This window comes from Kitasatospora sp. NPDC008050 (assembly GCF_042957465.1).
Lineage (GTDB): Bacteria > Actinomycetota > Actinomycetes > Streptomycetales > Streptomycetaceae > Kitasatospora.
Window position 1 is genome coordinate 55863 of record NZ_JBIBIJ010000016.1, and the last position, 57671, is coordinate 113533.

Sequence of the window (57671 nt, forward strand, 5' to 3'; positions counted from 1 at the left end):
TCAGAGCTGTCCCGCGGGCGGCCGGCCTGCTCGGTGCGGCCCTGCTCGCCCTGCTGGGCGCGGCCGCCCCCGCCGGTGCGGCCGCGGGTGACACGCTGACCGTGGACCCCGTGGGCACGGTCGCCCCGGACGGCACGGTCACCCTCTCGGGGACCTACCAGTGCTCGGCCAGCGGGTCGGTCTTCGTCACCAGCAACCTGCGGATCGGGCAGCAGGAGAGCAACGTCGGCGACGGGGTGCGGGCCCTGTGCGACGGCCGCGAGCACGCCTGGGCCAGCCAGGGCAAGCCCGCCCAGCTGCACGCCGCACCCGGCGCCGCCCGGGTGGAGGCGACGCTGACGCACCTGACCCAGGGCCCGGCCTGGTGGCTGCCGGTGCTGCCGGAGTTCCTCGCCCGGCAGGGGCAGGACATCTCCCTGGTGGCCAGCGGGGCCTGAGCGCGACCGGCGGGGCCTGAGCGCGACCGGCGGGGCCTGAGCGCGACCGGCGGGGCCTGAGCGCGACCGGCGGGGCGGGCGCCCGGAGCGGGCGCCCGAAGCCGCAGGTGGGTGGGGGCCGCAGGACCAGACGTGCCCGAAGCACCGGTCGGGCAGGGGCGTCCGCGCCCGTCCTGACTCCTGGCCGATAGCGACCAGGGCCCGCGGGGCCGGTTCGGCAATTCCTCGGACACGGAAAGCAACGGCCGCCGAAACCTCCACAGACCGTTGCGCAATACACCGGAAATGAAGGTGTCGATCGGGCGGGCCGACGATAATGCAGGAGCGTGGCAGAAAGCTCAAATGAAGCTCAAATGTTGGTACGGACTCTCCCAGGTGTAAGCGGTCAACTGCCCCTACGGCGCTGACCTGCAGCGATCCTCATGCCCCGGCGGGGGCGGCCGGAAGCCGAATATCGGCGCTAATCCGGCGCTAAGAGGGGAGCGCGAGGTCGAGTGAACGTAACTATTCGGCTCAGGGGTCTTTGCAGATCCTTAATGGCCAGCTAGCGTTCACCGCACTCTCGCCCGCCATCTTTGAAGAGGGTCCCTACGCATGGCTGTTGTAGACAGAATTAAGACGTCCGGCACCGGTACCGATGCCAAGCTCCGACGCGAGGTGGGCCTGGTAGGCCTGCTCTGGGCCTCCGTCGGCTCGATCATCGGCTCCGGCTGGCTCTTCGGGGCCAAGAACGCCGTCATGGTCGCCGGACCAGCGGCGGTCATCTCGTGGGGGATCGGGGCCGTCGCGATCGTGCTGCTCGCGCTGGTCCACGCGGAGCTGGGCGGCCTCTTCCCGGTCGCGGGCGGTACCGCCCGGTACCCGCACTACACCTTCGGCGGCCTGGCCGGCATGTCCTTCGGCTGGTTCTCCTGGCTGCAGGCGGCCACCGTGGCACCGATCGAGGTCGAGGCCATGATCGGCTACGCCAAGGAGTGGTCCTGGGCCGACGGCTTCCAGCACGCGAACGGCACCCTGACGACCTCCGGGATCGCCGTGTCGATCCTGCTGATGGGGATCTTCGTGGCCGTGAACTTCCTCGGCGTGCGCCTGCTCTCGCACACCAACAGCGCCGCCACCTGGTGGAAGGTCTTCATCCCGCTGGCGACGATCTTCATCCTCGCCCTGACCCACTTCCACCCGAGCAACTTCACCTCGCACGGCTTCATGCCGATGGGCGTCAAGGGCGTCCTGGGCGCGATCAGCACCAGCGGCATCATCTTCGCGCTGCTCGGCTTCGAGCAGGCGATCCAGCTCTCCGGTGAGAGCAAGAACCCCAAGCGGGACATCCCGCGCGCGGTCATCGGCTCCGTGGTGATCGGCACCCTGATCTACACCCTGCTGCAGGTCGTCTACATCGGTGCGCTGCCCGGCGCCAGCTTCGTGCACGGCTGGGCGAACCTCGCCTACAAGGGCATCGACGGCCCGTTCGCCGGTCTGGCCACCGTGATCGGCCTGGGCTGGCTGGCCTTCGTGCTGCGGCTGGACGCGGTGATCTCCCCGGCCGGCACCGGCCTGATCTACACCACCTCCACCTCGCGCATCTCCTACGGCCTGAGCAAGAACGGCTACGCCCCGCGCCTGTTCGAGAAGACCGACAAGCGCGGCGTGCCGTGGTTCGGCCTGATCATGTCCTTCGTCACCGGCATCGTCTGCTTCCTGCCCTTCCCGAGCTGGCAGCAGCTGGTCAGCTTCATCACCTCGGCCAGCGTGCTGATGTACGCCGGCGCCCCGCTGGCGCTGGGCGTGCTGCGTGACCGGATGCCCGAGCGCGAGCGTCCGTACCGGCTGCCGGCCGGCCAGGTGATCGCCCCGCTCTCCTTCGTGATCGCCAGCCTGATCATCTACTGGTCCGGCTGGGACACCCTGTGGCGTCTGGGCGTCGCGATCATCCTCGGCTACGTGCTGCTCGGCTCCTACGCGGCCTACGCGATCCGCAAGGGCCTGCCGAACGCGCCGAAGCTGAACTGGAAGGCGGCCCAGTGGCTGCCGGTCTACCTGATCGGCCTGGGCATCATCTCCTACCTGGGCGGCTTCGGGCCCAGCGCCCGCGGCGTGCTCCCGCTGTGGTGGGACATGGCGGTCATCGGCGTCTTCTCGCTGGGGATCTACTACTGGGCCCGCGCCGTGGCGCTCCCGGTCGAGGAGATCCAGCGCAACATCGACGACGTCGAGGTCGTCGACGAGGGCGGTCACTGACGATCCGTCGGATCCCGACCCCGAGGGCCCGCCCCCGCGAATTTCGCGGGGGCGGGCCCTCGGGCCTTTCGTCATACCATGCCGGGTATGACAAGTGACCGGATACCCGAGGGCGTTGGCCGCACCGCGATCGGCGTGGCCCGGGCCCGCGCGCGGGAGAGCGCCAGGCCCGACCGCCTCTTCGAAGACCCCTACGCCGCCGCCTTCGTGGCCGCCGCCCCGGACGGGCCGCCGACGGTGCCCCGCACCGAGGTCTCTCCGGCGAGGGTCGCGCTCGCCCGCCACCTGGTGATCCGCACCCGCTTCTTCGACGACTACCTGACGGCCGCCACCCGGGCCGGCTGCACGCAGGTGGTGGTACCGGCCGCCGGCCTGGACACCCGGGCGTTCCGGCTCGACTGGCCCGCCGGCACCCGGGTCTTCGAACTCGACACGCCCGCCGTGCTCGGCTTCAAGGAGCGGGTGCTGGCCGAACAGGGCGCCCAGGCACCGGTACCGCGCACCACGCTCGCCGTCGACCTGCGCGAGGACTGGGCCGGGTCGCTGGTCGAGGCCGGCTTCGACCCGGCGGCGCGCACCGTGTGGCTGGTCGAGGGCCTGCTGGTGTACCTCGGCCCGGACGAGGCCGCGGCGGTGCTCGGCACCATCGACTCGCTCAGCGCCCCGGGCAGCCGCCTCGCCCTCACCCACGGCTTCAACAGCAAGGAGCAGCGCCGGGCCGGTACTTCGCAGGTGGTGGAGGGTATTGAGTGGGGCCCCGACCTGGCCCCGGTGGTCGCGCTGTGGCGCGGCGGCCTGGACGAGGACCCGGTGGGCTGGCTGAACCGGCGCGGCTGGCGCGCCGAGTGGCACGACCGGGCTGAGCTGGCCGTCGGCTACGGCCGCCCCGCCGACTACGTGACCTCGCAGCGCATCCTGGTCACGGCCGAGCGCTGAGCTCTCCCGCACGGCTCACTTCGGGACGCTCGTTCAGCTGCCGCGCAGTGGCCGCTCCTCCTCCACCAGGCGCTTGAACTGGGCGAGATCGCCCCGCACGGTCTCCTCGATCGCGTGCGACTGGGCGAAGCCGTGCGGCCCGCCGTAGACCTCGTGCACGGCCTCCGGGTCGTACTCGACCCGCACCTGCACCCGGGTGGAGCCGTTGTCCAGCGAGCGCAGCGCGAAGGTGCCGCGCAGGTGGGCGGCGTCCAGGGTCTGCCAGTTCATCACCTGGTTCTCGCCGTGGTCGCTGATCGCGGTCTCGAAGACCCGCTCGGTGCCACCGACCTCGATGTCGCAGTGGGCACGGTTGCTGCCGTGCGGGTGCGCGTGCCGCAGCCCGGCCACGAACGCGGGGTACTGGTGCACGCGGTGCAACTGCTCCCAGGCCACCTGGACCGGTACTTCGACGTCGATCTGTTCTTCCAGTGTGCTCATCCGACTACTCCGCGTCCTCGTAGGGGTCGCCCTCGGCGCGGGACTCGTCCTGGGCGTGCTGGACCTGTTCGGAGGTGACGCCCTCCAGCCGTTCCTGCGCCTCGATCTGGGCAGCGCGCTGCTCCGCGTCCTCGTTGGACTGCGGACTGGCCATGGACATCGGTGCCTCCCTGCTGAAGCGGGGCCGGGCCGGCGCGGCCCGCCGACATGTCCAGCGTGCGCCCCGGGCCGGAACCGGGCAACCGGCTCAGGCCAGCCCGAGGCCCGGGTCGTCCTCCGGCGCGGCGGCGGGGCTCAGGTCGGCCAGGGTGTTCCAGAACATCAGCTCATACGCCTGCAGGAGCCGCCCGTAACGGTGGCCCTCGGCCAGCCGCCGCTGGTCCAGGCCGCCGGCTTCGACCACCGCGACCGCCTCGTCCTCCAGTTCCGGGGCCGGGGTGGCGAAGAAGTCGAAGAAGGCGCAGGCGGCGTCGGAGAAGCCGTAGTGCCGGCGCAGCGCCCGCGCCGTGATGGCACAGTAGTTGCCCCAGGCAGCGAAGTTCGCGGCCAGCGCGAGCACGATGGCGGTGGGCTCGCCGTTCAGGGCCAGCCAGGCCAGCTGGCCGGGGTAGGCCTGGCAGCCGGCCAGCGGTTCGCGCTCGCCCAGCGCCCGCTCCGACAGGCCGCAGCCGGCCGCGAACGCGTTCAGCGCGCCCAGCGCCTGCGACTCGCCCTCGGCCAGGCGTCCGAAGTAGCCGCCCGCCGGGGTGTCGGCGCAGCGCGCGGCCAGCACCAGGAAGCTGCGCCGGTCGCTGCGGATGATCCGGTGTTGCTGGGCGGCCAGTTCGGCGAGCACCGCGACCGGGGTCAGGCCCGCTTCGATCCGTGGGATCAGCCGGTTCTCCCGTTCGGCCGGGGCGAGCTCCCGGCGGATGGTCAGCAGGGCCTCGCGGGGCGTGGGGGTCATCGGCGGCCGTCTCCCTGGGGCACGGAACAGCTGGACTGTTCGGCGGACCGGGTCGGGCCGGATCGAGCCACCACGCCGCGCCGCCTTTCGTCAGGTTAGCCGGGGCCGTTCCCCGGGCGGCTCGGCGCGCTGAGGGATCGTCAGAAGACCGACCAGCCAGTGGCGGTGGTGAAGGCGTCCAGTGCGGCGACCGCGCCGACCGAGTTGCCGGCCCGGTCCAGCGCCGGGCCCCAGGCGCAGAGCGTGCCGCGCCCCGGGACTATCGCCAGGATCCCGCCACCCACCCCGCTCTTGCCCGGCAGTCCGACCCGGAACGCGAAGTCGCCGGCCGCGTCGTAGGTGCCGCAGGTGAGCAGGACGGCGTTGATCCGCTTGGCGTCGCTGCGCGAGAACAGCCGGCTGCCGTCCATCCGCAGGCCGTGCCGGGCCAGGAAGAGGCCGGCCAGCGCCAGGTCCCGGCAGCTGGCGGCGATCGCGCAGTGCGCGTAGTAGTGCGTGAGCACCGCCTCGACCGGGTTCTCCAGGTTGCCGTAGCTGGCGATGAAGTGGGCCAGGGCGGCGTTGCGGTGGCCGTGGGCGGCCTCCGAGGCGGCCACCACCGGATCGGTGTCCAGCCGCGGATTGCCCGACTCGGCGCGCAGGAACTCGCGGACGGCGCCGCCGGCGTCCCCGGTCAGGGTCAGCAGGTGGTCGGTGACCACCACCGCACCGGCGTTGATGAACGGGTTGCGCGGAATGCCCTGCTCGGACTCCAGCTGGATCAGCGAGTTGAACGGGGTGCCGGAGGGCTCGCGGCCCACCCGGTGCCAGATCCCCTCGCTGCCGGCCGCCAGGGTGAGGGCGAGGGTGAAGAGCTTGGAGATGGACTGCACCGAGAACGGCACCTCCCAGTCCCCGGCGCCGTACACCTCGCCGTCGATGGTGGCCAGCGCCAGCCCGAAGGACTGGCGGTCCGCCTCGGCGAGCGCGGGAATGTAGTCGGCCACCCGGCCGGTGGTCAGCAGCGGGCGGGCAGCGTCGACCGCGCGCTGAAGTTCGAGCTGGTAGTCCATGGATTCACCCTGCATATGATCACTTTTTCATAGCGCAAGGCCATCAACCAATGCCCCGGCCGAAGTCCGGTGGACGAGCAGACCGCCAGGCGGGCGAGCAGACTGGGGGATGTGCCCGAGCTGCCCGAAGTCGAAGCGCTCAGCGCCTTCCTGACCGAACACCTGGTCGGCCAGGTGATCGGCCGGGTGTACCCGGTGGCCGTGAACGCGCTCAAGACCTACCAGCCGCCGGTCACCGCCCTGGAGGGCCGCACGGTGACCGCCGTCGGCCGGCGCGGCAAGTTCCTGGTGATCACCGCCGGCGGCCCGCAGGCGGCGGACCTGCATCTGGTGATCCACCTGGCCAGGGCCGGCTGGCTGCGCTGGCAGCCGAACATGTCGGACGCGGCGCCGCACCCCGGCAAGGGGCCGCTGGCGCTGCGGGTGCGGCTGGCGGACTCCACCGGCGGCTTCGACCTGACCGAGGCCGGCACCAAGAAGGGCCTGGCCGTCTCCTGCGTGGCGGACCCGGACGAGGTGCCGGGCGTCGCGCGGCTGGGCCCCGACCCGCTCGACCCGGCCTTCACCGCCGAGGCGCTGCGCGCCATGCTGGCCGGCGAGCGACGGCAGCTCAAGGGGATGCTGCGGGACCAGAGCGTGCTGGCCGGGATCGGCAACGCCTACTCGGACGAGATCCTGCACGTGGCGCGGATGTCGCCGTTCAAGCAGGCCGCACGGCTGACCGAGGCGGAGAGCGAGACGCTCTACCGGGCGATCGGCGACACCCTGCGGGACGCCGTGGCGCGCTCGCACGGGCTGGCCGCGGGCGAGCTGAAGGCGGAGAAGAAGACCGGCCTGCGGGTGCACGGACGGGCCGGCCAGCCCTGCCCGGTCTGCGGCGACACGATCCGCGAGGTCTCCTTCGCCGACTCGGCGCTGCAGTACTGCCCTACCTGCCAGACCGGCGGCAAGCCGCTGGCCGACCGGCGGCTCTCCCGCCTGCTCAAGTAGGGCAGGCGAGCGGTGCAGGGCCGGTTCGGCCCTGGCACGCGTCAAGAGGTGCATGGTCGGGGCCGCGGTGGGGTAGGGCAGCCTCGTTTCCTGCATTCCACCCTCAGCTGGAGCTGCCCATGCCCGCCGACGCCCACCTCAGCCATGCCCGTGGTGAGACCGAACCGCCCCTGCTGGCCGAGACCATCGGCGCCAACCTGGCCCGCACGGTGGCCGCCTTCGGCGAGCGCGAGGCGCTGGTCGACGTCCCGGCCGGGCGCCGCTGGACCTACCGCGAGCTGGCCGACGACGTGGCCGTGGTGGCGCTCGGCCTGCTCGCCCAGGGCGTGCGGCCCGGTGACCGGGTCGGCATCTGGTCGCCCAACCGCGCGGAGTGGGTGCTGCTGCAGTACGCGACGGCACGGATCGGCGCGATCATGGTGAGCATCAACCCGGGCTACCGCACCCACGAACTGGAGTACGTGCTGCGCCAGTCCGGGGCCCGCATGGTGGCGGCGACGGCGCGCTACAAGACCTCGCACTACGCGGCGATGCTGGCCGAGGCCCGGCCGAACTGCCCGCGGCTGCGCGAGGTGCTGCTGTTCGGCGAGGACTCCTGGGAGCAACTGCTCGCCGCGGGTCGGCAGGGCGACCCGGCGGTGCTCGCGGCCGTGGAGGCCGGGCTGCGGCCGGATGACCCGATCAACATCCAGTACACCTCGGGCACCACCGGGTTCCCCAAGGGCGCCACCCTCTCGCACCGCAACATCCTCAACAACGGGTACTTCGTGGCCGAGTTGTGCGAGTACACCGAGCGGGACCGGATCTGCGTGCCGGTGCCGTTCTACCACTGCTTCGGTATGGTGATGGGCAATCTGGCGGCTACCTCGCACGGCGCCTGCGTGGTCATCCCGGCGCCCACCTTCGACCCCGCCGCCACGCTGGCCGCCGTCGCCGCCGAGCGGTGCACCTCGCTCTACGGCGTGCCGACCATGTTCATCGCCGAGCTCAACGACCCCGGTTTCGCCGACCACGAGCTCGGCTCGCTGCGCACCGGCATCATGGCCGGCTCACCCTGCCCGGCCGAGGTGATGAAGCAGGTGATCGAGAAGATGCACATGGGCGCGGTGTCCATCTGCTACGGCATGACCGAGACCTCGCCGGTCTCCACCCAGACCCGGTCGCAGGACGGTTTCGAGCAGCGGATCGCAACCGTCGGGCGGGTCGGCCCGCACCTGGAGGTGAAGGTGGTCGACCCCGGCACCGGCGCCACCGTGCCGCGCGGCACGGTGGGGGAGCTGTGCACCCGCGGCTACTCGGTGATGCTCGGCTACTGGGAGGAGCCCGAGCGCACCGCCGAGGTCCTCGACCCGCAGGGCTGGATGCACACCGGCGACCTCGCGGTGATGGACCAGGACGGCTACCTCGCCGTCACCGGGCGGATCAAGGACATGGTGATCCGCGGCGGCGAGAACATCTACCCGCGCGAGATCGAGGAGTTCCTGCTCACCCACCCCGATGTGCTGGACGCCCAGGTGGTCGGAGTGCCCGACGAGAAGTACGGCGAGGAGCTGATGGCGTGGATCCGGCTGCGGGCCGACGCGCCCGAGCTGACGGCCGAGGCGCTGCGGGAGTACTGCACGGGCCGGCTCGCGCACTACAAGATCCCCCGGTACGTGCACCTGGCGGCGGCGTTCCCGATGACCGTGACCGGCAAGGTGCGCAAGGTCGAGATGCGCGAGGAGGCGGTTCGGCTGCTCGCGGGGCACGGGTGACGGCAGAGCGGGGGTGACGGCAGAACGGGGGTGACGGCAGAGCGTGGGTGACGGCAGAACAGGGGTGACGGAAGGCCGGGGTGAGGTGGTCAGTCCGAGGGCTTGGCGACCTTGTCGGCCAGGGCGCTCGGCATCGGCTCGTAGCGCAGCGGTGTGCGGGTGAACGAGCCGGTCCCGTGCGTGAGCGAGCGGAGGTCCACGGCGTAGCGGGTGAGTTCGAGCTCGGGCACCTCGGCACGCAGCAGGCTCCGCCCGGCCCCGGCCGCCTCGGTGCCGAGCACCCGCGCGCGGCGCACCGACAGGTCGCTGAAGACCCCGCCCAGGTACTCGTCCGGGACCAGCACGCTCACCTCGGCCACCGGCTCCAGCAGGCGCACGGTGGTCCGGGCGGCGGCGTCGCGCAGGGCCAGCGCGGCCGCCGACTGGAACGCGGAGTCCGAGGAGTCGACCGAGTGGGCCTTGCCGTCCACCAGGGTGACCCGCACGTCCACCAGCGGGTAGCCGTCACCCACGCCGTGCTCCAGCTGCGCCCGCACGCCCTTCTCCACCGAGGGGATGAAGTGCCGGGGCACCGCGCCACCGACCACCCGGTCGACGAACTCGAAGCCCGTGCCGCCGGGCAGCGGCTCCACCAGCAACTCGCAGATCGCGTACTGGCCGTGGCCGCCGGACTGCTTGACCAGCCGGCCGTGCCCGGTGGCCGCCGCGCCGAAGGTCTCGCGCAGCGCGACCTGGTAGGGCACCCGCTCGACCTGGACGCCGAACTGTTCGCCCAACTGGTGCAGCAGCACACCGATGTGCGCCTCGCCGGTGGACCAGAGCACCAGTTGTCCGGTGGCGGGGTTCTGCTCGACCCGGACCGTTGGGTCCTGGGCGGCCAGCCGGGCCAGGCCCTGGGAGAGCTTGTCCTCGTCGCTGCGGCTGTGCGCCTCGACGGCGATCGGCAGCAGCGGCTCCGGCAGCTCCCACGGGGCGAGGACCACCGGGGCGGCCGGGTCCGAGAGGGTGTCACCGACCCGGGCCGTGGTGAGCTTGCTGACGCAGACCAGATCGCCGGCCACCGCGTGCGGGACCGGGCGCTGCTGCTTGCCGAACGGGCTGGTCAGGCCGGCGATCCGCTCGTCGGCGGCGCCCTCGCCACCCGCTGCCTCGGCGGCGGGCCCCGCGGAGCGGCCGGCCAGGTGGACCAGCAGGTCGGGGTGGAGCGTGCCGGAGAAGACCCGGACCAGGCTGAGCCGCCCGACGTACGGGTCGCCGGTGTTCTGGATCACCTGGGCCACCAGCGGGCCGCCAGGGTCGACCTGCACGGCTTCGGTGCCCAGCGGCTCGGGCAACGGGCGGTCACTCGGGGCGGGGAAGGCGGAGACGATCAGGTCGAGCAGGTCGACCGCCCCGGTGCCGTCCTCGCCGAGCGGCAGCAGCGGGTGGATGGCGTCGTGCAGCACCGCACCGCGCAGCCCGCGGGCGAGTGCGCCCGGAGCCAGCGGCTCGCCGCCGACGTAGCGCTCCAGCAGCTCGTCGTCCTCGCCCGCGATGGCCTCCACCAGCTGCTCGCGGGCCGGTCCGGTCGGGGGCGCGGGCTGCGCCTGGCCGTGCGTCTCGCCGGAGAGCAGCTCCACGGTGCCGCGCAGCCGGCCCTCGCTGCGCACGGGGAGGTCCACCGGCTGCACGGACTCCGGGCGGCCGTCACCGAGCGCCTCCCGGCAGGCCGCCAGCACCGCGTCGAAGTCGGCCCTGGCTGCATCCATATGGGTGACGGCGATGGCGCGCGGCAGGCCGAGCAGCGCGCACTCCTGCCAGAGCGCGCGCACCGGACCGGTCACCGGATCGGTCGCCGAGACGACGAAGACGGCGGCGTCGGCGGCGCGCAGCGCGGCCCGCAGCTCACCCGCGAAGTCGGCGTGGCCGGGCGGGTCGAGCAGGTTGATCTTGACCCCCTGCCACTCGACGGGGACCAGGGACAGGCGCACCGAACGCTGCTGCTGGTGCTCGATCTCCTCGTGGTCGGAGACCGTGCTGCCCTCGTCGACCCGGCCCGCCCGGGTCAGCGCCCCGGCGGCCAGCGCCAGGGACTCGGTGAGTGTCGTCTTGCCGGAGCCGCTGACGCCGACCAGGACGACATTGCGCAGTTGCTCGGGGCGATCGGCGACGGGCGCCCGCCCGGCCGCCCCCGCCCGCGATGGTGCTCGCTCGGACATGCCGGTGCTCCTCGATTGCGCGCAGGAGAGGTGGGGTTCGGTGGAGAGACTCGGTGGAGATCTGGCCCTTCGAGCTTTCCACCGAGGTCGGCCGGGGTCCACCGGGACACCGGGGTTTCCCGTTGCCCATCGGGCGGGAAACGGGAAACCCTTCGGCTGCTTCAGCGGGAGCCGGCCGGCGCCGGGGCACCGGACGCGTCGGCGGCCGCTCCGGTGCCCGCGCCTGCGCCCGAGCCCGCCCGGCGCTGCACGGCGGCCAGCACGAGGGCGGTGACCACCGCCAGGACGGTCGCGACGATCACCGCGATCCAGGCGTGCCGGAAGGCGTCCAGCGCCTGCCGCGCGCTGTGCGGGGTGCCCAGCACGCTCACCACCACCGCGACCCCGACCACCGCGCCGATCTGCCGGCCCATCGTGGTCACCGCCGAGCCGGTGGCGAACCGGGTGGGCGGCAGCGCGGCGGCGGCCGCGCCGATCAGCGTGGGCAGCGTGAGGGCGACCCCGACGCCGGTGAGCAGCATGCCGGGCAGCAGGTCGGCCGCGTACCCGGGCGTGGTGCGCACCGTCGCGACCCACCAGGCGATCCCGGCCGTGAAGCAGAGCAGGCCGAGCGTCGCGAGGCGGCCGTGCCCCAGGCGGCGCAGCAGCGGCCCGGTGGCCAGCGTGATCGGCGGCACCAGCAGCGGCCCGGGCGCCACCGCGAGCCCGGTGCGCAGCGCGGAGTAGCCCCAGACCTGCTGGCACCAGAGCACCGAGGTCAGCAGCATGCCGGAGAACGCGACGGTGAAGAGCAGCGCCGTCGCGTTGGCGGCGGCGAAGACCGGCACCCGCAGCAGCGGCAGCTCGACCACCGGGGCCGGGTGCCGGGCGGAGCGCAGCAGGAAGCCGCCGGCCAGCACGAGGGCCGCGGCCAGGCTGCCGGTCACCCGGGCCGATCCCCAGCCCCAGCTGTCCGACTTCACCAGGCCGATCGCGAGCAGCGCGATGGCGGCGGTCAACAGCAGCACGCCGACCAGGTCGGGCCACGGGCCCTGGCCACGGCCGCGCGGTCGGGGCAGCACCCGCAGGCCGGCCACCAGCGCGGCCGCCCCGATCGGCAGGTTGACCAGGAAGACCCAGCGCCAGTCGGCCTCCACCAGTACCCCGCCGAGCACCGGGCCCAGCCCCGCCGCGATCCCGCCGATCGACGCCCAGGCCCGGACCGCGCCGGGCCGCCGCTGCGGCTCGGTGGCGTCCAGCAGCAGCGCGAGCGAGGTGGGCATCAGCAGCGCACCGCCCAGCGCCTGCAGCAGGCGGGCGCCGACCAGCCAGTCGACGCCGGGCGCCAGCGCGCAGAGCGCGGAGGAGAGGGTGAACAGCGCCAGCCCGGCCAGGAAGGCCCCGCGGTGGCCGACCCGGTCGGCCAGCCGCCCGGCGGGCACCAGCAGGGCGGCGAAGACGATGGCGTAGCCGTTGAGCACCCAGGAGAGCGAGGTCAGCGTGCTGCCGTGGAAGTGCTGGTTCATCGCGGGCAGCGCGACGTTGACGATGAAGAGGTCGAGGTTGGAGACGAAGACGGCGGCGGTGACGACGAGGAAGACGGCACGGGAGCCACTCGGTCGCGAGTTTGGATTTCCAACTATACGCATGCCGCGGCACGCTACTGTGTGTAGGTTTGGAAACGCAACTCACTCTCGGCCGCCGGGCCGATGCCGGGTCAGTCCGTGGCGGGTCCGGCCATCAGCGCGTTGGCCTCCCCGAACGGCAACGCCTCGGCGAGCGCGGCGAAGCTGCCGGTGCGCAGGACGGCGTCGGCCGCGCGCCTGGCCGCGCCGAGCGCGACCCGGGAGAACCCGGAGCCGACGCTGATCCGCCGGGCGCCCAACTCGCCGAGCTGCTGCACCGTCAACTCGGCGAGCGGGCCCGCCGCCAGCACGTTGACGGGCCGCGAGACCGCCGCGCAGACGGTGCGCACGGCTTCGGCGTCCGGCAGTCCGGGGGCGAAGAGCACATCGGCGCCCGCGGCTTCGAACGCCTGCAGCCGCCGCACCGTGTCGGCCAGGTCGGGGCGCCCGTGCAGGAAGTTCTCCGCGCGGGCGGTGACGGTGAACGGGAGGTCCAGCCGTCGGGCCGCCGCCACGGCCGCGCCCACCCGCTCGACGGCCACCTCGAACGAGTGGATCGGCGCCTGCGGGTCCCCGGTGGCGTCCTCGATCGACCCGCCCACCAGGCCCGCCTCGGCGGCCAGTTCGATCGTGGCGGCGATCGCCTCGGCGTCGGCGCCGAAGCCGCTCTCCAGGTCGGCGGCGACCGGCAGGTGGGTGGCGCTGACGATGGCCCGGGCGTTGGCCAGCGCCTCGGCGCGGTCGACCAGGTCCGCGCCGTCGGCCCGGCCGAGCGAGAAGGCCAGGCCCGCGCTGGTGGTGGCGAGCGCGGCGAAACCGAGGTCGGTGAGCAGGCGCGCGGTGCCCGCGTCCCAGGCGTTGGCGACGACGAACGCGCCGGGGCCGGTGTGGAGTTCACGGAAGGCGAGCGCGCGGCGGTGCTGGTCCTCAAGGGAGAGCTGCACGGGAAGTCCTCTGGTGAAGGTGACGACGGGGGGGTGAATGCGCGGGTGGCGCGGGCAGAGCGGGCGGGTCGGGTGCGGACGCGGACGGTGGGTCAGGGCCGCCGGGAGAGCGCGACGCCGCCCAGGCAGAGGCAGCCGCCGAGCAGGGTCAGCACCGCCGGCACCTCGCCCAGCACCGCCCAGGACATCAGTACCACCAACGCGGGCACCGCATAGGTGGTCGCGCCCATCCGGCCCGCCGTGGTGCGGGAGAGCGCGTAGGCCCAGGTGCTGAACGCCAGGGCGGTGGGGAACAGGCCCAGGTAGACCAGGTCGAGCGTGGCCCAGGCCGGGGCGTGGGCGAGTTGGCCGGTCAACTGGCCGCCGAACGGCAGGCAGACCACCGTGCCGATCAGGCAGCTGAAGGCGGTGACCTGCAGCGGAGTCGCATGCCGCAGCGCCGGCTTCTGGGCCACCACGCCGGCCGCGTAGAGCAGCGCGGCGAGCAGGCAGAGCAGCACGCCGAGATACGAGGCACCGCTGCCACCGGACTTGGACAGGCCCACCACCACGGCGCCGGCGAACGAGACCGCCATCCCGATCATCAGCCGGCGCGGGAACCCCTCGCGCAGCAGCCAGCCGCCGAGCAGCGCGATCACCAGCGGGCCGATGTTCACCAGCATGGCGGCGGTGCCCGCATCGACCTTCTGCTCACCCCAGTTGAGCGCCAGCATGTAGAGCCCGAACCAGAGCAGGCCGCAGAGGGCGATGCCGGGCCAGGAGGCGCGCGGCGGCAGGCCCTCGCCCCGCACCGCCCAGATCGCGAGCAGCGCCACCGAGCCGACCGCGAGGCGGCCCAGGGCCAGTGAGCCGGGGCCGTAGTGCTCGGTGGCGGAGCGGATCGCCACGAAGGAGGAGGCCCAGAGCAGGACGGAGACGGTGGCCGCGGCCACCGCCTTGGTGTTGAGTCGGGTGGTGCCGGCGCTGGCGGTGAGGTCCATACGCGCAAACTAGTCGGCAGCCGAAGCTTTCAGCACGCAATTTATCGGTGGCCGAGGCTCTCGCGGTGGCGACGGCTCGGGCGACGGCGGTGGCGACGGCGGCGAAGGCGGTCGCGGCGGTCGGCTCAGGCCTGCGTCGGCGTGATCACACCGTCCAGGTAGACCCAGGCCCCCTCGTGGCGCACGAAGCGGCTCTTCTCGTGCAGCCGGCCGTCGAGGTTCTGCTCGACGTAGTGGGCGACGAACTCGACGGTGCCCTCCTGGTGGAACGCGCCGCCCTCGGTGCTGCCCAGGATCTCCAGCCGCCGCCAGTGCAGCCCCGCGTCGAAGTCGACGACCGCAGGGCGGGTCCGCGGGTGCCAGCTGCGCAGCAGATAGGCGCCGTCGTTGACCACGAAGGCGCTGAACCTCGATCGCATCAGCTGCTCGGCGGTGGCCGCCTGGGCCTCGCCCCGGTGCAGCCGGCGGCAGCAGTCGGCGTAGGCGGCGGGCAGGCCGCAGGGGCAGGGGACTGATCCGTCGCTCGCGGCGGGCGCGGTGACGGGGGCGGGCTCGGCCGCGCGGGTGCGGTTGCTGCGTCGGGACATGGCTCCATTCTGACGGTGCCCGGCGGTGCCCGGTGACCGCCCACCGGGCACCGCCGGACAGGCCTTAGGAAGGAAGCTGCAGGTGCTGTCCGGGGAAGATCAGGTTGGGGTTGCCACCGACGGTGCCGAGGTTCTGCTGGTAGAGCTGTTGCCAGTTGTCGACGTGGTGGTCCGTCGCGATGGCCCAGAGCGAGTCGCCGCTCTGCACGGTGTAGCCCTGACCGGCGTCGCTCTGGCCGGTCGGGGCCACCTGGCCGGTGGGGCCGACCGGGGCCGCGGGCGCGGTCGGTGCGGGTGCCACGGGGGCGATCGGGGTGGTGCCGCCGGTCGGCGTCTGCGCGCTGCCGGGGGCCGGGGCCAGCGGGGACGGGGTGCTCGGTGCGCTGCTCGACTGCGGGCCGGGGGCGGTCGGAGCGGCCGGGGGCGTGGTCGCCGTCGGGTTCGGGCTGGTGCTGGGCGCCGGGGTGCCCGGCGCGGGCGCGTTCGGGGTCGGCGCAGCGGTCGCAGTGGTCGGGCCGCTGGTCGGAGCAGTGGACGGTGCGGTGGTCGGCGCCGTCGGCGCTCCGCTGGGCATGCCCGTGCCGGGGGCGCCGGCGCTCGGCGTACCGGGAGCCGGGGTGGTGGGCGGCGCCGGGGTGGTGGGCGTCGTCGTGGGCGTGGAGCCGGGCGTGGGCGCCGTGGTGGGCGCGGTCACCGGCGCGGGCGAGCCGACGGGCGTGGGCGTGCCGACCGGGGCCGGCGTGCTGGTCGCCGGGGGCGCGGGCGTCGGCGTGCTCACCGGCGTGCTGGTGGTCGGCGCGGTCAGCCCGGCCACCGCCGCGCAGCTGCCCCAGACGCTCGGACCCTGGCCGGCGAGCAACTGCTCGGCCACGGCGATCTGCTGCGCCTGGGTGGCGTGCGAGGCCTGCGCCGCGTACTGGTCGCCGCCGTTCGCGACCCACTGGCGCTGGGTGAGATGCAGTCCGCCGTAGTAGCCGTCGCCGGTGTCCGCGGTCCAGTTGCCGCCGGTGACGCACTGGGCGAGCGAGTCCCAGGTGCTGACCGGGGCGGCGTGCGCGCCGGTCGCGGTGAGCAGCGGCAGGGCGACGCCGACGCCGGCCACCGTCGCGGCGGTCACGGCGCGCTCGGTCTGGGTCGGGCGGCGGTGCCGGCCCGGGCCTGAGAACACCCCGGATATGCCCATGGAACATCCCTCTCCGCACGCCTGCGAGGTGAGCTGTCGGGTTCGGGCCGGGAGGCTGGCCCGGCCGTCCGCCCGGACGGATCCGGTGGACGGCTTCACCCCTAGCCGTGTTGGGGACGGCATTGAAACCTGGGTCCCCCGCCCCTGCCCAGAGGTCGGTGATCGAGGACCCGGAGCGCGGTGGGCAGGACTCGGCGTACCTCGTCCGGGCACCCGCGTAGGCGGGTTGCAGGGAGACTAGACGGATCATCACTCCGATAACAACCCCGCATCGCACACGTCACACAAGAATCACGGAAGCTGCGCGATGCTCTGTACCGACACCTCTTGCGCGTACTGCGTCAGGTCCGCCCGCCCGGTCGGCACCCAAGCCGCCCGGCGGCCCACTGTCCGCAGCTAGGTTGGGCGCTGGAACCGTCATCGACCGAAGAACCGTCAACTCGACGCAGAGGAGAGGCCCATGGCCGACGATGCCAAGATCCGTGAGCTTTTCGCCTCCCGGACCAACGGGGTGCTGGTGACCCTGAAGCGGGACGGGCGGCCGCAGCTGTCCAACATCCGCTACGCCTTCGACCCGGCCGAGGAGCTGATCCGGGTCTCCGTCACGGCGGACCGGGTGAAGGCGAAGAACCTGGCCCGGGACCCGCGGGCGAGCCTGTACGCGACCAGCGAGGACTTCTGGACCTGGGCGGTGGCCGAGGGCACCGCCGAGCTGACGCCGGTGGCCGCGGCGCCCGACGACGACACGGTGGAGGAACTGATCGACCTCTACCGCACGCTCGACGGCGAGCACCCCGACTGGGACGACTACCGGGCCGCGATGGTCCGCGATCGCCGGCTCGTGGTCAAGCTGCACGTGGAGCACTTCTACGGCCAGACCCCCTGAGCCCAGGGCGGAACAGGGGTGTGAAACCGGGCCGGGCGGGCCGGTGCGGCGGCCCGGCCGGCCCGGTGCGCGGGTTTGCCCGATCGACGGACACCGCGGCGCGTGCGCAGCACGATAGAAGGGCGCGCCCGGGCCCGGGTGTGGGCGGGCGCACCGGGAGGTGGGCTGTGCACGAGCTGGAGCCGGCCGTCGAAGCGGCCGAGGGCGATCCGCACTGGTGGTGGGAGGTGGACTCCGCGCTGATGGGCAAGGCCTCGGCGCTGGAGGTGTCGATGTACTGGGCCCTCGGTCTGACCCGCTGGGCCGCCGGCCATGACCCCAGAGTCGCCGGCGGCGACCTGGAGGCCGTGCGCACGCTGCTGGGCCTGGCCATCTATCGCGCGGCCCAGGGGGAGGGGGTCACCGATCCGGGCCGGATCCCCACCCTGCTGCCCTTGCTGATACTCGCTCGGGGCGTGGCCAGAACGACCGCCGAGGCCCGGCCGCTCGGCTACGGCGACCGGGGCCGGCTGCGGCTGGCCGACCGGGCCCGGCTGCGCGCCGTGCTGACCGATCCGGACCGCGCGGTCTTCGAGCACCTGCGCAAGGAGACGGTGCTCGTGCTGGTCGCCAACACCGACCACGCTCGCACCGAGCTGTGCCTGCGCTCCAACGACGCGAGCATCTGGAAGGACCGCCCGCTGATCACCATCAGCACCCGCGAGGCGCACCTGCCGAACCACGGGCTGCTGCCCTGGGACTGGTACAGCACGGGGTGACCACCGCGCCCGTACCGGCTGCCGAGAGCGCGTCGGCGCTGGTGGCGGCCGGTACACCGGCCCGGCAACCCCGGGGCTGTGCGCAGTGGGCGGCTCCCGTACGCTCTGGTGCTTCACGGGCGGAGCACCACGGGGGAGAGCAGAGCGATGAGCGCCGACGATGTGTGGCGGGCACCGGATCCGGACGCGGAGCCGGTGCGCCGGCCGGATCCCGCGCGGTACCCGGGCCCGGGACCGTACCCCGGCCCCGCGCCGTACCAGGGTGGCTGGCCGCCGCCCGGCCTCGCCTGGGGCTACCGGCCGCCGCCGCCCAGGCCCGGCGTCATACCGCTGACCCCGCTGGGCATCGGTGAGGTGATCAGCGGTGTCTTCCGCACCCTGCGCCAGTACGCCAAGCCGCTGCTGATCCCGCTGTCGGTCGCGGCGCTGGTCGTGCTCGGGCTCTGCGGGGTCTGTCTGGCGGTCGGCTACAGCGCGGTCAGCGGCATCATCGACGACGCCCGCAACCAGGTGGACTACCAGCTGACCGACGATCAGGCGGCCACCGTGGGTGTCACGGCGGTCGTCGGGGTGCTTGTCCTGCTCTGCTGCTTCTGGGGGTTCTCGCTGGTGGCGAGCACCGTGAGCACGGCAGTGCTGCGGCACGCAGCGATCGGCCGGCGGGTGACGGCCGGCCGGCTCTGGTCGGAGAGCCGTCCCTACCTGGGGCGGGTGGCCCGCGCCCAACTGCTGCTGGGCCTGGCCGCGCTGGGCGGCCTGCTGGCGGCGGTGGTGCCCGCGGCGCTGATCGGGCTGGCCACCGGCAGTGCGGCCGTCTTCGGCGTGCTGCTCGCCTGTCTGCTGGTGCCCGCCGCGGTGTTCGGCGGCTATGCCGCGGTGCGGCTGGCGCTGCTGGTGCCGGTGGTGGTGCTGGAGAACCAGCGGCCGGTGGCGGCGATCCGCCGGGCCTGGCGGCTCAACAAGGGCTCCTGGTGGCGCAGTCTGGGCATCCCGTACGTGGTCCGGATGATCGGTTCGTTCGCCGCCCAGGTGCTCACCGTGCCCGCGATGATCATCGGCGTGGTGGTCATGTCGGCCACCACCAGCACGACCGATCGGATCGACCAGTACGGCGGGAGCGTCACCCAGAGCGTGCCCACGCCCTTCGGTGTGCTCTTCCTGATCGGCTGTGTGCTGCTCGCCTACGGGCTGGCGACGGCGCTGGCCGCGCCGCTGCTGCCGCTCACCGACGGGCTGCTCTACCTCGACCGGCGGATCCGCGACGAGGGCCTGGCGACGGTGCTGGCCGCGGAGGCGCAGCGCGCGGCCTCGGCGGAGCGCGATCCGAGCTGACGCCGAGTCGGTTCGCTGATGCCGCATGCTGAGGGCTGAGGGCTGAGGGCTGAGGGCCTGGGCCGGGCAGGGGAATGGTTCCCGGCCCAGGCCGGACTGGGGGCGCGCACGGCGGCGAGCAGTGGCGCGCGGTGGTGTGAGGTGGCGTGAGGTGCGTGGCGGGGCTACGTCGGAGGGTGTGTGACGGGCGCCTGGCGGGGCTGGGACGAGCCTGGCATGCCGCGGCGCTCAAATCAACGCTTGCTGATGTGATATTCCGTCACATCCATCTCAGTAGACGTCGGCTGGTCGACCGCTAGGCCGGACGGCTGGCGATGGCACCCCCCGTTCGGCGTGCGGCACGCGGGCCGGGGCCGTTCTGCGGCAGCGTCGGGCTGACCCTGCCGTCGTCCGAGAGGCCCATGCCATGGCAACGCCCGCTCCGGCGCCCCCGAACAACTCCCCCCGGCACGCCCTGCGCCGCGAGGTCGGCATGCTCGGCCTGCTGTGGGCGTCGGTCGGGGCGATCATCGGATCCGGCTGGCTCTTCGGGGCCGAGAAGGCCGTCACGGCCGCCGGGCCGGCCGCGCTGCTGTCCTGGGGCGTGGGCGCGGTGGCCATCGTGCTGCTGGCCCTGGTGCACGCCGAACTCGGCGGCCTCTTCCCGGTGGCCGGCGGCACCGCGCGCTACCCGCACTACGCCTTCGGTGGCTTCGCCGGCATGTCGTTCGGCTGGTTCACCTGGCTGCAGGCCGCCACCATCGCCCCGATCGAGGTGCAGGCGATGATCGGCTACGCCCGGCACTGGAGCTGGGCGGACGGCTTCCAGAACAAGGACCAGACGCTGACCGGCTCGGGCTTCGCGATCGCCGCGGTGCTGCTCGCGATCTTCGTCGCGATCAACTTCCTCGGCGTCAAGTGGCTGGCCCGCACCAACAGCGCGGCCACCTGGTGGAAGGTCGCCGTGCCGGTGGTGACGATCCTGATCTTCGGGGCGAAGGAGTTCCACGGCTCCAACTTCACCTCGCAGGGCTTCGCGCCCTTCGGCGCCCGCGGCGTGCTCTCGGCGATCAGCACCAGTGGCGTGATCTTCGCGCTGCTCGGCTTCGAGCAGGCCATCCAGTGGGCCGGTGAGAGCACCCACCCGCGCCGCGACATCCCCCGCGCGGTGCTCGGGTCGGTGATGATCGGCAGCCTGGTCTACATCCTGCTCCAGGTGGTCTTCATCGGTGCGCTGCCCCCGGACACCTTCGCAAGCGGCTGGGGCAACCTGACCTACCACGGCATCAGCGGCCCGTTCGCCGGGCTCGCCACCCTGATCGGGCTGAGCGGGCTGGCCACCGTGCTGTACATCGACGCGATCATCTCGCCGGCCGGCACCGGTCTGGTCTACATCACCTCCAGCTCCCGGATCACCTACGGCCTCAGCCGCAACGGCTACGCGCCGCAGGCCATGCAGGCCACCGACCGCCGCGCGGTGCCCTGGGCCGGCCTGCTGGTCGCCTTCGTGGCGGGCGTGCTCTGCTTCCTGCCCTTTCCCAGCTGGCAGCGGCTGGTCAGCTTCATCACCTCGGCGGTGGTGCTGATGTACGCGGGGGCGCCGCTGGCCTTCGGTGTGCTGCGCAAGCGCTTCCCCGACCTGGAGCGGCCCTACCGGCTGCCCGCCGGCGAGTTCGTCTCGCCGCTCGCCTTCGTCATCGCCAGTCTGGTCATCTACTGGTCCGGCTGGGACACGCTGTGGCGCCTGGGCGCCTCGATCCTGCTCGGCTACCTGCTGCTGGGTTCCTACGCCGCCTACGCCCAGGCCAAGGGGCTGCCGGGCGCGCCCCGGATGGACTTCCGGGCCGGCCAGTGGCTGCCGGTCTACCTGGTGGGCATGGGCGTGGTCTCCTGGCAGGGCCAGTTCGGCGTGGGCGCCGCCCACCACCTGCCGCTGTGGTGGGACATCCTGGTGATCGCGGTCTTCTCGCTGGTCGTCTACTACTGGGCGCTGGCCGTGGCGCTGCCGGCGGCCGAGATCGAGCGGAACATCTCCGACGTCGAGGTGCTCGACGCGGGCGGCCACTGAGCGTCGCCGTCCGGCCGCCGAGCGTCGCCCCGCAGGTGGTGTCCGGTCACCGCCCGGAGCGCCGCAGCGCCGAAAAGGGAAGTCCGATGGAGGATGAGGAGAGAGCGCGACCGGGCGAGGTGGACGGCATGGACGACTCCCGCTTCCCGTTCCTCGACGGCGTGGCAGGGGTACTGGTCGACGGCGGCGGCAGGATCATGGACTGCACGGCGGCCGCCGAGACGCTGCTGTCCATCCCGGCGGGCGTGCTGCGCGGGCGCCGGGTCCGCGACCTGCTGGCCGCACCGGTCGAGCCGGCCGGACCGTCGAGTTCGGCCGGGCCGCAGGGGTACGCGCGGCGCGGCAGCATCTGGGCGGGGCGGGTCAGTGTCCACAGCGGCGACGGCCGGCTGCTCGCGCTGGAGGTCCGGCTGCTGGTGCTGCGCGGCGCGCCGTTCGGCGACCGGGTCCGCGACCGTTCCGCCGCGCAGTACATCGTCCTCGGCGCCCGGGCCAGCACCGCGGACCGCTGGCGCCAGGACCAGGCGTTCACCCGCGAGCTCTTCCTGCAGGACCGGCTCGGGCTGGTGGTCTTCGACCAGGACCTGCGGATCGTGCGGACCAACACCCATCTGCTGCCCTACTCCGGCATGCCGGTCACCCTCAACGGACGCAGGCTGGCCGACTTCCTGCAGCCGCAGGACGCCGCCGCCGTCGAGCAGCACCTGCGCGAGGTGATGGAGACCGGGCAGCCGCTGGTGCTGGCCGAGGAGCTGGCCAGGACGGTGGTGGATCCGCGCGGCGGCCGGATGATGGCGATCTCCGCGTTCCGGCTGCAAGCCTCCGACGGTGCGGTGATCGGCCTCACCGCGCTCTTCAACGACGTGACCGAGCAGTACCGGACCCGGCGGCGCCTGGAGCTGCTGCACCAGGCCACGGTGGCCACCGGGCGCTCGCTGTCGGTCACCGAGAGCGCCCAGCAGCTGGCCGAGGTACTGGTCGGCGACTTCGCGGACGTCGTGGTGGTGGAGGTGGCGCCCGCGGTCTTCACCGGTGAGGAGCCGGCCCCGGACCGCGACGGGCTGTTGCTGCTGCGCCGCACGGCCGTCGCCGGGCCGCCCGAGGCGGTGCCGGCCACCGGGGACAGCGTGCAGGTCGGCCCGGACGGGACCGAGGCGGCCGGGTCGGCCGCCGGCCTCGGCGAGCCCTGGCTGATCACCGCCCCGCTGATCGCCCGCGGCCTGCTGCTCGGCCGGATCGGGGTGCGCCGCGACCACTGGAAGGAGGCCTTCGAGGAGGAGGACCACACGCTGCTGCGCGAGATCGCCGCCCGCGCCGCGCTCGCGCTGGACAACGCCCGGCGCTACACCCGCGAGCACCGCGCCGCGATCGGCCTGCAGCGCAGCCTGCTGCCACCGGCCGTCCGCTCGGTCGCCGCGGTCAGCACCGCCAGCGTCTACCTGCCGACCGACACCGTGGGCGGCGTGGGCGGCGACTGGTTCGACGTCATCCCGCTCTCCTCGGCCCGGGTGGCACTGGTGGTCGGCGACGTCACCGGGCACGGCCTGCACGCCTCCGCCACCATGGGCCGGCTGCGCACCGCCGTGCGCACCCTGGCCGACCTGGACCTGGAGCCGGACGAACTGCTGGTCCACCTGGACGACCTGGTGGCCCAGCTGCTGGTGGAAGCGGCGCTGGCGGCCGACGGGGAGGTGGACCTGGAGGCCGAGGGGCTGGACCCGGGCCGCTACGGCGCCGGGGTCCAGGGCCACCACTGGGCGGACGGCGAGGAGGAACGGGCCGCCGCCCGGGCCGCCAGGCCGGAGCCCGGCTCGTTCGGCGGGACCTGCCTGTACGCGGTCTACGACCCCGTCGCCCGGACCTGCACGGTGGCCAGCGCCGGCCACCCGCCGCCCGCCGTCGCCTACCCGGACGGCAGCACCGAGTTCCTGCCGGTGGCGCCGGGACCGCCGCTGGGCGTGGGCGGCCTGCCCTTCGAGTCCACCAGGGTGGTGCTGGAACCGGGCAGTGTGCTCGCGCTCTACACCGACGGGCTGATCGAGCGCGGCGAGGGTGACATCGACAGCGGGATGGCCGAGCTGACCCGGCGGCTGGCCGCGGTCCGGGCCCAGGAGCTGCCGCTGCCGGAGGCCGGGCAGCGGATCATCGGCGGACTGGCGCCGACCCGGCTGCACGACGACGTGACGCTGCTGCTGGCCCGCACCAAGGTGGTGCCTTCGGCCGACACCGCCGTCTGGTCGGTCGAGCCCGACCCGGCGTCGGTCGGCCGGGTGCGCGAGGACGCCACCGAGAAGCTGGTCGCCTGGGGGCTGGAGGAGCTGGCCTTCACCACCGAGCTGGTGCTCAGCGAGCTGGTCACCAACGCGATCCGCTACGCCGGCGGCCCGGTGGTGGTGCGGCTGATCCGGGCGGACATGCTGACCTGCGAGGTCTCCGACGGCAGCAGCACCCAGCCGCGGATGCGCCGGGCCCGGCTGACCGACGAAGGCGGGCGCGGGCTCTACCTGGTGGCGCAGCTGACCAGCCGCTGGGGGAGCCGCTACACCGCCTCGGGCAAGACGATCTGGACCGAGCAGGAGCTGCCCGGTCGGTAGCCCCGGTCGGTGGCCCCGGTCGGTGGCCCCGGTCGGGCAGGGCGTGCGGCCGGGTCCTGGGGGGCTTGGCGTGGTGGGTGTGGGGCGGGCTTTCGCCGGGCGGCGGATCGGAGGAGAGTAGCGAGCTGACTCATCGTCAGATCCATTCGCATGCAGGATGATTGCTGCGGTGGACGGGGCAGGGATGGTGGACTGTGACGCAGATGCCGACGACAGGGCGGGTGCCGGCGCAGGGGAGCGAGCACGCACGGGAGCAGACGCTGGCGCGGCTGCTGACCGTGGCGGAGTACGAGGAGCCGGCGCGGGCCCGACTGCCCGCACCGGTCTGGGACTTCCTGGCCGGTGCCAGCGGTTCCGAGGCGCTGCCGCGGGCGGTGCGGCAGGCGCTGGACCGGGTCCGGCTGCGGCCCTCGGTGCTGGTCGACGTCGACCAGGTGGATCCGGGCGCCGAACTGCTCGGCGCCGAGCTGGCCATGCCGGTGGGCATCGCGCCGATGGCCTACCACCGGCTCTGCGACCCGCAGGGCGAGGTCGCCACCGCCCGGGCCGCCGGCGCGCGGGGCGCGCTCTTCATCGCCTCGATGTTCGCCAGCCGGACCCTGGAGGAGATCGCCGCGGCCGGCAGTGGCCCCTGCTGGCTCCAGCTCTACTGGCTGCGCCGCCGCGAGGCGCTGATCCAGCTGATCGCCAGGGCCGAGGCGGCCGGCTTCGGCGCGCTGGTGCTGACCGTCGACGCGCCCCGGGTGGCCCGGCGGCTGCGGGACGACCGCAATGCCTTCGCGCTGCCCGAGCACGTCCACGCGGTCAATCTGGACCCGGAGTTGATGACCGCCAGCCACGTCCGCCAGGACGGCCGGTCGGCCATCGTCCGGCACGCCCGGGAGCAGTTCGACGCCTCGGTCACCTGGTCCGACCTCGGCTGGCTGCGCCGGCAGACCTCGCTGCCGCTGGTCCTCAAGGGCATCCTGACCAGCGAGGACGCCCGGCGGGCGGTGGACGCCGGGGTGGCCGGCATCGTGGTCTCCAACCACGGCAGCCGCCAACTCGACGGCGCGATACCGGCGGTGACCGCACTGCCGGAGATCACGGCTGCCGTGCGCGGGCGCTGTGCGGTGCTGGTGGACGGCGAACTGCGCACCGGGGTCGATGTGTTGAAGATGCTGGCGCTGGGCGCGGACGCGGCACTGCTGGGCCGCCCCGCGCTGTGGGGGCTGGCGGTGGCGGGCGAGGCCGGGGTGAGCGCCCTGCTCGCGCTGCTGCGCGAGGAGTTGACGGAGGCGATGGCGCTGGCGGGGCGCCCGCGGCTGCGGGACGTGGACCGGGGCCTTGTCCGGGTGCTGACCTGACGGTGCGTCGGATCAGGCGCGGTCGGTGCGCGCGGTGCGGTGCACGCGCAGCGCCCAGCGCACCAGGGGGACCTGGAGCGGCAGGCGGGCGAGCGCCGCGGTGCGCAGCGGGAGCGGGCGCCCGCGCCAGTCGGCGGCCATCTTGACGTTGGCCGGGAAGACGGCGACGAAGAGTCCGGCGGCGGCCGGCGTCCCCAGCCGGCGGGTGCGCGGGGCGGCGACGGCCGCCCCGATCGCGAGCTCGGCCACCCCGCTCGCGTAGGTCCAGGCGCGCGGGTTGCCGGGCAGTGCGCGGGGCACCATGGCGTCGAGGGGGCGGGGCGCGACGAGGTGGGTGACGCCCGCGCCGATCAGCAGGCCGCCGAGCAGCCGCGGGGAGCGCTCGGACCGGGGGGAGGCCGAGGGCCGCGCGCCGGGTCGGGGCGGGGATGCGGGCACGGGTCACTCCACGATTCGGCGACCCGCCGCCGGGGCGGATCCCGGCGCCGGTTTCGTTACCGGAGAGTAGCTCCTGGTCCCGGTGAGCGGAAGCGCCGGGCGGAAGCGTCAGCCGGCTGTGGTCGCGGTCGGGGTCGGGGCCGTACTCGGGCGCGGGCCGGGCTCCGGCCGGTGGCCGAACTCGCCCAGCGCCTCGTCCACGATCGCGGTCAGCCGGGCGTGGTGCGCGCCGCGCCAGTAGACCTGCCCGCAGTCCGCGCACCGTGCGAAGGCGTCGTAGGAGCGCTCCGTCCCGTCCTCCAGCTGCTCCTGCACGGCGGCCTTCGCCGCCTGCCGCAGCTCCCCGTTGCAGCTCGTGCACCTGGTCCACGGGGCCAGCGGCGGCGCGAACCGGGACAGCACGTCGCGCAACTGCTCGTCCGGGCGGTGGCTGTAGACGTACCCGCCGACCCACAGCTCGCGCCGCCGCAGCAGGCCCCGGTCGCGGGAGAGCAGCACCCGCTGCTCGGCGGCGGAGCGGGCGGCGAGCGCGGCATCGCCGATGTCGGGATTCTCGTAGGCCGCGTCGATCCCCAGCAGCCGCAGCCGGCGGGCCAGGGTGCCGAGGTGGACGTCGAGCAGGAAGCGGGGCGGGCCGGGCAGCGGTTGCGGCCGGGGCACGCCGTGCACCGTGATCTGCTCGCCGTGCCGGGGCAGGTGCCCGGCGGGCACCGGGTGTCCGTCGGCCAGCAGCTCGCCGACCTCGGTCAGCGGCACGCCGAGCGACTCCACCAGGTGTCCGAGGGTGGCGGCGCCGTCGGTGCGCACCACCGAGCGGCCGGTCCGGCGTGCCGCGGGGAGGAACACGCGCAACTCGTCGGCCACCTCGACCCGGACCTCGGGTTGCTCGACGGCAGTGGTGGTCGCCACGGGCTCGATCTTCTCGCTGTGCTCCACACCGCCCAGCATGCCAGCGCCGGGGCGGGCGGGGCCAACGGGTTTCCGGCGTGCCGCCGGCGCGGTCGGCCGCCGCGCCGCGCGGGGGCCGGTCGATGCCCCTGACCGGGGGAGCCGGCCGGGCGCCACCCGGTGCTGACACGGCATCAGATCCCGGCTGTGGCGCGCTCGCCCGCTAACGTGGCCGCCATGCGTATCGTCATCGCCGGAGGCCATGGTCAGATCGCGCTCCACCTGGAGCGGCTGCTCGCCGAGCGCGGGGATCGGCCGGTGGGCCTGATCCGCCGTCCCGAGCAGGCCGCCGACCTGCGGGAGCGCGGCGCCGAGCCGGTCCTGCTCGACCTGGAGACCGCGGACCGCGGGCAGGTCGCCCAGGTCCTCGCCGGCGCCGACGCGGTGGTCTTCGCCGCCGGTGCGGGGGCGGGCAGCGGTGCCGAGCGCAAGGACACGGTCGACCGGGGGGCCGCCGTCCTGCTGGCCGACGGTGCCGAGCAGGCGGGGGTGCGGCGCTATGTGATGCTCTCCTCGATGGGTGCCGACGCCCGGGCCGGGGACGGCGCGGACCCCGTCTTCGGCGCCTACCTGCGGGCCAAGGGCGCGGCCGACGACGACCTGCGCGCTCGCCCGGGCCTGGACTGGACGGTGCTGCGCCCCGGCCGGCTGACCGACGATGCACCCACCGGGCTGGTCCGGTTGGCTGATTCGACCGGCCGTGGCGCGGTCCCGCGCGCCGACGTGGCCGCCGTCATCGCCGCGCTGCTGGCCGACCCGGCACCACTGGTGGGACGCACGGTGGAGCTGGTGTCGGGTCAGTCGGCCGTGGCACAGGCCGTCGCCACCGCCTGACGCCGGGCGCGGCCGCTGGGCCCACCGGCTGGGCTCACAGCACGATCGGCGCGTGCGCCCAGCGCCGGACCCGGTAGGGGAGCCACCAGACCAGCTCACCCACCTGACCGACCAACTGCTCGCCCCGCAGATCGGCCAGGACGGCAGCGGGCAGCTCGCTCTGCGGGGCGCCGTCCACCAGGCGCTCGATGACCTCCTGGTACTGCGGCTCGTCGACGGTGAAGCGGCGCAGTTCGCCCCAGCGGCGGTCGCGGATCTGGATGAACCCCGGGCCCTTGCGCCACAGGCACTTGCCGATGTGGTGGGTGTCGGTCCACAGCCGCAGTGCTGGGTCGGTGTCGGCCAGGCCGAGCAGCGTGGTCGGCGGCTGGAGGTGGCTGAGCTCCTCCCAGGCGTCGGCCCATGGACCCGGCCGGAGCGCCCAGTCCACCTGGACGGCGTGCGCGGTCAGGTCCCGGATCAGGCACAGTTGGTGGACGGTCCGGGCGGCCGCGGCCGGGTCGGTCCCGTCGAGGTCCACTGTGCCGGGGATCGCCACCCGGCGGGCGCCGAGGTCCCAGAGCCGCTGGGCGGCGGGCCCGCTCGGGCCCTCGGCCCCGACGGTGCCGAGGGACATCGACGGCAGGTCCAGCGTGACCGGCTCGACGTCACGCCAGGCCCGTACCGTCACGGTGGCCGGTCGCGGCGGCGCGGTGGGTGCCACGGTGTTCATCAAGTCTCCTGCTGGTGTTGGGGTCTGTCCGAGCGGGGTACGGTCAGGCCGGTACCTGTTCGCGCGGGGCCGCCGGCCGGTCCTCGGCCTCCTGGCGGGCCCGCCGGTAACCGAGCCTGAGCAGTTCCTGGTTGACGGCCGGCGGTGCGACCTGGACGTACTGGCCGTTGTCGGTGAAGACCAGGCCCTGGGCCGACCAGCGGTCGAGCAGCGCCTGGACGGTCGCCAGGTCCACCTCCGCGCAGCCCGGCCGGGCTGCGATCTTGCGGGCCAGGGCGGCGGGCGCGTGCGGCTGGTCGAGCAGCCGGAAGGCGGCCAGCTCCAGCGGGTCGGACAGCTCCAGGACGGTCCAGTCGAAGGCCCGGCGCCTGCTCACCAGGACGATCTGTTCGCCGAGGTCGGTATGGGTCAGCCGGCTGGCCGCGTGGTTCTGCTGCCAGCCGGCCAGCGCCTCGTTCAGCCGGGCCACCGTCTCCTCGCCGATGCCGCGCGGCGGAACGTCGAAGATGTAGGCGAGATCGAGCAGTTCGTCCTCCGGCAGGTCGTAGACCACCCGGTAGGGGAGGGCCGGGCGCAGCTCGGAGAAGCCGAGCTCGGGCCGGTTGAAGTACGGGCTGAACCGCTCGATGGCGATCCGGGCGGACAGGTCGCCGGGCGGGTCGAGGTGCTCCAGCGCCGGGAGTTGGCCGATCACCGCGTCGTAGTCCCGGTCCTGCTCGCCAGGGAAGCCGTGCAGGTAGTTCCAGGCCACCGAGAGGCCGGCGGCCGAACCGTCGCGCAGCATCCGGACGTTCTGGCAACCGCTGACGCCCTTGTCCATCAGGTCCAGCACCCGGTTGTTGAGGCTCTCGATGCCGGGCTGCACGTAGATGAGCCCCGCGTCGGCCAGCGTCCGCAGCTGGGCCTGCCGCATGTTGGCCTTGATCTCGATGTGCAGCCGCAGGTCGTAGCCGGTCTCGATCAGGCGGGGCAGCACGGTGGTCAGGTAACCCATGTCGAGGATGTTGTCGACCACGAACATGTCCAGCACCTGGTGCTCGCGGGCGAGTTCGACGATCTCCGTGAAGAAGTCGTCCGGGTGCTTGCTGCGGAACCGCATCGAGGAGCCGTTGAGGCCGCAGAAGGTGCAGTGGTGCTTCTCGCCCCACCAGCAGCCGCGGGCCCCCTCCACCACCAGCTTCGGCTCGGTCCAGGTCCGCGCGTGCGAGGCGGCGAGCCGTTCGAAGTAGCCGCGGTAGTCGGGGCGGAGGATCGCCGCCGGCGGCAGCGGGGTGGCGCTGATCGGGTTGGCCCGCGGGCCGGACCCGTCGCGCCAGCACAGGCTGGGCACCTTGGCGAGGTCCTGGCCGGAGGTCAGCGCGTTGAGCAGCTGTGGGAAGGCCACCTCCCCCTCACCGCGGATCACGTGGTCGACGAAGGGGAAGTTGCGGTGCATCGCCTCGCCCTGCGCGCCGTCGCAGTTCGCGCCGCCCAGCACGGTCACGATCCGCGGCGCCAGCCGCTTGACGTACTTGGCGGCGGCGAGCGCCGCGATGTTCTGCTGGAAGGTGGAGGTGAAGCCGACCACGTCGGGTGCCGCGGCGACGATGGCCTCGGCGATCTCCTGGACGAACCGCGGTGCCTGCCGGTGCAGTTCGATGGCCTGGCGCAGCCGGTCCTCGTCCAGGTGGGTGCCGAGCAGCTCGGTGAACTCGGCCTCGCGCCACCGCGGGTCGTCGTAGAGCGCGGAGGAGAAGACCCAGTCCCCGCAGCCGAGGAAGTAGGAGTCGAGCGAGTAGTACTCGTAGTCGCCGAGGGCGAACTCCCCCTGCCGGGCCAGCCAGTCGACGTATTCCAGGTTGGCGTGCAGCACCTCCGCCTGCCCGTCGGTCTTCTCGTCGACGGCCCGTTTGAGAATGCCCAGTGCCAGCGACGGCACATCGATCGGTGACCAGGGCATGTTGACCAGGAGCACGCGCACGGTGGTCCTCTCCTCTCCTTCTTCTTCGCGGGCGGCCGGCCGCCCCGGCAGCGGTGCCCGGGACGACCGGCGGTGGATGCCCAGGTCAGCTCATCAGGCCGGCGTGAGGGCGCGGAGCGTGATCGGGATCCGAACGGTGACTCCGATCGGCGGCATCTTGATGTGCGGCTCGGCAGCGGACAGCTTGTCGCCCTTGATGACGTCCTTCTTCATGGGTGCTACCTCCTTCAGGATCTTCGTGACGGCCACCGGTCCCTCCGGCGCGCCGCCTTCAGGAGACCAAGGGGCCGGTGGCCGGGGACAGAGCAGGAATCTGGCAGCAGTCCCTGGCAGGACCTGTTCCCTGCCAGGCGGATTCCTGTCATGGCGGGCGGGCCGGCGGGCTCCCTAGCGTGGCGCTCCCGCCTACCGAAGGAGTCCGATGTCCGCTGCTGCTGTCGGCGGCCCGCCGGGGGTGAGCCCGCTGCGCGCCGTGCTGCGCCGTCACGGTGTGCAGGTCGGCCTCGCGTTGGTCCTGCTGCTGGTCTCGGTGGCCGCCTCGCTGACGGTTCCGCTGACCGTGCGCGACCTGGTCGAGGACCTCGGCCGGCACCGTTCGGCCATGACCGACGCGCTGGCGCTGGTGGTACTCGCGCTCCTCGCCGCGCTGGCCGCCGCCTGGGGCTCCTTCGTGCTGGGCCGGATCGGCGAGCTGACCGTGCTGGAGACCCGGGGGCGGCTGATGCGGCACGTGCTGCGGATGCCGGTGCTCCAGGTGCGCCGGATCGGGGCCGGGGACCTCACCAACCGGGTCACCGCCGACGCCGCGCAGCTGCGCACCATGCTCGACGTGGGCGTCACCGCGCTGCCCGCCTCGGCCGTCACGGCCGTGTTGACGCTGGTCATCATGGGGCTGATCGATCCGGTGCTGCTGCTCATCGTGGTCGCCACCTTCGCGGTGGCCGGCGGCGTGATCGCGGTCTTCGTGCGCAGCGCGCGCAGCGGCTCGCTGGCCCAGCAGGAGGCGCTGGGCACGCTGGCACAGGGCTTCAACTCGGCGCTCGGGGCGCTGGCCGCGGTGAAGGCCAACCGCGCCGAGGGGCCGATCGGCGACCTGGTGACGGGCACGGCCACCACCGCGACCGACGCCGCCGTGGCGGCCGACCGGCGGCTGGCGTTCATCACCCCGGTGATGGGCCTGGGCCAGCAGATCGCGATCGTCGGGGTACTGGCCGGCAGCGGCGCCCGGCTGGCCTCGGGCAGCCTCAGCGCGGCGGACTTCGTGGCCTTCATGATGTACCTGTTCCAACTGGTCACCCCGCTCACCGTGCTGGCCACCGGATTCGGCCGGCTGCAGACGGGCATGGCGGCCGGGGTGCGGGTCCGGGAGGTGCTGGACCTGCCGGCGGAGGATCCCGGCCCGGCCCAGGAACCGGACCCGGACCGTCACGCCCCCGCCCTGCGGCTGCGCAACCTGGCCGGCGGCTACGGCGGTGACCGGGTGCTGCACGGCGTCAGCTTCGAGGTCGCCCAGCGCGGCCTGACCGCCCTGGTGGGCCCCTCGGGAGCCGGCAAGTCGACCGTTCTCGGCATGCTGGAACGGCTGTTGCTGCCCGAGCGGGGCAGCGCCGAGCTGCACGGGGTGGACCTGGCCGAGTGGCCGCTGCGCGTGCTGCGCCGCCGGATCGCCTACGTGGACCAGGAGTTCACGCTGCTGGAGGCCACCGTCCGGGAGAATCTGCTGCTGGGCCGCCAGGGCGGCCACACCGAGGACGAGTTGCTCGGTGCACTCGCCCAGGTCGGGTTGGAGCAGCAGATCGCCGCACTGCCGCAGGGCCTGGACACCCGGCTCGCCGGTGCCGTCGACCTCTCCGGCGGCCAGCGCCAGCGGCTGGCCCTGGCCCGGGCGCTGCTCTCGGAGGCCGATGTGCTGCTGCTGGACGAGCCGAGCTCCCAGCTCGACGGTGTGAACGAGGAGTTGCTGCGGCAGGCGGTCGACCGACTGGCCGTCGACCGGGCCGTGGTGGTGGTCGCCCACCGCCTGTCCACCGTGCGGCACGCCGACCAGATCGTCTTCCTCCAGGACGGGCGGGTCCACGGTGCCGGTACGCACGACCAGTTGGTGGCCGACTGCCTCGGCTACCGGGCACTGGTGGCGGGCCAGAGCGGCGGGTCGGCCCGGGCGGCGGGGCCGCTGGGCTCACCGGTGTGAACCCAGCGCGCCACCTGGGCGCGGGAGCCACAGCCGAGTCGCTTCATGATCTCCCGCATGTGGTTCACCACCGTCCACTCCGAGATCAGCAGGTGGCGGGCGATCTGCCGGTTGCCCAGCCCGTCCGCCACCAGCAGCGCGACCTGGTGCTGACGCAGCGTCAGGACATCACTGCCGTCCGGCCGTCGGGCTGCGGTGACGGCGGCGGGGTGCGCGCTCCGGGCACGGTGGCCCGCCGAGCGGCAGCACTGGAGCGCCGGTTCCTCCAGCAGGAGCGCCAACGGGACTGCGGCCCCCGCACGTTGCGCCTCGTCGAACTCCCGCTCGCTGAGCGCCGACCGGTAGCGCCGCTCGATCCGGCTGACCGCCAGGTCGGGCTCGGCGGGCGCGCCCAGGCAGGCCTGGCGGGCGGCGTGGAAGCCGGCCAGCACCCGCACGGCGCTGCGCGCCCGTACCTCGCCCGCCGGCAGCAGCGGACTTGCCGCGATCGCGAGGAAGGCACCGAGGACGGCGGGCGCGCCGAGGGTGCGCAGCGTGGCCATCGCCCGCTGCCGGCAGTCCTGCGCGGCGGCCGAGTCGCCCGCCGCCGCGAGGAAGAGGCTCAGGTGCAGCAGGGCGCCGCCCGCGCCCACGAGGTCCTGCCGGCGCAGGGCGTCCGGCAGGACCTGGCGGACCGCCTCGATGGCCCCGGTGCTGTCACCGCTCAGGAACCGGGCCAGGGCCGCCTCCAGTCGGATCCGGGCGGCGCCGCGCGCCGCCCCCTCGGCGGCCCCGTCCCGCGCCGCGCACCGGAGTGCGTGCTCCGCCGCGTGCTCCAGCAGCGCCAGACCCGCGGTGGCGTCGCGCCAGAACTCGCGGAGCCCGCACAGGCGCAGCCATCGTGCGCCGAACGGACCGGCCGGCGCTCCGGCCGCCGCCCCGGTCGCCACCGCCTGGTCGAGCAGCTCCTGCAGGCCGTCGGCCTCGCCCTCGTGCAGACAGGCCTCGGCCAGCAGCAGGGCCAGCCGGTCCCGCTCGCCCGGTGGGCAGGCGGTGGCGAGCATGCGCAGCTGCCCGGCCGTCGCGAGCTCGCTCCCGGTGGCGTCGGCGTAGCCCCGGGTGTCCTCGATCAGGTCGAGTGCCTCGCTGGTCAGCCCCGCGGCGAGCAGGGTGTCGAGCGCGGTGCGCAGGTTGCGCTCCTCGCAGTGCAGCGCGGCCAGCGCGCTCTGCTGGGCCCCCTCCTCGATCCGCCGCGCGGCCGCCCGGGCCAGCCGCGCGTAGTAGCGGGAGTGGGCCAGGCGCGCCACCGGCCAGTCGACGCCGGCCTCGCGCGGATCTCCGGCCTCGCGCGGATCGGGGTACGGCTGCGCGGGGACGTCGAGCGGCAGGTGCAGGCGCACCTGGGTCAGTCCGCTCAGGCGCCCGGACGGCAGGCCGGAGAGCGCGAGCAGCTGCGCGTCGACCAGGGTCTGCAGCGCCACGGTGAACTCCTCCACGGGCACACCGGCCACCTGGCGCAGCGCCTCCGCGCCGAACCCGCCGGTGAACAGCACCGTGTGGGCGAGCAGCCGATGCTCGGTCCCCGCGAGCTGCGGGGCCGGTCCGCGGGCCTCGCGCCGCCGGTAGGCGTTGAGCAGCCGGACGAGCTCGGGACCCTCGGGCCCGGCGCGCCGCTCCAGCATCGCGGTGAGGACCTCGGGCCCCTCCAGCCCCGCCACCCGGGCCGCCAGCACCAGGGCGCCGGGGATCCCGCGCAGGTCCACACAGATCTGGGCGATCTGGTGCTGGTTGTGCCGCTCGATCCGGAAGTCCGGGTTCAACTCCCGTACGCGGGAGGCATACAGATGCACCGAGGGGACCTGGCGGAACTCCTCCAGCGCTGCCCCCGAGCAGTCGGCGGGCACCGGGAGCGGGGCGACCGGGTGGCCGGTCAGGTCACCCGCCGCGGGACGACGCCGCCCGGTGGCAAGGACCTTGACGCCGCCGGCCCGCGCCGCGGCCAGGACCGCGTGGCACCCCTCGGGATCCAGCTCGTCGATCCCGTCCATCAGTGCCAGCCGCTCGGCACCGGGCGGGTGCAACGGCTGGGCCGGGCGAGGTAACAGGGCGCCCAGCTCCGGCGCCGGGCCCGGGAAGGCCGCGCCGACCACCACTCCGCCGGTGCGCCGCCAGTCGTCGGCGACCGCCTGTGCCAGCCGGCTCTTGCCCACGCCCGGCGGGCCGTAGAGCACGACGCCGCCCCCGGAGTCGGCCAGCAGCGAGCGGACGGCGGCCACCGCGTCGCAGACGGTGCTGACCGGGCGTACCGGCAGAACTTTCCGAGTACTCGTCACGACTTCCCCCCAGGCACCTGAGCAAGGCTGCGGCGGGACGGAGCGGCGCGGGAAGTCGAGCCTTCGCCATTCATTCCAGCTGCTTGGCTCAGCTTTGCCGCACACATCAGCTCTGTCAATGAGTCGGCGACAGCGCTCTCACGGGATGCTCACGGGATGCCGGGAGCAGGGGGTGCTCCGGGTGGGATCGTGCCTGCGGTCACCTGCGTGCAACGGCGCGGCGCGGCGGCTCCTCCGATGGGAGACCCTCGCAGCCGAGTCGGGCGCGGACCGTTTCGAGTTGGGAGGTCGCGTTCAGTTCGGTGTACAGGGCGGCGCTCTGCTCCCATTGCTCCTGGGCCAGGCCGGGATCGCCCATCGCCTGGTAGTCGTCGCCGATCCGCAGGTGGCAGCCGGCCAGTTCGAACCGGTCGCCGATCGCGGCGCAGATCTCGCGGGCCTGGTGGTGGCGGGCGAGCGCCCGGGCGGGGTCCGTCGCGCGTTCGATGTCGCCGAGGCCGTTGAGTGCGAACAGCTGGCGGGTGCGGTCGCCGGCGTTGGTGGCTATCGCCAGGGCCTGGTGCAGCACCTGTGCGGCCTCGGCGGGCCGGTCGAGGTGGTGCAGCGTCATGCCGAGGTTGGCCAGGGCCCTTCCTTCGGTGAGGTGATCGCCGACCTCCCGGGCCAGGGCGAGGGCCTGACGGTGGTACCGCGCCGCCTGCTCGAAGTCCTTCGTCCGCTCGCAGACGGCGCCGATGTTGTTCAGCACGATCACCTGGCCCGCGCGGTCGCCCGCCGCTTCGTAGGCGGCCATCGCCCAGGTGAAGTGGTCGATCGCCTCCTGGTGGCGGCTGAGTTGGGCGTAGGTCGCGCCGAGGTTGGTCAGCACCCGGCGCTCTCCGGCCTGGTCCTCGATGTTCCGGAAGACGAGGAGCGCGGCCTGGAAGCAGTCGATGGCATCCGGGTAGCGGCCCAGCAGCCAGTACGACCCCGCCAGGTTCGTCTGGGCGGTGGCGTGCCCGGCCAAGTCGCCGGTGGCCGTGGTGGCTTCGGCGGCAGCGGTGTGGAGAGTCAGGGACGTGCTGTAGTGGCCGTAGTGGTCCAGGTACCGGGCGAGGATGCCGGAGAGGTCGCTGCTGTGCCGGTTGGTGGCCGCGACGGGGTGCGTGCCTGCGGTGATCAGGTTGGTCAGCTCGGTGTCGAGCCAGATCCGGGCGCTCTCCTCGCCGCGCAGCGGGTCGGTGGGCGTGGCGGGCTTGGGGGGATGCGGGCGCCGGTGCGACTCGTGGGGGTAGAGGATGTCCGCCGCTGCCGCGGCGGTGTGGCTGTAGTAGTCGAAGAGCCGTTCCAGCGCGGCCTGCCCGGTGGCGTCGGATTCCTCGCAGCGGGCGAGACCGTGGGCGTGCTGGCGCAGCAGGTCGTGGAACGTGTAGCGGCCGGGGGACCGCTCGATGAGCAGGTGGTGGTCGTGGAGTTCCTCGACGAGGTCCTCGGTCTCGGTCAGCGGCAGATCGGCGAGGGCCGCCAGGGCGTACGCGGAGAAGTCGTCGCCGGGGTGCAGTCCCGCGAGGCGGAAGAGCCGCTGCTGGTCGGGGGCCAGGGCGTCGTAGGACACGGCGAAGGCGGCGGCGACGCTCTGGTCCTGCGTCCTGAGTTCGGTGGGCAGGCTGATCCGGTCCCGGAGCCGGGCGAGGAGGTGGGAGGGGGTCCAGGCGCCACGGTGCGCCAGGCGCGCGGCGGTGATGCGGATGGCGAGGGGCAGGTATCCGCAGAGCCTGACGATGTCGGCGACGGCGTCCTGCTGACCGACGATCCGGTCCGGGCCGCAGACCTGGCCGAACAGGGCGGCAGCCGTGTCCGGCTCCAGAACGTCCAGCGAGAGCGCACCGGCCCCGGCGAGAGCGGGCATGCGGCGCCGCGAGGTGACGAGGACCAGGCTGCCGGGGGAGCCGGGGAGCAGGGGCCGGACCTGTGCGGCGTCGACGGCGTTGTCCAGGACGATCAGGAGGCGATGCTCGGCGGCCACGCTGCGCCACAGCAGTGCGCGCTCCTCGGGGTCCGCGGGAAGCGCGTCCTCGCTCACCCCGACGGCGCGCAGCAGCCGGGCCAACGCGGTGCCGGGCTCCAGCGGGGTCTGGCCCGGGGTGAAGCCGTGCAGGTCGATGAAGACCTGGCCGTCGGCGTACTGATCGGCCAGGGTGTGGGCGACGTGGACGGCCAGCGCGGTCTTGCCGACCCCGGCCATCCCGTCGATCGCGGAAATCACGACGGCGCTCGTCGCCGGGGCGGCCGCGGCCGCCAGCAGGCGATCCGTTTCCGGGCCACGGCCGGTGAAGTCGGCCACGTCTCGCGGGAGGCTGTTGCGGGGCGGGTACCTGACCGGGGCATCCTTGGCCGTCTCGGTCCTCGATGCCCCGGAGCCCGGCCGGTTGCCGCCGTGTCCACTGCCCGCCGTCCGGCCCGGTGCCCTCTCGCGGCTCTCGGACTGCTCCACCGACGCGAGCAGCGAGGGGTCCGCGGCGAGGATCCGCAGGTGGAGATCGGCGACCTGCGCCGAGGGCTCGACCCCGAGTTCCGCGACCAGACGCTTGCGCAGCTCCTGGTAGACCGCGAGAGCCTCGGCCTGGCGATCGGCACCGTACAGCGCCAGCATCAGCTGCCCGTGCAGCGCCTCCCGCAGCGGGTGGGCCCGCGTGAGCCCGCGAAGTTCGGCGACCAGCTCGCGATGCCGTCCCAGCCTCAGGTCCGCGTCGACACGGTCCTGCCAGGCCGTCATGCGGGTCTCGTCGAGCTGGTGAGCCCTCGCGGCGCCCTCCACACAAGGTGCCAGGTCGGCGAAGGGCTCGCCGCGCCACAGGTCCAGTGCGGTGCTCAGAGTCCGCCGCGCCGTCGCGATCTCACCCACACGCAACTGCTCCGCGCCGAGCCGGCACTCCTCCAGGAACACCTCCACGTCCAGCTCACCAGGGTTCGTGGTGATGAGATAGCCCGGCGCGACGGTACGCAGCCTCAGCCCCGTGTCGTCACCGAGCATCCGTCGCAGGCGCAGGATGTGATTGCGCAGCGACGCGATGGCGGTGGACGGACGGTCCTCGCCCCACACCGCCGACGCCAGTTGCTCCGCCGACACCACGCGGTTCGCGTTCACCAGCAGCATCACCAGCACGGCGCGCGGAGCGCCCGAGGGCAATACCGCCTTGCCGTCCGGGAGGATGACATTCACTGGCCCCAGCAGGTTGAAGCGCACGGGGGCAGGACGCTCGCTCATCGCTCCCGCTCCAAGATCACGAAATGTTGCGGTGATCTTACAGTCGACCGAAGCACCGCGGACAACGTCCTGGGCGCCGGCCGACCCGCCACGGTGTGCGGGCGATCAACTGACGCCGAACGCGCCAGGACGCCGTCCGGGTCCCTCCATGAGTGAGTCGAGCAGCGCCCGGGCCTCGTCCGCCTCGGGGATGTTCAGCGAGGTGTGGATCTCGACGGCCTGTTCGGCGTGCTCCCGAGCGGTGTCGAGGTCCCCCAGACGCTGGTGCGTGCGCGCCAGCCCGAGGTGGATGCGCCCGAGGTTGTACCGCTCGCCGGTGTGCGGGAGGAAGTCGATCGCGGCCCGGTAGTGCCGCAGGGCGCTCGCCGGAGCGTCCATGGCCAGCAGGGCGTCGCCGAGCAGGGTGTGCGACTCGGCCTGACCGAAGGTGTCGCCGAGGTCCCGGTGCAGGTCCAGCGCCTCCTGGTAGAGGTCGAGCGCCTCCGGATGGTGGCGCAGCCTCTGCTGGTACTCGCCGAACTGGTTGAGCACGATGGCCTGGCCGAGACGGTTGCCGCTGCGCCGGTAGAACTTCAGCGCCGCACGGTGGTACTCCAAGGCCTCCGGCAGCCGTCCGAGCCTGGTCAGCGTGGGCCCCAGGTTGATCAGGGCGATCGACTCGACGGCCGGCTCGGGGATGTCCAGGCTGAGCCGCAGCGCCCGCCGCAGGTGGTCCAGCGCCTCCTCCAGGTGCCCCATCCGGGTCAGGGTGAGGCCCAGGTTGGCCAGCACGTGGGCCTCACCGGCACGGTTGCCGGTCCCGCGCTGGATCGCCAGGGCCTGACGGAGCAGGTCGAGCGCCTGGGGGAAGTCGCCGAGCTGGTACTGGACCAGCCCGAGGTGCCGCAGCGCGGCCGCCTCGCCGGCCGGATCGCCGAGCTGCCGGGTGGCTCGCAGGGCACGAGCACCCAGCACCTGTGCGTCCTGGGCGGGCATGTGGCGTTTGAGGTGGCGCCAGAGGATGGCCGGCAGGTCCGCCGCGTACCGGGGCAGACCGGCGTCGGTGGCGTGGTGGGCGAGGACCAGCAGGTTGGCCTGCTCCCGGGCCAGCCAGTTGGCCGCGTCCACCTGGCCGTCGAACACCACCGGTGTACCGCCGGGCGCGGGAGGCTGCGGCCGGTGGTGCCGTTCCAGCGGGGCCAGCTGGTCCATCGCCGAGGCGGCGGTGTGCCGGTAGTGGTCGAAGAGCCGGATGAGCGCGGCGCGCCGGACGTGTTCGGGTTCTTCGCGTGTGAGCAACTCGTCGGCGAAGGTGCGCAGCAGGTCGTGGAAGGTGTACCGGAAGGCCGTGTGCTCGATCAGCAGGTGGTGGTCGTGCAGCGACTCCAGGAGTTCCTCGGTCTCGGCCGGCGGTGCGTCGACCAGGGCGGCGAGGGCGGGCGGCGCGAAGTCCTCGCCGGGGTGCAGCGCGGCCAGCCGGAACGCGCGCCGCTGGGCGGGGGCGAGGGCGTGGTAGGAGTCCACGAAGGCCGCCGCGACGCTCTGGTCACGGTCGGAGAGCTCGGTCAATAACTTCTGCGGGCGCCGGATCCGCTCCAGCAGCTGGACGGGCGTCCAAGTGGGATGGTGGGCCAGCCTGGCGCCGGCGATCCGCAGCGCCAGCGGCAGCCTGCCGCACAGCGCGACGATCTCGTCCACGGTGGAGGCATGGCCGGCGATCCGGTCCGGGCCGACGATCCGGGCGAACAGTTCCACGGCCTCGTCATGGCTCAGCACGTCCAGGGGCACGCTGACCGCCCCGTCCAGGGTGAGCATCCGCCGCCGGGACGTCACCAGCGTGAGGCAGCGCGGGCTGCCGGGGATCAACGGGCGGACCTGCTCGGCGTCGACGGCGTTGTCCAGCACGATCAGGTACCGCCTGCCCGCCGCCTGGCTGCGCCACAGCTGGGCGCGTTCCTCGGTGCGCGAGGGCAGAGCGGTCCTGCTGACACCGACCGCGCAGAGCAGGCTCTCCAGCGCCGCACCCGGTTCGAGCGGCCGCCGGCCCGGCGTGAAGCCGTGCAGGTCCACGAAGAGCTGCCCGTCGGGGTAACGGCCGGTGAGGCTGTGCCCGGTGTGAACGGCCAAGGCGGTCTTGCCGACGCCGGCCATGCCGTCGATGGCCGAGATCACCAGTGGGCGGGCCTGGCTGCCGCCCGGTCCGCCGGCCAGCGCCAGCAGCCGTTCCACCTCGCCGCGCCGTCCGGTGAAGTCCGGCACGGCGTACGGCAGCAGACAGGGCACCACGTGTTCGACCGGCGCCAGGCCCGTCCGCGGCTCCGGCTCCCCGCGTGCCGCGGCGAGCAACTGGTCGCGGCCGGCGGAGTCCAGGCCCAGGGCCGTGGCCAGCCGGGCCACCGACGACAGCCGAGGCCGCCGCCGCCCGGACTCCAGCACGCTGATCGCATGCGTCGAGACACCTGACTGTTCCGCGAGCTCCTCCTGCGTCCACCCGGCCGATAACCGGTACTGTCGCAGGAGCGTTCCAAAATCCCCCAGCATGATCGATCGCCTCCGAAGGGTGATCGCCCCACGGGAACGACGACGGCGCCAGCGGCCTGATGCTCCGAGCCCGTACCACCGTCAGCGGCCCCCCGACTCTGCTGCCCTGATGGGCGCTTGACAACAGAGCATCATGCTAACGCCAGGGAAACGCCATGGAGTGGTGAGTCGGTAGCGATGACACTGGTCCCCGGCACCCGCGCCGCGCTCGGCCGAGCGAGCCGGTTGCCCAAGGGGGGTAGATGACCGGGTATTTGACCGGGCAAGACGTGAACGGGCAGGACGTGAACGGGAAGGACAGGAACGGGGATCCGAGCCGGTTACCGCAACAGGCTCTGGCGGCGATGCCCGATCCGGGCGATGCCACCACCGCGCAGGAGCTCGTTGGCCGGCTCCGGGCGTTCAAGGCATGGTCGGGCAACCCGTCGCTGCGCGAACTCGAGCGCCGCACCGGACTTCCGCGCAGCACCATCTCGGGAGACCTGAGCCCTCAGCGGAGCCGCCTGCCGCCCCTGCAACGGGTGTTGACGCTGGCCACCGCTTTCGGCGCATCCGCCGAGGAGCTCGCCCGCTGGCGGTCCGCCTGGCAGCGCCTCCAGATGCGGCAGCAGTCGGCCGAACCACCCGTGCCGGCTCCGCATGTGGTCGTCGCACCGCCCGCGTCCGACCCCGTGCCGACCACGCCCGAGGCGGCACCGCAGGTGCGGCGGGAGCCGGAGCGGGAGCGGGAGCCGGAGCCGGAGCCGGAGCGGACGGGACACCACCGACTCACCCATCGGCGCCTGGCGTTGCCGGCGCGGTCGATCACCGGCCTGCTCGCCGCCGTCCTCGCGCTGCCCCCGATCATCATGCCGGTCACCTCCAGCAATCCCGCCGCAGCCGGGAACCGGGCGGCCCCGCCGGCCGGGGCCCGGAGGCCGGACCGGTGCGGCTCGCTCGGCCGGACCGGCGATCCCGCGGCCGCGCCCCCGCGCGCCGGGGCTGTCCCCGCCACCGGCGAGTCCGTGCTGATCAGCCGCCCGGTCGTCAAGGGGCCGGCCTGGTTCTGCTGAGATCACGCGGTGGAAGCGCCCGGACCGGGGGCCGTGGCTGACCGAGCGGCTGGGTGAGTGGGACGCGATGGTGTGGGCCGAGGTGAACCGGGCGTTCCGGTCGGCGAAGGACGGTGCGGACGTGGCGCACCGGGGGAGGGGAAGTACAAGGATCTTCGCGGAGATGGAGCTCAAGCGGATCAAGGCCCGCGTCGTGGAAGGGGTTGACTCGCTCGATCTCTGTCTTGAGGGTCGATCCCCGTCTCGCACGTGATTGCCGCTCGACCACCCACCGCTTGCCGGCCTGGATCGGCGCGGACACGCCCTCACTGTTTTTCAGTGAACCCGCACTGCCAGGGTATCCGTCATATTGGCAGTGACGTGACCGGAGGGGCGTGCGCGTGGTGGCTGGGGAGCTTCGTTTTGCTGTGCTCGGGGCAGTGCGTGTACATCAGGACGATGCTGAACTGCGAGTCGGGCCACCACAGTTACGGGCCGTGCTGACAGTGCTGCTACTGCGGCCGGGGCACACCGCCTCGATGGCGCAGTTGATCGACGCGCTCTGGGGCGCCTCGTCGCCCAGCAAGGCGATCACCACGATCCGCACCTATGCCTGGCAGTTGCGCAGGCTGCTGGAACCGGACCGCTCAACACCCAGCGTCGTGGTGTCGGTTGGGGACGGCTACCGGTTGGTCGTCCCGCCGGCCGCGCTGGACGTCGCACGGGCCGAGTCGCTCGCCCTCGAAGCGGCGCGGGAACGTACCCTGGGGCGGGCGGAGGAGGCGAGCGAGCTGCTGGCGCAGGCACTCGGCCTGTGGCAGGGGGAGCCCCTGGCGGGTGTGCCCGGCCCGTTCGCCACGCGGCACCGTGACCGGCTGGAGGAGTTACGGATCACCCTCCTGGAGGAGCGTCTCGATCTCGACCTGACCCTGGGACGCCATCGCCTGGTGATTCCCGAACTCGTGGAACTCACCGCGATGCACCCCCTGAGCGAGCGTCCCTACGGTCTGTTGATGCGCGCGCTGTACGGGGGAGGCCGGCAGGCCGACGCGCTCGCGGTGTTCAGCGACGTCAGGAAACTGCTGCTGGAGGAGCAGGGCATCGATCCCGGGCCCGAACTGACCGCCGTCTACCGGCAGATCCTGGAGAACGACCCGGCCCTGTCCGTCGCGGCTGCCAAGGAGGCCGCGCCGTCCGACGAACCGGTGCGGGCCGCGGTGGAGGGCGAGTCGGGGACCGCCCGGGATCGGGAGTCCGCGCCACTCCTGCCGGTTCCGGCTCAACTCCCCTCCGACATACCGGACTTCATCGGGCGTACGGCCGCCATTGACGAGTTGCGCAGCCTGCTGATGACGCCCGGACGCCGTTCGGTGACCGTCGTGAGTGTGGCCGGTATGGGCGGGATCGGCAAGACCGCTCTGGCCCTGCACATCGCCCACTCGGTACGCCACCTCTACCCCGACGGACAGCTCTACGTCGATCTGCGGGGCAACGACGACAGCCCGGCGGACACGGGCATCGTCCTGACCGGATTCCTCCTGGCGCTGGGTACCGCGGCCCAGGCCGTGCCCGACGCGCTGGACGACCGCTGCAAGCTCCTGCGTTCCCTGCTGGACGGCCGCAGGGTACTGATCGTCCTGGACAACGCCCAGGACGCGTCCCAGGTCCAGGACCTGATTCCCGGAACGGTGGCCTGCGGGGTCATCATCACCAGCAGGTCGCGCCTGTTCGGGCTGCCCGTCGCGGACCAGCGTAGTCTCGACACGTTCCGGCCCGACGAGGCCCTCGCGCTGCTGGGCACGGTCATCGGGCACGACCGTCTCGCGGCGGAGCGGGCGCAGGCGCTCGAACTGGTCCGGCTCTGCGGCTTCCTGCCGCTGGCCGTCCGGATCGCGGCCACCAAGCTGGCGTCCCGGCCAGGATGGACCGTCACGACGCTGACCGCCCGGCTCGGCGAGGCCCAGCGCCGTATCGAAGAGCTTCGGGTGGGCGACGTGTCGATCCACGCCGCCTTCGAGCTCGGCTACCGGCAGCTCACCTCCCCACAGGCCCGGGCCTTCCGGCTGATCGCCGTGGCGGGTCCGCCCGACGTCGCACTGCCCGCCGCCGCGGCCGTCCTCGGGGAGGACGAGGCGGCGGCGGAGCACCTGCTCGAGTCCCTCGTGGACGCGGCCATGCTGGAGTCGCCCGAACCGGGCCGCTACCGCTACCACGACCTGCTCCGCGCCTTCGCCCAGCGGACGGCCGACAAGGACCCCGGCGAGACGGAGCGTGCCTTCGGCAGGCTGCTCGACTTCCTGTTGGCCACGGCGTGCAACGCCTTCTCGCATGCCGTGCCGGGAGACCTGGTGGCCGACTCCCTCGGTCCGCTGAGGTCGCCCGGGCTGCGGTTCCGCGACGTCCACGAGGCGCGCTCCTGGACGATCGACGAGATCGGACGGATCATGGCGGTCGCGCTCGACACGGTCGGCAGGCCCTCGGATCCGGAAGGGCGGCGGCTGCGGACGGCCGTTGACCTCCTCATCGCGGTCAGCCCCTTCTGTACCGACGTCCGGTTCGAGGGGCTGGCGCAGGTGGCCCTCGCACTGGCCCGGGAGGCCGAACTCCGAGGGGACCAACGCGCCTACGGCCGGGCTCAGTTGCTGTGCAGCATCATCGCGCTGCAGGCCGACAGGGCGGCCGACACCGAGGAGCACGCGCGCCTGGCCATCCGGGCGTCGCAGAGCACGGACGACAAGGTCATCCTCCGCCAGGCGCTGAACAACCTCGGGGTGGCCGTGATGTTCCTGCGCCGGTTCGACGAGGCGGTGGTCTGTTTCGACGAGGCGATCGTGCTCGCCCGCGCCCTGGGCCACAGGTCCGGTCAGGCGGCGACCATGATCAACGCGGCGCTCGCCCGGGTGCGCAGTGGCCATGCCGCCGAGGCGATACCGACCTGCGAGACCGTACTGGTCCTGCTGCGCTCGCTGGGCGACCTTCCGGGGATCGCGTACTCCCTGTACGTGCTGGCCCTGGCACTGCACGAACAGGGGCGGTACGAGGACGCTGTCGCCCGCTACACCGAATGCCTCGCCGTGTGCCGGTCGGCCGGTATCCGGGGGCGCGAGGTCCACGCCCTGTACCGGCTCGCCGAGACGCTCCGCAGGACGGGGCAGTACGAGGACGCGGTGCGGTACGCCACCGAGGCCGTCACCCGGTGCGAGGAGATCGGGGCCGTACGGGATCAGGCGTACGCCCTCGTGGCGCTCGGTCAGGCCCAGGCCGATCTCGGCTCGACCGACACCGCGCGCGTCCAACTGACCAGGGCGCAGCAGCTCTTCGCCCGGCTGGGGCTCCCCGACGCCCAGGACGTCGGTCAGCTCCTGGACCGCCTGGGCCCCGACCGTCTGGGCCCCGCCCGCCTGGGCACGTGACGGTCCCGGCCGCCGGAACGTCGCCGACCGGTGCGGGGAGCCGGATGCTCATCCGTGCTCGGTGTAGGCGGCGGCCAGGTCACTGAGCGAGATCGGCGCGCGCGGCGCGGGCAGGGCGGCGAGTGCGGTCCGCCGGGCGTGGTCCACCAGGTCCTGGGGGGTCAGGCCGGCCAACGCCTTTGCGACGTGGTCGAGCATGGTGGTGGCGGCGGCGAGAACGGCTTCGTCGTCCAGCGGGCGGGCGGCGATGTTCATGTCCTTGGCCGACAGCTTCTGCAGGCTGCGGAAGAGGTCGCCCATGTGGATCTCGCGGATCGTCAGCGACAGGTGCGCGGACAGGCCGCCGCTGCCGACGGCCTGGTGGGGGAAGCCGCGCGGAATGTAGAGGACGTCGCCGGCGTGCACGGTCGTGCGCAGCACCTCGGCCGGCGGCTCTCCCTCCACCCTGCCGAGCCGCCAGTCGCCGTTCGCCGGCCCCTCGTGGACGCGCCAGTCCTTGCTGCCGTTCAGTTGCAGGACGAGCACGTCGGCGTCGTCGCGGTGCAGGGGAACGCCCTGGGTGCCCGGCGGTGTGACGAAGCAGAACGCCTCCACGGGCCGCTGGAGTTCGGCCGACAGACGGGCAAGCATGTCGCGGGTGGGGCCGTGCCACTGGTCGATGCGGCGCATGAGCAGGGTCGCGCCCTGCTCGATCAGCGCCCGTATCTTCTTCTCGTCGGCGAACCCGGCGGACGTGGAGTTGTGGACCGAGCGCGCCGACAGGTAGGCGTCGGCGGGGAGGGGGCCGTCGGCGCGGGTCATTTCCACGTAGGGCTCGTGCAGGAAGCCGGTGGCGAGGGCGTTGTCCACGTCCTTCAGGGTGAAGGGGCTGCCCAGGGGGCCGTCGGGGGTGAAGACGCCGGGGCGGCGACGCCAGTGGGCGGCGGCGAAGGCCGCGGGGTCGCCGACCCACTGGGACAGCGTCGGAGCTTGCGCGATGTCCACTTCGTACGTTCCTTTCCGTGTTCAGGTGTTGTCCGCCGCGGATGCGCGGGGCCACAGGACGGGCAGGGTGCCCTCCTCGAAACGCCGTTTCGTCTCGGCGACCCGTACTTTGCCGCTGGTCGTCACGGGAAGCCCGCCCCTCGGTAGCAGGGCGACCTGTGAGAGGTACAGGTCGAGTGCCTGGGCGAGACGGCGCCGGACCTGCGTGGCCACTTGCGCGGGGGGCGGCGCGTCGGCTCCGTCCGAGGCTTCCGCCACCAGGCACAGGTGCTCACCCGCGTCCGCGTGGGCGACGATGAAGGCGGCGCATCGTCCCGGTCTCAGGCCCGGGACGTCGGCACAGACCGTGAGGATGTCCGCCGGATAGAAGTTGCGGCCGTGGTGGACGAGTACGTCGTCGGTGCGTCCGAGGACGAACAGGTGGCCCCCGTGAAGGAATCCCAGGTCCTTGGTCGCGTGCCAGCGGGACCGCCGGGCCGGCCGGCGCCAGTAGCCGCTGAACAGTTGAGGGCCTCGGACGTGGATCTCGCCCACGTGCTGCTCGCCCCGCCGGCCGTCGCCGATGCGTACGCGTGTTCCCGGCAGCGGGGTGCCCGAGGAGAGCAGGGGGGTGGCGGGGTCCTCCGGTCCGGCCGGCACCGCGCGACCGCCGCGCAGGGCGTCGGTGCCGACGGCGAGGTGGAGCGGGGGCGCGGCGGGAGTGGTGGCGGTGAGGGTGAGGGTCGCCTCCGCCATTCCGTACGAGGGGCACAGTCCCTGCGCCCTGAACCCGACGGGGGCGAAGCGCGCGGTGAACCGCTCGGCGGTGGCGGCGCGGACCACTTCTCCCGCGCTGCGGGCGACACGCCACGTGCGCAGGTCCAGGGCGGCCGTCTCGTCGTCGGTGGTCCTGCGCGCGCACAGGTCGTACGCGAAGTCGGGAGCGCTGGAGAGCGTGCCGCCGCACGCGGTGATGGCGGCGAGCCAGTCCCCCGGGCGACGGGCGAAGCACTCGGGGGGCACGAGCACGGACTCGTATCCGCTGAACAGCGGCCTGAGGACGCCGGTGATCAGACCCATGTCGTGGTGGAGCGGTACCCAGGTCACCGCGATGTCCGTCACACTCTCGCCGTAGAAGCGGGCCGCCTGCCGACAACTGGACAGCAGCGCGCGGTGGTTGATGACGACGCCCTTGGGAGATCCGGTGGAGCCGGAGGTGTACTGGAGGAAGGCGGGGGCCTGCCGGGAGCCCGTTCGTACGTCGGGGGCTGCGGTGTCGGGGGACGCGTCGCGACCGTCGGCCAGCAACTCCTCCCAGGTACGGGTACGGGTACGGGTGCCGGGCCGTGCGGTCGGGTCGTCGAGCACGGGGCGCACCCTGTCCCGCCACGCGTCCGAGGTGACCACCAGGGTCGGACGGCAGTCCGCGACAATGCCGCGCAGCCGTTGCTCGAACGCCTCCGCGCGCACGGTGTGCGGAGCGGGGGCGGGAACGGGGACGAGCCCACTGGCGATGGTGGCCAGCAGGGCGGTCGTGAATCTCTCGTCGTTCGGCAGCACCAGCACCACCCGTCCCGCGGGCCCGGCGTCCAGGCGGCGCAGCGCGCGGGCGACGGTGTGCACGAGGCGGCTCAGTTCGCCGAAGGTCAGCCGACGGCGGATCTCCCCTTCGCTCCAGCAGGTCAGTGCGACGGCGTCCGGCCGGTGCCGGGCGTAGTGACGGAGCCAGCCGGGGGCGGTGGTGACGGGCTCTGGCACGATGCCCCCGTCATTCGGTGGCACGGGGTGTGCTCCGGGCCAGGGCGGCGAGAGAGGCCCGCTTCAGCTTGCCGCTCGGCGTACGGGGCAGGGAGCCCGAGGCCGCCAGGACGATCCGGGGCAAGGGGAGGTCGAGTTCACTCGCCGTGGCCTCGATGGCGGGCACCGGGTCCTCGAAGGTGTCTCCTCGGCCGTGTTCCACGAAGCACACCGGTTCGTCGTCGGCACCGTCGAGGACCGCCGCGTCCGTGACTCCGGGCAGCAGCCGGATGTCGTGTTCGAGGCGTGCCGTGCGGATCTCCCTGGGGCTTTCGGCCCGGCCGACGACGAACAGATAGCCCTCGCCGTCGAGATGGCCCACGTCGCCGGTCCGCAGGACGTCGTCCGCGTCCGGCACGTCCCGGTCGACGGCCCGCAGCCGGATGTCGATCGCTCCGGTCTCCCCCGCCGGCAACGGCCGGCCGTCCTTCGTGATCTCGATGTGGATGCCCGGCAGGGGCCGTCCGACCGATCCGGGCCTGTCCAGCCACTGCGCCGTGCCGATCTCGGTGATGACGCCCTGCGAGGTGCCGTAGTACTCGTGGAGGACCGGTCCGAACAGGCCGATGGCGGCGCGCTTCACAGCGGGCGGGCAGGCGGCTCCGCCGTGGAAGACGACCCGGAAGCGGTGACGCGGCGCCTGGCCGGCCTCGACGAGGTCGGTCAGGCGGTCCGGACTGAGCATGGCGCTGTCCGCCCGGTGACGGTCCGCGAGTTCCACGAAGGCGCCGGGGGACCAGGAACGCTGGACGACGACCGTGCTGCCCGCCTGGAGCGCGTACAGGGCGGGCCCCAACGTGCCCAGGTGATACGTGGGGTTGGCCATCAGGTGGGGGCCCCGGTCGGCTCCGGCGCCGTAGCGTTCGACGACCGCGACCCCTCGGTAGGGCCTGCGCGGACGCGTACGGGCCACGGCCTGGGGCAGCCCGGTGGTGCCGGAGGTGGCGAAGACGAGACGACCCGCGGCGGGCGGGGTCGCGGGCAGCGTCGCCCCGGCCGCCCGGGCCGTCAGCTCCGCCTCGGTCAGGACGGGGCAGGGCAGGGCGGGGCCGTTGGCCCGCTGCTCCGCGGTGATGTGCAGGGCCGCGGCCACACTCGTCAGAAGGGCCCGGCCCAGCGGGAGTTCCAGCAGCTGACCGTCGATCGGGAAGAGCCCGAAGCCGTGCCGCAGCGCGGTGAGGGCCAGCGCGAAGAAGACCGGCCCGGTGGGGATGTCGGTCGACACGACCGCGCCGTCCGGGATCCCCAGCCCGCGCAGACCGCGGGCCAGGGCGTCCGCGTGGGCGGTGAGTTCGCCGAAGGAGTACCTCTCGCCGTCCGCGATCACGGCCGAGCGGTCCGGGTCGGTACGTGCGGTGGTCCAGGGGTCCCAGATGTAGGGCTTCATGACTCCTCAGTGCTCGGCTGTCGCCGCGTCGGGGGAAGGCTCCGCGAGCGCCTCGGCGAGGGCGGCGAGGCTGGGCCGGTTGACGATCAGTTCGACGTCGACCTCGGTGCCCAGGCGTTCCTCCAGGCGGAGGCTGAGTTCGACCGCGGTGATGGAGTCGCCGCCGAGGGAGAAGAAGTCGTCCTCGGGTACGACCGGGTGGCCGAACACCTCGCTCACGGCGGTCAGTACGTTGTCGATCGGCGTATCGGACATGGCGCCTTCTGTGCTGGGTGACGGGGGGCGGAGTTCGTTGTCAGGCGGCCGAGGGGCAGGCAACCGAGGGTCAGGCGGCCGAGGGGCAGGCGGCCGCGACGCCGGCGAGCACGTCGTCCAGGATCGCCCGTGCCAGCGGGCGGTCGGCGCGGTGCCCGTCGTAGAGGAGGGCGACGAAGAGGCGGTCACGGAACTCGGTGCACCGCAGGTGAAGTGCGTGGGTGTCGTGGAAGGCGATCCTGCGCAGCGGATAGGCGTCGGAGGTGATCCGCAGCCGGCCGCCGTCGTCCGCGAGGGGGCTGTCCCCGTCGTACCGGCGCAGGTTGACGTAGAGGTCCCGGGTGACGGGTGCGCCGCCGGCCGCCTCCGCCTCGCGGGTCAGCACGGCGATCTCCTCGGCGGTCAGCCGTTGGTGCTTGAGGGCGTTGAGCAGCTGGTCGCGTACCTGCTCCCGCACGGCGGACGCGCCGGCCGTGGCATCGGTGACGGTGAGCGGGCAGGAGCCGGCGAACATGCCGACCACGTCCTGGTCCCGTGTCGAGCGCGAGTCCATCGAGGTCCACAGGCCCACCTCGGCCCTGCCGGTACGGGCGGCCAGGGCCGCGACGAAGGCGCCGACCGTCCACTGCAGGACGGTGGAGCGGGACTCGGCGCAGACGCGGCGCAGCGCGGCGACCGCGGCGGCGGACAGTTCGGCCCCCACCGTGCCGCCCTCGGCACGACCGGTCCCGGCGGGGGCGGTCCACGAGGTGCGGGCCTGGAACTCCAGGCGTTCCCGCCAGCTCGCCCGGGCTCGCTCGCGCTGTCGCGGGTCGGTGCGCGCTCGCTGCCGGACCGCCGCCGCGGCGAAGGAGGGGGCGGTGTCCGGCGGGGACCCGCCCCTGCGCAGGGCCTCGTAGTCGCGCCAGATCTCATGCCCGAACAGATGGTGGGCGCGGCCGTCGAAGACGAGGTTCTGGAAGGTGGCGAGCAGCGCGTGGTGGTGCTCGTCGTAGCGCAGCAGCCGGACGACGAAGGGCCGCCGCGTGCCGTACGACCACGGCGTGACGAAGTCGCGGGACAGCAGTGTCGAGGCGTAGCGGGAGAACTGCCCGGGCGAGGTGGCCCTGACCTTCACTCGCCGGACGACCTCCTCCTCGGCGCCGACGGGCCGGGTCCACTGCTGGGGGTGCGGACCGGGGTCCTCGGCCATCTGGAGGTGCAGCGCGTCGTGCCGGACCACGAAGGCGCGCACGGCGGCCGCGAGGGCGTCGGTGTCGAGGTCGCCGAGGATCTCGAAGGCGAGCTGGACGTTCTTGTGGGCCCAGCCGCTGGAGCGGGTCTTGGCGTGGAACCTGTCCTGCTCGTAGGTGAGGGGGAAGGGCACCAGGGCCGCCGGGCCCGTCAGGTCAGGCACAGGTACTCCGTTCCGCTCTCCTTGAGGACGGCGGGGAGGCCCGCTTCGACGATGCGTCCGTCACGCATGACGACGACCTGGTCGGCCTCGTCCAGGACCGTCAGGCGATGGGCAATGACGACGACGGTGATCCCCGCGTCCAGCAGCCCTCGCATGATGGATTCCTCCAGGGCCGGGTCCAGAGCGCTGGTCGCCTCGTCGAGGATGACGAGTTCGGGCTTCTTCGCCAGCGTCCGGGCCAGCACGATCCGCTGACGCTGTCCCCCGGACATGCCGTGACCGCCGGGGCCGACGAGGGTGTTGTAGCCCATGGGCATGGCCTCGACCTCCTCGTGGATGTGCGCCAGCCGGACCGCCGTGATCAGGTCCGCCTCGCTGACCTCGTCGGCGCCGAAGCTGATGTTGTCCCGGATGGTGCCGCCGAAGAGGTGGGCGTTCTGGTTGACGTAGCCGATGCGGCGCCGGTAGGTGGGCCGGTCGAGTTCGGTCAGGTCGATACCGTCGACGGTGAGGGTGCCGCTGGTGGGGGTGTGGAGTCCGGCGAGCAGCATGCCGAGGGTGGACTTGCCGGAGCCGGAACGGCCGACGACGGCCACGAACTGGCCCGGCCGGAGTTCGAGACTGATGTCGCTGAGGGCGGGCCGAGGGGCTCCCGGGTAACGGAAGGCGACCGCCTCGGCCGAGATCCGGCCCGGCCTGGCGACGCCGGTACCGGCGAGAACGCCCCGCGGTTCGGGGGCCGCGCGCAGGACGTCGTCGAGCTTGGCGATGGTGGGCCGCACGGCGGCGACCTGGGAGCCGGCGTCGAAGAGGCCCTCCAGGGGGACGAACAGGGCGATCGTGAGCGTCATGAAGCCCATCGCCTCGCCGAGCGAGTAGTGGCGGTTGAGGACCAGCCAGGCCCCGGCGACCAGGACGACGAGGGGCGCGGCGAACTGCAGCGTGCGGCTGAGGGAGGAGAACAGGGCCAGGCTGCGGCGGGCGCTCAGGCGCTTGTTGACCTCGTGCACCAGGGTGTGCGACCACCGTTCGACCGCCCTGCCCTCCATGCCACTGGCTTTGAGGGTGGTGATGCTCTCCAGCATCTCCGTCAGTTCCTCCTGCGCCTTCGTCTGGCGTTCGAGGACTTCCTGGCTCAGCTCCTTCTGACGTCGCCAGGTGAGCGCGAGGATGCCGACCTGGAGCGCGACGAGCACCGTGACGAGGAGGGCCAGCAGCGGGTTGGCCACGGCGATCGCGACCAGGTAGACGACGATCAGCAGGCTGTCGAAAACCGCGGAGACCGCGGTGAGGCTCAACACCTGGCCGAGGACGTTGCTGGTGCGGGCCCGCAGGGCCAGGTCGCCGGAGTTGCGCACGGTGAAGAAGTCGTAGGGCAGGTCCGCCATGTGACCGACGATGCCCAGGGTGAGCCGCTTCTCGATGACGGCCTGTCGCCTGGTCAACTGGAAGGAGCGCGCCAGGTACAGCGCGAAGTAGAGGACGACGAGCCCGGCCAGGATCAGCCCGACCGTCCACACGCCGCCGGTGGACCGGCCGCCGAGGACGTACTCCACCAGGAATCCGGCGCTGAGCGGCAGGGCCAGTTCGAAGGCCATGAGTCCGGCGGAGGCCGCGAGGAGAAGGGCCAACTCCCTTCCCCGGGGCAGGTACGGGCGCAGCCGGTGCCAGGGGCCGCGGGCCGCGCCGCCGCGCCGCAGCCGGCTGGTGGCGTGGAGCGGCGGGTCGAACTCCAGAGCTACACCGGTGAAGGACTCGGCGACCGACGCCATGCTGAGCCTGCGGCGCCCGAACGCGGGGTCGACGATGTCCACGTGGTCCCGGCCGGCGCTCTCCAGGACGACGAAGTGGCTGAAGTTCCAGAACAGGATGGCACCGGGGGACAACCGTGCGAGGGCTTCCGGGGTGGCGCGCACGCCTCGGCCCTTCACGCCGTACTCGCGGCCGATCTCAAGAAGGGTGCGGGCCGACGCGCCGTTGCGGCCGGAGTCAGCTCGCGCCCTGATCTCGTCGAGGGAGACGTCGACGCCGTGGTGCCGCAGTACGGTCACGAGAGCGGCCGGACCGCAGTCGCTGACCTGGGTCTGGAAGCAGACCTGCAGCCGCCCCGCGCGCGGGCGGCCGAGCCGTTCACGGAGCGCCGCGAGCCGCTCGGCTGGTCCCTTGGGCCGGGCCGGAGCGGGGGAGTGGCCGAGCACCGGGCCGAGGCCGTCACGCCTGCGATGGTGTTCGAGCGCATCGGCGTTGAAGCGTGATTCGCCGGGCATGAGTCCCTTCCCGTTCGTGAGTCACTGGCCGGCCCTTGGCGAGGAGACGTCGGGGCGCGGGCCGCCGTCCCGTCTGCCGGAGGGGTGGTCCCCCTCCGGCAGACCTGACGCTGGGTCAGTTCCTGGCGCTACCGGGGCAGGCCGGGCGGTGGTACCGCCCGGCGGCGCGAGGCAGTCGTCAGATGACGCAGGCCTCGGCGATCGAGAAGGTACCGCCGACGATGTCGTCCAGGTCCTCGTCCGACAGCTCGGAGATGTCGATGTCGTCGAAGTTGTTCATTTAATTTCCTTTCCGAAGAGGCTTCTCCGCGCCCACCGATCGGATTCTGCAAATGAAGAACGGCGATCAATCACACAGAGCAGTCACCGGAACGATGACCGGACGAAAGCCGCTACAGGCACCGAAACAGGTGACCGGTGAGAAGCGCAGATGATGTTGCGTGGAGCGGGGTGCCAGACTGTCACGGGGGAATCGACTCCCAGAAGGACGTCGCGGCAGGATTAGTGAAAGCACTAATGTCGCGTGCTCGAAGTAGCTTGACGGTCTGTGGTTTTGGGTGAATACGGTCGTGCGTACGGCCGCTGCGGTGCAGGTCCGCGACGACGACCGTGCCCGCCTGGAGGCGCTGACGCGCATGTCGACGGCGCCGGCGGGGCCTGTGCGGCAGGGCGCGGATCCTGCTCCTGGCTGAACATGGCCGCCCCCGCGGACGTCCCGCTCCCGGCGGCCACCGGGGGCGAGGCGCGCGGCGATGAGGACGAAGTGCCGGTCTCGGCCCGCGGTTTCCGCAGTGGACTGACGTACGATGCGCGCCGTCGGGGCGGCGGTGGAAGCACCGATCTCGGGCAACTGCTCCGTGCACACGGCATATTGACTGGCCGGCAGGTCAGGCGAAAACTCCCTGGTCGGTAGACTCCTGCATGCCGAGGTCTCCCGGGCGTCAGCCGGGAGAGACTCCGAACCTGCCCCGTGCCCCCTTGGAGGAACGATCTCAGTGTTGACGATGCAAGAAGCCCTGCTGGTGCTGAACAAGTACTGGACCGAACACGGGTGTTTGGTCGTTCAGCCCATGAACACTGAGGTGGGTGCGGGCACGCTCAACCCTTCCACGTTCCTGCGGGTCCAGGGACCGGAGCCGTGGCGCGTCGCGTACGTGGAACCGAGCGTCCGGCCCGACGACTCGCGCTACGGCGAGAACCCGAACCGCCTGCAGACGCACACGCAGTACCAGGTGATCCTCAAGCCCGAGCCCGGACGCGCTCAGGAACTGTTCCTGGGCAGTCTCCAGGCCCTGGGCATCGACACGGCGGCACACGACATTCGCTTCGTCGAGGACAACTGGGCGTCCCCCGCGCTCGGGGCCTGGGGGCTCGGCTGGGAAGTGTGGCTGGACGGGCTGGAGATCACCCAGTTCACCTACTTCCAGCAGGCGGGTGGCATCACCCTGGACCCCGTGTCCGTCGAGATCACCTACGGCATGGAACGCATCCTGATGGCCCTTCAGGACGTCAGCCACTTCAAGGATCTCCAGTACGCGCCGGGCGTCACCTACGGTGAGGCGTTCGGTCAGGCCGAGTACGAGATGAGCCGCTACTACCTCGACGAGGCCGACCTGGACACCCAGCGGACCCTTTTCGAGGCCTACGCCGGTGAGGCGCGCCGCATGCTCGACGCGCGCCTCCCGGTGCCCGCGTACTCCTACGTCCTCAAGTGCTCGCACACGTTCAACGTGCTCGACGCCCGGGGTGCCATCTCCACCACGGAGAGGGCGCGTTCCTTCGCCCGGATGCGAGGGCTGGCCCACGAGGTCGCCGCGTTGTGGGTCGCCCGGCGCGAGGAACTCGGCTTCCCGCTCGGAGGGGGGCCGGACACCGCTGCCGACGCCACCGTGGCCGGGGAGTCCGCCGGGGCGGAGCAGGACGCCGCGGCCACGGCACCGGAGCTGCCGGCCGAGTCGGGGCGCGCCACGCTGGCGCTGGAGATCGGCGTGGAGGAGATGCCGCCGGCCGAGGTCACCAGGGCCTCGCAGGCGGTGCACGACGCGCTGGCGGAGAAGCTGGCCGCCACCCGGCTGGGGCACGGTGCCATCAGTGTCGCCGCCGGACCCCGGCGTGTGGTCGCCACCGTCGCCGACGTGGAACCCCGGGAGTCCGACTACGAACAGACGCTGAAGGGCCCCCGGCTCTCGGCGGCCTACGACGCCGACGGGAATCCGACGAAGGCGGCCGTCGGCTTCGCCCGCAGCCAGGGGGCTGATCCGGCGGACCTCGGCCGCGTCGTGGTGGGGGCCAACGAGCACGTCGCGCTCACCCGGCAGGTCGTCGGGCGTTCGGCCGAGGAGGTCCTCTCCGCCCTCCTCGCGGAGGTCGTCAGCGGTCTGCGGGCCGAGAAGAACATGCGGTGGAACGCTCCGCGGCTCTCCTTCACCCGCCCGATCCGCTGGATCACCGCTCTGCTGGGAGAACGGGTCGTCCCCTTCACGGTGTCCAGCCTGACCTCGGGACGTACGACGCAGGTGCACCGCAATGCGGTGCCTGCCGTGGTGGAGGTGCCGACGGCGGACGGGTACCTGTCCTTCCTGAAGGAGCACGGCATCCTCGCGGACGCGGCGGAGCGGCGGCGCCTGGTGGTGGACGGCGCGACACGACTCGCCTCCAGCGTGGGCGGACGCATCCAGGTCGAGCAGTACGGCGCACTGATCGACGAGATCACGAACCTGGTCGAGTTCCCCACCCCGATCCTCGGGAGCTTCGACGCGAAGTACCTCCTGCTGCCCGCGGACATCCTCGTCACCGTGATGCGCAAGCACCAGCGCTACCTTCCCGTCGTGGACGCGGAGGGCACGATGCTGCCGTACTTCGTCGCGGTGGCCAACGGATCGTGCGACCACGACGTCGTCCGCCGGGGCAACGAGGCCGTGCTGCGCGCCCGGTACGAGGACGCGTCCTTCTTCTGGAAGGCGGATCTCGAAACACCGCTGACCGAGATGAAGGAGAAGATCCGGCTCCTCACGTTCGAGGAGCGGCTCGGCTCGATGGCGGACCGCGCGGACCGCATCTCGGCGGTCACCCGCCGGCTCGCGGACGTCGTCGGGGTCCGCGGTACCGACCGTGAGGTCCTGGACCGGGCCGCGGCACTGACCAAGTTCGACCTCGGCTCCCAGATGGTCACGGAGCTTTCGAGCCTCGCTGGCGTGATGGCGCGCGAGTACGCGGTGCGCGCCGGGGAGAGCGAGGCGGTGGCACAGGCCCTCTTCGAGAACGAACTGCCGCGGTTCGGCGGCGATCAGCTGCCCGGCACCCTGCCGGGGGCCCTGCTGGCCCTGGCGGACCGTCTCGACCTGCTGGTGGGTCTCCTCGCGATCGGAGCGGAGCCCACCGGCAGCTCCGACCCCTTCGGACTGCGGCGCTCGGCACTCGGCGTGGTCAACATCCTGCTCAGCAGGAGCGAACTCGCCGGGCTCGGGCTGAGCCGGGCGCTGGCGATCGCGGCGGAACAGCAGGCCGTCACGGTCGAACCGAAGAGTCTGGACACCGCCGCCCAGTTCGTGCTGCGCCGCCTCGAACAGCAGCTCATCGAAGGGGGGCATGCCACCACGGACGTGCGGGCGGTCCTGGTGCGGGCCGACTCGCCGCTGCTGGCCGTGCACACCCTGGAGGAACTGGAGAGCCTGCAGGGCGACGACCGGTTCGCCCGGGTCCTGGCGGCGTTCCAGCGGGTACGACGCATCGTGCCCGCCGGCGTCGAAGCGGCCTACGACCCGGACCAGTTGAAGGAACCGGCCGAGCAGGCCCTGCACTCCGCGCTGACCAAGTGCCGGCAGGTCCTCGACGGGGAAACCTCGCTTGTCCGTCTCACCGCGGAGACGGGCGAGCTCGTCGACGCGGTGAACGTCTTCTTCGACGACGTCCTGGTCATGGCCGAGGACCCCGCGGTCCGCGCCAACAGGCTGGGCCTGCTCGCCGCCGTGCGCGACCTCGCGGAGGGCGTCGTCGACTGGGAGAAGCTGGGCTGAGGCGTCCCCTCGGGGAACGAGGCGGACATGCCCTGCCGGTCGTGGAGCGGAGCATGTCCGCCGCGTGGTGCGGTCACCGGTGGCCGCACCACGCAGGGACTCCTGCGGAAAAGGATGGTTTCGGGCGGTAACCGACGCGTATCGACTTCCCGTTGATCGGGCATTGATCACCGTGAGCCAGTATGAGTGAGTACCGGCACATGGCACGGCTGATCGACCGGATGCGCGACCGTCATCCCCCTCCACAGGAGCACGAATGAATCGTTCTGCGCTGACCGCGGACAGAGAGGTATTGGTCTTCCTCAACCGGAAACAACAGGTGCAGTACGCAAGTCCGGAATTCTTCCGGCAGTTCGGCGGATCGGCCGAGGAGTTGTGCGGGCAGCCATTTCGCAATCTCGTGGCACCCGACCTCCGCGAGGGCCTTGAGGGCCACTTGAAGCAGCTGCTCCTCGGTGTCCGGGACAAGTACAGCCATCGGACGGCGCTGCTGCGGCGGTCGGCGGCGCCGTTGATCGCGACACTCACCGCCACGGCGCTGAAGGGCAGTTCGCCGAACCGGGCGCTGGCCATACAGCTCGCCCGCCCGGCGGACGGATCCGCCCCGCATGCCGCGAGCCTCGGCCCGAGCCTCAGTGAGATGTCGGCGAAAGTCCTGGAAGGGACCGCGGCCGGCCTGACCTCCGAGTTCC

Annotated in this window: 40 protein-coding genes and 1 riboswitch (2 of these 41 cut by a window edge); of the genes, 17 read left to right on the forward strand and 23 right to left on the reverse strand. The window is 72.9% G+C overall.

Annotated features, from left to right (window positions below; all coding sequences use genetic code 11):
* The 3 genes from ACFZB9_RS26975 to ACFZB9_RS26985 form a co-directional block, all read left to right on the forward strand.
* Positions 1 to 437: the 3' portion of a DUF6299 family protein gene (locus ACFZB9_RS26975; RefSeq protein ID WP_391451305.1), read on the forward strand. The gene continues 22 nt to the left of window position 1, outside the view; only the last 437 of its 459 coding nucleotides appear in the window; the start codon falls outside the window, past its left edge; its stop codon occupies positions 435 to 437.
* A 594-nt stretch (positions 438 to 1031) separates the two neighbouring features.
* On the forward strand, positions 1032 to 2675 hold the full coding sequence (locus ACFZB9_RS26980) for an APC family permease (protein WP_391451307.1): 1644 nt from the start codon (positions 1032 to 1034) through the stop codon (positions 2673 to 2675).
* Between the two features lie 87 nt (positions 2676 to 2762).
* Positions 2763 to 3611 (forward strand): SAM-dependent methyltransferase, encoded by an 849-nt coding sequence (locus ACFZB9_RS26985; RefSeq protein WP_391451309.1) that lies wholly within the window; start codon positions 2763 to 2765, stop codon positions 3609 to 3611.
* A gap of 33 nt (positions 3612 to 3644) precedes the next feature.
* On the opposite strand, the gene ACFZB9_RS26990 is transcribed toward ACFZB9_RS26985, so the two are convergent.
* The 4 genes from ACFZB9_RS26990 to ACFZB9_RS27005 all read right to left on the reverse strand — a co-directional run bounded on the left by ACFZB9_RS26990 (position 3645) and on the right by ACFZB9_RS27005 (position 6089).
* On the reverse strand, positions 3645 to 4091 hold the full coding sequence (locus ACFZB9_RS26990) for an SRPBCC family protein (RefSeq protein WP_391451311.1): 447 nt from the start codon (positions 4089 to 4091) through the stop codon (positions 3645 to 3647).
* 4 nt (positions 4092 to 4095) lie between these two features.
* Positions 4096 to 4251, reverse strand: coding sequence for a hypothetical protein (locus tag ACFZB9_RS26995; protein WP_391451312.1), 156 nt, complete (start codon positions 4249 to 4251; stop codon positions 4096 to 4098).
* An 87-nt stretch (positions 4252 to 4338) separates the two neighbouring features.
* Positions 4339 to 5037: a transcriptional regulator gene (locus ACFZB9_RS27000; protein ID WP_391451313.1), complete on the reverse strand. Its 699-nt coding sequence runs from the start codon at positions 5035 to 5037 to the stop codon at positions 4339 to 4341.
* A gap of 140 nt (positions 5038 to 5177) precedes the next feature.
* A complete protein-coding gene (locus ACFZB9_RS27005; protein ID WP_391451508.1) occupies positions 5178 to 6089 on the reverse strand; it encodes a glutaminase in 912 nt (303 codons plus the stop codon).
* 111 nt (positions 6090 to 6200) lie between these two features.
* On the opposite strand from ACFZB9_RS27005, the gene ACFZB9_RS27010 reads away from it, so the two are divergent.
* Together ACFZB9_RS27010 and ACFZB9_RS27015 are read left to right on the forward strand one after the other, a co-directional pair.
* Positions 6201 to 7079, forward strand: coding sequence for an Fpg/Nei family DNA glycosylase (locus tag ACFZB9_RS27010; RefSeq protein ID WP_391451315.1), 879 nt, complete (start codon positions 6201 to 6203; stop codon positions 7077 to 7079).
* Positions 7080 to 7198: 119 nt separating this feature from the next.
* Positions 7199 to 8833, forward strand: coding sequence for an AMP-binding protein (locus ACFZB9_RS27015; RefSeq protein ID WP_391451317.1), 1635 nt, complete (start codon positions 7199 to 7201; stop codon positions 8831 to 8833).
* Positions 8834 to 8922: 89 nt separating this feature from the next.
* Here ACFZB9_RS27015 and ACFZB9_RS27020 read toward each other — a convergent pair whose 3' ends face one another.
* The 6 genes from ACFZB9_RS27020 to ACFZB9_RS27045 form a co-directional block, all read right to left on the reverse strand.
* Positions 8923 to 11031 carry an elongation factor G-like protein EF-G2 gene (locus tag ACFZB9_RS27020; protein WP_391451319.1) on the reverse strand — a complete coding sequence of 703 codons (2109 nt, stop codon included), beginning with the start codon at positions 11029 to 11031 and terminating at the stop codon, positions 8923 to 8925.
* 161 nt (positions 11032 to 11192) lie between these two features.
* A complete protein-coding gene (locus ACFZB9_RS27025; RefSeq protein WP_391451320.1) occupies positions 11193 to 12659 on the reverse strand; it encodes an MFS transporter in 1467 nt (488 codons plus the stop codon).
* A 68-nt stretch (positions 12660 to 12727) separates the two neighbouring features.
* Entirely contained in the window at positions 12728 to 13579 is an 852-nt protein-coding gene (locus ACFZB9_RS27030) for an isocitrate lyase/phosphoenolpyruvate mutase family protein (RefSeq protein WP_391451322.1), read from the reverse strand.
* Positions 13580 to 13671: 92 nt separating this feature from the next.
* Entirely contained in the window at positions 13672 to 14559 is an 888-nt protein-coding gene (locus tag ACFZB9_RS27035) for a DMT family transporter (protein WP_391451324.1), read from the reverse strand.
* A 125-nt stretch (positions 14560 to 14684) separates the two neighbouring features.
* Entirely contained in the window at positions 14685 to 15146 is a 462-nt protein-coding gene (locus ACFZB9_RS27040) for a YchJ family protein (RefSeq protein ID WP_391451326.1), read from the reverse strand.
* A 64-nt stretch (positions 15147 to 15210) separates the two neighbouring features.
* Positions 15211 to 16263 (reverse strand): transglycosylase family protein, encoded by a 1053-nt coding sequence (locus tag ACFZB9_RS27045; RefSeq protein WP_391451328.1) that lies wholly within the window; start codon positions 16261 to 16263, stop codon positions 15211 to 15213.
* A gap of 68 nt (positions 16264 to 16331) precedes the next feature.
* Positions 16332 to 16500: riboswitch (cyclic di-AMP (ydaO/yuaA leader) on the reverse strand.
* 289 nt (positions 16501 to 16789) lie between these two features.
* On the opposite strand from ACFZB9_RS27045, the gene ACFZB9_RS27050 reads away from it, so the two are divergent.
* The 6 genes from ACFZB9_RS27050 to ACFZB9_RS27075 all read left to right on the forward strand — a co-directional run bounded on the left by ACFZB9_RS27050 (position 16790) and on the right by ACFZB9_RS27075 (position 25292).
* Positions 16790 to 17215, forward strand: a complete 426-nt coding sequence (locus ACFZB9_RS27050; RefSeq protein ID WP_391451330.1) for a PPOX class F420-dependent oxidoreductase — start codon at positions 16790 to 16792, stop codon at positions 17213 to 17215.
* A gap of 167 nt (positions 17216 to 17382) precedes the next feature.
* Positions 17383 to 17973: a hypothetical protein gene (locus ACFZB9_RS27055; protein ID WP_391451332.1), complete on the forward strand. Its 591-nt coding sequence runs from the start codon at positions 17383 to 17385 to the stop codon at positions 17971 to 17973.
* A 147-nt stretch (positions 17974 to 18120) separates the two neighbouring features.
* A complete protein-coding gene (locus tag ACFZB9_RS27060; RefSeq protein WP_391451333.1) occupies positions 18121 to 19305 on the forward strand; it encodes a hypothetical protein in 1185 nt (394 codons plus the stop codon).
* Between the two features lie 406 nt (positions 19306 to 19711).
* A complete protein-coding gene (locus ACFZB9_RS27065; RefSeq protein WP_391451334.1) occupies positions 19712 to 21352 on the forward strand; it encodes an APC family permease in 1641 nt (546 codons plus the stop codon).
* Positions 21353 to 21438: 86 nt separating this feature from the next.
* Positions 21439 to 23946, forward strand: a complete 2508-nt coding sequence (locus ACFZB9_RS27070; protein WP_391451336.1) for a SpoIIE family protein phosphatase — start codon at positions 21439 to 21441, stop codon at positions 23944 to 23946.
* A 203-nt stretch (positions 23947 to 24149) separates the two neighbouring features.
* Complete coding sequence (locus ACFZB9_RS27075) at positions 24150 to 25292, forward strand: alpha-hydroxy acid oxidase (protein WP_391451338.1); 1143 nt, start codon at positions 24150 to 24152, stop codon at positions 25290 to 25292.
* Positions 25293 to 25304: 12 nt separating this feature from the next.
* On the opposite strand, the gene ACFZB9_RS27080 is transcribed toward ACFZB9_RS27075, so the two are convergent.
* A complete protein-coding gene (locus tag ACFZB9_RS27080) occupies positions 25305 to 25730 on the reverse strand; it encodes a hypothetical protein (RefSeq protein ID WP_391451340.1) in 426 nt (141 codons plus the stop codon).
* Positions 25731 to 25838: 108 nt separating this feature from the next.
* Positions 25839 to 26666, reverse strand: a complete 828-nt coding sequence (locus tag ACFZB9_RS27085; RefSeq protein WP_391451341.1) for a Mut7-C RNAse domain-containing protein — start codon at positions 26664 to 26666, stop codon at positions 25839 to 25841.
* A gap of 189 nt (positions 26667 to 26855) precedes the next feature.
* Between ACFZB9_RS27085 and ACFZB9_RS27090 the strand changes: the two genes are divergently transcribed.
* Complete coding sequence (locus tag ACFZB9_RS27090; protein WP_391451342.1) at positions 26856 to 27512, forward strand: NAD(P)H-binding protein; 657 nt, start codon at positions 26856 to 26858, stop codon at positions 27510 to 27512.
* Positions 27513 to 27546: 34 nt separating this feature from the next.
* On the opposite strand, the gene ACFZB9_RS27095 is transcribed toward ACFZB9_RS27090, so the two are convergent.
* Both ACFZB9_RS27095 and ACFZB9_RS27100 read right to left on the reverse strand, forming a co-directional pair.
* Complete coding sequence (locus tag ACFZB9_RS27095; protein ID WP_391451344.1) at positions 27547 to 28224, reverse strand: DUF5825 family protein; 678 nt, start codon at positions 28222 to 28224, stop codon at positions 27547 to 27549.
* Positions 28225 to 28267: 43 nt separating this feature from the next.
* Positions 28268 to 30184, reverse strand: a complete 1917-nt coding sequence (locus ACFZB9_RS27100) for a RiPP maturation radical SAM C-methyltransferase (protein ID WP_391451345.1) — start codon at positions 30182 to 30184, stop codon at positions 28268 to 28270.
* Between the two features lie 421 nt (positions 30185 to 30605).
* On the opposite strand from ACFZB9_RS27100, the gene ACFZB9_RS27105 reads away from it, so the two are divergent.
* Entirely contained in the window at positions 30606 to 32375 is a 1770-nt protein-coding gene (locus ACFZB9_RS27105) for an ABC transporter ATP-binding protein (RefSeq protein WP_391451347.1), read from the forward strand.
* Here the strand turns inward: ACFZB9_RS27105 and ACFZB9_RS27110 are convergent.
* The 3 genes from ACFZB9_RS27110 to ACFZB9_RS27120 form a co-directional block, all read right to left on the reverse strand.
* Entirely contained in the window at positions 32303 to 34687 is a 2385-nt protein-coding gene (locus tag ACFZB9_RS27110) for a LuxR C-terminal-related transcriptional regulator (protein WP_391451349.1), read from the reverse strand. The genes ACFZB9_RS27105 and ACFZB9_RS27110 overlap by 73 nt on opposite strands.
* A 199-nt stretch (positions 34688 to 34886) precedes the next feature.
* Positions 34887 to 37934, reverse strand: a complete 3048-nt coding sequence (locus tag ACFZB9_RS27115) for a BTAD domain-containing putative transcriptional regulator (RefSeq protein ID WP_391451350.1) — start codon at positions 37932 to 37934, stop codon at positions 34887 to 34889.
* Positions 37935 to 38039: 105 nt separating this feature from the next.
* Positions 38040 to 40454 carry a tetratricopeptide repeat protein gene (locus ACFZB9_RS27120; RefSeq protein WP_391451352.1) on the reverse strand — a complete coding sequence of 805 codons (2415 nt, stop codon included), beginning with the start codon at positions 40452 to 40454 and terminating at the stop codon, positions 38040 to 38042.
* A gap of 344 nt (positions 40455 to 40798) precedes the next feature.
* On the opposite strand from ACFZB9_RS27120, the gene ACFZB9_RS27125 reads away from it, so the two are divergent.
* Together ACFZB9_RS27125 and ACFZB9_RS27130 are read left to right on the forward strand one after the other, a co-directional pair.
* A complete protein-coding gene (locus ACFZB9_RS27125) occupies positions 40799 to 41506 on the forward strand; it encodes a hypothetical protein (RefSeq protein ID WP_391451353.1) in 708 nt (235 codons plus the stop codon).
* Positions 41507 to 41982: 476 nt separating this feature from the next.
* Positions 41983 to 44898: a BTAD domain-containing putative transcriptional regulator gene (locus ACFZB9_RS27130; RefSeq protein WP_391451355.1), complete on the forward strand. Its 2916-nt coding sequence runs from the start codon at positions 41983 to 41985 to the stop codon at positions 44896 to 44898.
* A 48-nt stretch (positions 44899 to 44946) separates the two neighbouring features.
* Here the strand turns inward: ACFZB9_RS27130 and ACFZB9_RS27135 are convergent, their stop codons facing one another.
* The 6 genes from ACFZB9_RS27135 to ACFZB9_RS27160 form a co-directional block, all read right to left on the reverse strand.
* Entirely contained in the window at positions 44947 to 45882 is a 936-nt protein-coding gene (locus ACFZB9_RS27135; RefSeq protein ID WP_391451357.1) for a JmjC domain-containing protein, read from the reverse strand.
* 21 nt (positions 45883 to 45903) lie between these two features.
* Positions 45904 to 47619 carry an AMP-binding protein gene (locus tag ACFZB9_RS27140; protein ID WP_391451359.1) on the reverse strand — a complete coding sequence of 572 codons (1716 nt, stop codon included), beginning with the start codon at positions 47617 to 47619 and terminating at the stop codon, positions 45904 to 45906.
* Positions 47620 to 47629: 10 nt separating this feature from the next.
* On the reverse strand, positions 47630 to 49045 hold the full coding sequence (locus tag ACFZB9_RS27145) for a class I adenylate-forming enzyme family protein (protein ID WP_391451361.1): 1416 nt from the start codon (positions 49043 to 49045) through the stop codon (positions 47630 to 47632).
* Positions 49046 to 49051: 6 nt separating this feature from the next.
* Entirely contained in the window at positions 49052 to 49300 is a 249-nt protein-coding gene (locus ACFZB9_RS27150) for an acyl carrier protein (RefSeq protein ID WP_391451363.1), read from the reverse strand.
* Between the two features lie 70 nt (positions 49301 to 49370).
* Positions 49371 to 50696, reverse strand: a complete 1326-nt coding sequence (locus tag ACFZB9_RS27155; protein WP_391451365.1) for a condensation domain-containing protein — start codon at positions 50694 to 50696, stop codon at positions 49371 to 49373.
* On the reverse strand, positions 50684 to 52963 hold the full coding sequence (locus ACFZB9_RS27160; RefSeq protein WP_391451366.1) for a peptidase domain-containing ABC transporter: 2280 nt from the start codon (positions 52961 to 52963) through the stop codon (positions 50684 to 50686). The genes ACFZB9_RS27155 and ACFZB9_RS27160 overlap by 13 nt, the downstream gene beginning before the upstream one ends.
* A 1004-nt stretch (positions 52964 to 53967) precedes the next feature.
* On the opposite strand from ACFZB9_RS27160, the gene ACFZB9_RS27165 reads away from it, so the two are divergent.
* Together ACFZB9_RS27165 and ACFZB9_RS27170 are read left to right on the forward strand one after the other, a co-directional pair.
* On the forward strand, positions 53968 to 56979 hold the full coding sequence (locus ACFZB9_RS27165) for a glycine--tRNA ligase (protein ID WP_391451510.1): 3012 nt from the start codon (positions 53968 to 53970) through the stop codon (positions 56977 to 56979).
* Between the two features lie 256 nt (positions 56980 to 57235).
* Positions 57236 to 57671 carry the 5' portion of a LuxR C-terminal-related transcriptional regulator gene (locus ACFZB9_RS27170; RefSeq protein ID WP_391451367.1) on the forward strand. The gene runs 170 nt beyond the window's last position, so only the first 436 of its 606 coding nucleotides appear in the window; its start codon is at positions 57236 to 57238; the stop codon falls past the right edge of the window.

Coding starts and splice junctions, on each gene's coding strand:
- ACFZB9_RS27150 (WP_391451363.1), bottom strand. CDS start 49,300: ATGTCCGATACGCCGATCGACAACGTACTGACCGCCGTGAGCGAGGTG.
- ACFZB9_RS27105 (WP_391451347.1), top strand. CDS start 30,606: ATGTCCGCTGCTGCTGTCGGCGGCCCGCCGGGGGTGAGCCCGCTGCGC.
- ACFZB9_RS27095 (WP_391451344.1), bottom strand. CDS start 28,224: ATGAACACCGTGGCACCCACCGCGCCGCCGCGACCGGCCACCGTGACG.
- ACFZB9_RS26980 (WP_391451307.1), top strand. CDS start 1,032: ATGGCTGTTGTAGACAGAATTAAGACGTCCGGCACCGGTACCGATGCC.
- ACFZB9_RS27040 (WP_391451326.1), bottom strand. CDS start 15,146: ATGTCCCGACGCAGCAACCGCACCCGCGCGGCCGAGCCCGCCCCCGTC.
- ACFZB9_RS27165 (WP_391451510.1), top strand. CDS start 53,968: ATGCAAGAAGCCCTGCTGGTGCTGAACAAGTACTGGACCGAACACGGG.
- ACFZB9_RS27015 (WP_391451317.1), top strand. CDS start 7,199: ATGCCCGCCGACGCCCACCTCAGCCATGCCCGTGGTGAGACCGAACCG.
- ACFZB9_RS27090 (WP_391451342.1), top strand. CDS start 26,856: ATGCGTATCGTCATCGCCGGAGGCCATGGTCAGATCGCGCTCCACCTG.
- ACFZB9_RS27060 (WP_391451333.1), top strand. CDS start 18,121: ATGAGCGCCGACGATGTGTGGCGGGCACCGGATCCGGACGCGGAGCCG.
- ACFZB9_RS27075 (WP_391451338.1), top strand. CDS start 24,150: ATGCCGACGACAGGGCGGGTGCCGGCGCAGGGGAGCGAGCACGCACGG.
- ACFZB9_RS27125 (WP_391451353.1), top strand. CDS start 40,799: ATGCCCGATCCGGGCGATGCCACCACCGCGCAGGAGCTCGTTGGCCGG.
- ACFZB9_RS27025 (WP_391451320.1), bottom strand. CDS start 12,659: ATGCGTATAGTTGGAAATCCAAACTCGCGACCGAGTGGCTCCCGTGCC.
- ACFZB9_RS27050 (WP_391451330.1), top strand. CDS start 16,790: ATGGCCGACGATGCCAAGATCCGTGAGCTTTTCGCCTCCCGGACCAAC.
- ACFZB9_RS27120 (WP_391451352.1), bottom strand. CDS start 40,454: ATGCTGGGGGATTTTGGAACGCTCCTGCGACAGTACCGGTTATCGGCC.
- ACFZB9_RS27020 (WP_391451319.1), bottom strand. CDS start 11,031: ATGTCCGAGCGAGCACCATCGCGGGCGGGGGCGGCCGGGCGGGCGCCC.
- ACFZB9_RS27160 (WP_391451366.1), bottom strand. CDS start 52,963: ATGCCCGGCGAATCACGCTTCAACGCCGATGCGCTCGAACACCATCGC.
- ACFZB9_RS27065 (WP_391451334.1), top strand. CDS start 19,712: ATGGCAACGCCCGCTCCGGCGCCCCCGAACAACTCCCCCCGGCACGCC.
- ACFZB9_RS27115 (WP_391451350.1), bottom strand. CDS start 37,934: ATGAGCGAGCGTCCTGCCCCCGTGCGCTTCAACCTGCTGGGGCCAGTG.
- ACFZB9_RS27035 (WP_391451324.1), bottom strand. CDS start 14,559: ATGGACCTCACCGCCAGCGCCGGCACCACCCGACTCAACACCAAGGCG.
- ACFZB9_RS27000 (WP_391451313.1), bottom strand. CDS start 5,037: ATGACCCCCACGCCCCGCGAGGCCCTGCTGACCATCCGCCGGGAGCTC.
- ACFZB9_RS26985 (WP_391451309.1), top strand. CDS start 2,763: ATGACAAGTGACCGGATACCCGAGGGCGTTGGCCGCACCGCGATCGGC.
- ACFZB9_RS26995 (WP_391451312.1), bottom strand. CDS start 4,251: ATGTCCATGGCCAGTCCGCAGTCCAACGAGGACGCGGAGCAGCGCGCT.
- ACFZB9_RS27070 (WP_391451336.1), top strand. CDS start 21,439: ATGGAGGATGAGGAGAGAGCGCGACCGGGCGAGGTGGACGGCATGGAC.
- ACFZB9_RS27005 (WP_391451508.1), bottom strand. CDS start 6,089: ATGGACTACCAGCTCGAACTTCAGCGCGCGGTCGACGCTGCCCGCCCG.
- ACFZB9_RS26990 (WP_391451311.1), bottom strand. CDS start 4,091: ATGAGCACACTGGAAGAACAGATCGACGTCGAAGTACCGGTCCAGGTG.
- ACFZB9_RS27145 (WP_391451361.1), bottom strand. CDS start 49,045: ATGAAGCCCTACATCTGGGACCCCTGGACCACCGCACGTACCGACCCG.